Source organism: uncultured Flavobacterium sp., assembly GCF_951805225.1.
Lineage (GTDB): Bacteria > Bacteroidota > Bacteroidia > Flavobacteriales > Flavobacteriaceae > Flavobacterium.
On the sequence record NZ_OX638201.1, the window covers coordinates 5,997,827 to 6,055,497 of the forward strand.

Consider the following 57,671-nt stretch of genomic DNA (forward strand, 5'->3'; position numbering starts at 1 on the left):
TTTGTAAAGAATTATTTAGATTGGGGAGCAGGACCAAGAGCATCTCAAAATTTGATTTTGGCAGCAAAAGCACATGCAGCTTTCAATGGTAAATTTTCGCCGGATATTGAAGATGTAAAAGCGGTTGCAACTGGAATTTTACGTCACAGAATTATTAAAAACTACAAAGCAGATGCCGAAGGAATAACAGAAGAAATTATTATTCAGAAGTTGATGTAAGAGAATATAAAAGCATAAAAAAAGCCTAACCGATTTTAGAATTAGTTAGGCTTTTTTATTTCTATTCGGAATGTAATTAATGTTGTTTGAAAAGGGGAGAAATTAACGTTCAAATGAGTAACTATAACGTTGTAAATTTTAATTTAGAAAGATTCTTAGCTAAAAATGGGGTAAAATCTGACTTCCTTTTTAACAACGAATTCCGACTTTGTTAAAGAAAAGATTTTAAAATATTAATAATTCATTTTTTTAATACAAAACTGCTATTTTGACAAAAACAAGCAGTCAAAATCGTTTTTTAACAATAATAATTTTTGAAAAGGCGACTTCTATTATATTTTTTTTAATTCTCGGCTTTAATACCTAAATTTGCGTACAAAAAAATAAAAATACCTAGAAAAGACTTTTATTATGAATATTTATCAGGATTACATCCAAGAAATTGAAGAACGAAAAGGTCAAGGGCTTAACCCGAAACCAATTGATGGTGCTGAATTATTAAGCGAAATCATTGAACAAATTAAAGATTTGAATAACGAGTATAGAGCAGATTCTCTTAACTTTTTTATTTATAATGTTGTACCGGGGACTACGAGCGCTGCAGGTACAAAAGCGAAGTTTTTAAAAGAAATTATTCTAGGCGAAGCTGTAGTAAAAGAAATTACTCCTGCTTTTGCTTTTGAATTATTGTCACACATGAAAGGTGGACCTTCTATTGAAGTTTTACTGGATTTGGCACTTGGTAATGATGATGCTATTGCAAACGAAGCAGCAAAAGTTCTTAAGACGCAAGTTTACCTTTATGAGGCAGACACAGATCGTTTAAAAGAAGCATTCAAAAATGGTAATGCAGCTGCGATCGAAATTATTAAAAGTTATGCTCAGGCTGAGTTTTTTACAACTCTTCCAGAAGTAGTTGAAGAAATTAAAGTAGTTACATATATTGCTGGTGAAGGAGATATTTCGACAGATTTACTTTCTCCGGGTAATCAGGCACACTCACGTTCTGACCGTGAACTTCATGGTAAATGTATGATTACGCCTCAGGCACAAGAGGAAATTAAAGCATTACAAGCAAAATACCCTGACGCAAGCGTTATGTTGATTGCTGAAAAAGGTACAATGGGTGTAGGTTCATCTAGAATGTCAGGAGTGAATAACGTGGCACTTTGGACAGGAAAACAAGCAAGCCCATATGTTCCATTTATTAATATTGCTCCAATCGTTGCAGGAACAAACGGAATTTCTCCAATTTTCCTGACAACTGTTGACGTAACAGGTGGTATTGGTTTAGATCTTAAAAACTGGGTTAAAAAGCTTGATGCAGATGGTAATATTATTCGTAATGAAAATAACGAACCAATCTTAGAAGAAGCTTACTCTGTTGCTACTGGAACTATACTTACAATAAATACAAAAACTAAGAAGCTTTATAACGGCGACAAAGAATTAATTGACATTTCTAAGGCATTCACGCCTCAGAAAATGGAATTTATAAAAGCTGGAGGATCATATGCAATTGTATTTGGTAAAAAACTTCAAACATTAGCAGCGAAAATTTTAGATATTGAAGCTCCACTTGTATTTGCTCCATCAAAAGAGATTTCTATTGAAGGACAGGGACTTACAGCGGTAGAGAAAATCTTCAACAGAAACGCTGTCGGAATCACTCCGGGTAAAGTATTACACGCAGGTTCAGATGTTCGTGTAGAAGTAAACATTGTAGGTTCTCAGGATACGACAGGTCTTATGACTGCTCAGGAATTAGAATCTATGGCTGCTACAGTAATTTCGCCAATCGTTGATGGTGCTTACCAATCAGGATGTCACACAGCTTCAGTATGGGATAAAAAAGCTCAGGCAAATATTCCAAAGTTGATGAAATTCATGAACGATTTCGGTTTAATTACAGCTCGTGATCCTAAAGGAGTTTATCATTCAATGACAGACGTAATTCATAAAGTTCTTAATGATATTACTATTGATGAGTGGGCTATCATTATTGGTGGTGACTCTCATACAAGAATGTCAAAAGGTGTTGCTTTTGGTGCTGACTCAGGAACAGTTGCTCTTGCACTTGCTACAGGAGAGGCTTCTATGCCAATTCCGGAATCTGTAAAAGTTACTTTCAAAGGAGAAATGAAAGATTACATGGACTTCCGTGATGTAGTTCACTCAACACAAGCTCAAATGCTTAAAAAGTTTGGTGGTGAAAATGTATTCCAAGGTAGAATTATTGAGGTTCATTTAGGAACTCTTACTGCTGATCAGGCATTTACATTTACAGACTGGACTGCAGAGATGAAAGCAAAAGCTTCTATCTGTATTTCTGAAGATGATACTTTGATTGAATCTCTTGAGATTGCAAAAAGCAGAATCCAGATCATGATCGGTAAAGGAATGGACAATGAAAAACAAGTTCTTCAAGGATTGATCAATAAAGCAGATAAGAGAATCACAGAGATTAAATCAGCTGAAAAACCAGCATTAACTCCAGATGCAAATGCCAAGTATTATGCAGAAGTTGTTGTAGATCTTGATCAAATTATCGAGCCAATGATTGCTGATCCAGACGTAAATAATGCAGACGTTTCTAAAAGATACACACACGATACAATCAGACCTCTTTCTTTCTACGGAGGAGAGAAAAAAGTAGATCTTGGATTTATTGGTTCTTGTATGGTTCACAAAGGAGATATGAAGATTTTAGCTCAAATGCTTAAAAATATCGAAGATCTTCACGGTAAAGTTGAGTTCAAAGCGCCGCTTGTAGTAGCGCCACCTACATATAACATTGTAGATGAACTTAAAGCTGAAGGTGATTGGGAAGTTTTACAAAAATACTCAGGTTTCGAATTTAACGATAATGCACCAAAAGGAGCAGCACGTACAGAATACGAAAACATGTTGTATTTAGAGCGTCCGGGTTGTAACCTTTGTATGGGTAACCAGGAAAAAGCAGCAAAAGGAGATACTGTAATGGCAACTTCAACACGTCTTTTCCAAGGAAGAGTTGTAGAAGATACAGAAGGTAAAAAAGGAGAGTCATTACTTTCTTCTACACCAGTTGTTGTATTGTCTACAATTTTAGGTAGAACTCCTACACTTGCTGAATATACAGCTGCAGTAGATGGTATTAGTCTAACTAGATTTGCACCTTCTCATAAACTGTTAGTGATGTAATCACACGATTAGTTATAATCATTATAGATAAAAAGCCTGAGTCAATAAACTCAGGCTTTTTCTTTTCTGGCTACTCTATTTTTCGTAACTTGTCATGTTCAAAATAACAAAAACAAAAACAATTATACTTATGGCTTTTGATATTGAAATGATTAAAAAAGTGTATGAGAACATGCCAGGTCGTGTTGATAAAGCACGCGAGATTGTTGGGCGTCCACTTACCTTAACAGAGAAAATTTTATACAATCACCTTTGGGATGGAAATCCAACTCAGGCGTTTGGCAGAGGAGTAGATTATGTTGATTTTGCACCGGATCGTGTTGCATGTCAGGATGCAACTGCTCAAATGGCATTATTGCAATTTATGCATGCCGGAAAGCCTAAAGTAGCAGTGCCTACAACGGTTCACTGTGATCACTTGATTCAGGCAAAAGTTGATGCCGCAACCGATTTGGCCCGAGCAAAAACACAAAGCAATGAAGTTTTCGACTTCTTGTCGTCAGTTTCTAATAAATACGGAATTGGTTTCTGGAAACCAGGAGCAGGAATTATTCACCAGGTAGTACTTGAAAATTATGCTTTTCCCGGCGGAATGATGATTGGTACCGATTCTCACACTGTAAATGCAGGTGGTTTAGGAATGGTCGCTATTGGTGTTGGTGGAGCAGATGCTGTAGATGTTATGTCAGGTATGGCTTGGGAGCTTAAATTCCCTAAATTAATTGGAGTAAAACTAACTGGTAAATTATCAGGATGGACAGCTCCTAAAGATGTTATTCTTAAAGTTGCCGGTATTCTTACTGTAAAAGGAGGAACTGGCGCAATCGTAGAATATTTTGGAGAAGGCGCAACTTCTATGTCTTGTACTGGTAAAGGTACTATTTGTAATATGGGAGCTGAGATTGGAGCTACAACTTCAACTTTTGGTTATGATGATTCTATGAGTCGTTATTTACGTTCTACAAACAGAGCCGATGTTGCCGATGCAGCAGATAAAGTAGCTTCTTACTTAACAGGAGATCCTGAAGTTTATGCTAATCCAGAACAATATTTTGATCAGGTTATCGAAATCAACTTAACAGAATTAGAGCCGCACTTAAACGGACCTTTCACTCCAGATTTAGCGACTCCAATTTCTAAAATGAAAGAAACAGCAATCAAAAACAACTGGCCTTTACAAATTCAGGTTGGTTTAATTGGTTCATGTACAAATTCATCTTACGAAGATATCTCTCGTGCAGCTTCTTTGGCAAGACAAGTAAGTGCTAAAAACTTAAAAACTAAATCTCAATTTACAATTACTCCAGGTTCAGAAGTTGTTCGTTATACAATCGAAAGAGACGGATTTATCGATACTTTCGAAAAAATTGGAGCAACCGTTTTTGCTAATGCCTGCGGACCATGTATTGGTATGTGGGACAGAGATGGAGCAGAGAAAGAAGAAAGAAACACAATCGTTCACTCTTTCAATCGTAACTTCTCAAAACGTGCAGATGGTAACCCAAATACTTTAGCTTTCGTAGGTTCACCAGAATTGGTAACCGCTATGGCTATTGCAGGAGATCTTGGTTTTAACCCTTTAACAGATACGTTAATCAACGAAGATGGAGAAGAAGTAAGACTTGAAGCGCCAACAGGAGACGAATTGCCTCCAAGAGGATTTGACGTAAAAGATCCAGGATTCCAGGTTCCTGCAGAAGACGGTTCAGGAGTTCAGGTTGTTGTAAGTCCAACATCGGAGCGTTTACAATTATTAGCTCCGTTTGATGCTTGGGATGGTAAAAACATTACAGGTGCAAAATTATTAATCAAAGCATTCGGAAAATGTACAACAGATCATATTTCTATGGCTGGACCATGGTTACGTTTCCGCGGACACTTAGATAATATTTCAAACAATATGTTGATTGGTGCCGTAAATGCATTCAATCAAAAAACAAACTCAGTAAAAAATCAATTAACAGGTACTTACGATGCAGTTCCTGCTGTAGCTCGTGCATACAAAGCGGCTGGAGTTCCGTCTATCGTTGTGGGAGATCACAATTATGGCGAAGGTTCATCACGTGAGCATGCTGCGATGGAACCACGTTTCTTGGGTGTTAAAGCTGTATTAGTAAAATCTTTTGCTCGTATTCACGAAACAAACCTTAAAAAACAAGGACTTTTAGGATTAACATTCGCTAATGAAGCAGATTACGATAAAATTCAGGAAGACGATACAATTAACTTTACTGATTTAACCGAGTTCGCTCCGGGAAAACCTTTAACGTTAGAGTTCGTTCATGCAAATGGAACAAAAGATATAATCTTGGCAAACCATACCTACAACGCAGGTCAAATTGGCTGGTTCGTTGCAGGTTCAGCATTAAACCTAATTGCTGCCGGAAAAGCTTAATCTTTAAGATTCAATTATACCAAGAACGCTCTGTGAAAACAGGGCGTTTTTTTTGTTTAGGAGCTATTTCCAGCTATCCACTATATCTTTTTTATGGCAGAAAAAGCCATAAAAAAGGATGCCGCTTCTATCTGGGCTAGGGCATTAGTTTGTGTAAGAAAAGACTTTTCTAAAATAAAAGATAAAATCATTAATCTGCTTTGGTTAAACTAGATCCTTCAGACAAAACTTTAATCCTGTTAATTTGTGTTGTTTCAAATTCATCAATAGAAATACTGTAGACATTTGCAGAAGGCGAGTTCGAGTAAGAATTTTCCGTTCTGCCTCCAAAAATATATAACTTGTTATTATGGTAATGCATGCTACATTCTTTTAATCCAAGATCAATGTTATATTCTTTCAATTGTTTTGAATTAATATCGTACACATACATTTTATTGTATTCAAAAAAGTAAATAATATTGTCGTGATAAGTTATGGCCGGTTTTTCTAAACCATTAAATAATTCCCCTTCAGTTTGCCATTTTTCAGTAGCCAAATCAAAAGTTTCGATCTCAGACAAAGGGTTTTCGTTATTGCCTCCAATCAGATAAATTTTGTTATTGATTAATACTCCCGAAACTTCTTTGGCAGTTGGCATACTTGCAAGTTCGTACCAAAAACCAGAGCTGATATTATAAAGATGTACTTTGTTTGTAAAGACTTTTTTATTGTTTTCAGTATTCATTTTTACAGAACCGCCTATTACTATAATATTGTCATTATAAGTAAAAGAAGCAGCGTTAGCAGCCTGATGCGGATTTGTTTTGTCAACAGTAATAGTCTGTTTTTCGATGTCAAACACCTCAATTTCATCTTGTAAATATTGAAATATACCGTTTGCAGATATTCTTTTTCCGCCTAGAACATAGATTTTATTGTCAAAATAATTAAGGTTATGATAAGCTCTCTTTTTAAATTTTGTGTCAGATATTTGCCAGGAATCTGTTTTAATATCGTAAATTAATAACTCGCTTTTGTATGCTAGGGTTATAAATTGAGAACGAAGTTTTTCTAAATATTTTTTTATAAAAGAGTCATTATCATCAAAGTTTTGATTTTGGGATTGCAATTCCTTGTATGCATCTGAATCAAAACTTGCATCACCACCAATAATATAGATTTTGTCATCTTTTAAAACAGATCCAAATGACGAAATTGCATGTTTTAAAGAAGCTAATTTATTAAAATCGAGTTTTGATTTTAGTCTTCTTTTCTGATTTGCCGAAATAGTTAATCCTTTTAAGCTTTCGACATCTTCAGGAAGAGAAACCTTAAAATTTAATTTTTTTAAATCGTTCACAGAGATTTTTGTGGTAACAAAACCAATATGAGAAAACTGTAAAGAGTCATTGTCTTTAAATTTAGAATCAAGTTTCAATGTAAATTCGCCTTTTGCATTTGTTAAAGTTCCAATATCGCTCGACAAAGCAAAAACATTAGTGTCTTCAATAGGAAGATCTGTTTTTTGAGAAACAACAATACCCTTTATATTTTGAGCTATTGAGATTAATGGTAAAAAAAAGAGAATTAAGAGTAGTTTTTTCACAAGTTTTCGGTTTTTGAGTTAGTTTCCCATTAAAAAGACTTATTTGTATAAAGTGTAGTGTTCCAAAATGTTGGCTCAATTTCTATGCCGATTCTGTTAATTTCAATAAAATTAGTTGTTAAAAAGCGTGTATCTTTTACATTAAAAAGTTAAATTCGCCTTTTAGGTAATATATTTTCTCTTTTTGAGTTTAAAATATTGTCTTAACTTAAAAAAGTATTCATTAAACTTTAATAGGTATGGTTTTTAGATTAATTATAGTATTGTTTTTTTTCAGTGTTGGTGTCTTTTCTCAGGAAAAGTTTATCAAGCACAAAATATCAAAAGGAGAAAATCTATCTGTAATTGCTAAAAAATATGGTGTAAAAACTAAAGACATTGAAGAGGCTAATCCCAATGCGCCTAAGGTTTTAAAATTAAATTCGGTTCTCTTAATCCCGAATAACAATAAAAAAGGTACTACGAAAAAAACTGAAATTGCTGCCAATACAACTCCTACTGTGATTTCAAATTCAGGTCAGCATGAAGTAAGGGAAAAAGAAAATCTTTGGGTAATTTCAAAAAAATATAATATTTCTGTTGATGATTTAAAGAAAGCAAATCCTTCTTTGGAAAATGAAGATTTGAAAATAGGACAGAAACTGAATATTCCTTCAACTGCTATTGTGTCAAATGAAAGGACAACGAAAAACCAGGATATAGAGAAGCCGGAAATAATTTCTTCGACAGATGTTGAGGTTGTTGTTGAGGTAAAACCAAAAGAAACTAAATATCTGATTGCAAAAAAATACGGAATAACAGTTGCAGAATTGGAACGTCAAAATCCATTTATCAAAAAGAAACTGCCTGTTGGATCTGTTTTGAAAATTAGAACTTCAAAAGAAAAAGCAGATCAGCAAATAAAAGATAGTTCTATTACGCCTCAAACTCAGGTTGCGGAAAATTTCGGAACAACTACAGAAACTACAAAGCCGGAAATTATTCCATCAACAGATGTTGAGGTAGTTATTGAAGTACAATCTAAAGAAACAAAGTATTCAATTGCTAAAAAATACGGAATAACAGTTAAAGAATTGGAAAAGCAAAATCCGTTTATAAAAGGGAAGTTGCCAGTGGGTTATGTTTTAAAAATCCGCACTTCAAAAGAAAAAGTTGATGCCGCAGCAGGTTTATCAATAACTCCGCAAAGCAATGATAATTTATCGACTCCAAGTCAGGTTGCTGATAATTCAGAGATTAAAAAAGATACAACTACAGTATTTAGAGTAAGTAATCATTCTGATTTAGTAAATCAATTGATTGTAAATGCAACCGAAAATATTGGAATACGATATCGATCGGGCGGAACCACAAAAGCAGGATTTGACTGCTCCGGATTAATGATTTGTACTTTTAATAATTTTGATATTAAGCTCCCAAGAAGTTCTATCGAGCAATCTAGAATTGGTATGAAAGTCAATTCAGAAGAAGCGCAAAAAGGTGATTTGATTTTCTTTAGAACCAATGGAAGAAGGCACATTAATCATGTTGGAATGGTAGTTGAAGTTTTAGAAGGAGAAATTAAATTTGTTCACTCTTCAACACATGGCGGCGTAATGATTTCTTCGACTAAAGAACCTTATTACGGAAGAACTTTTACACAGGTAAATCGCGTTTTGCAATAGTTACCATAAAAACTTAGTTTTCAATTCTTCAATGGGAAATGGTTTGTTTAAAAAATCAGTTACATACTCATTTTCTTCTATCAGTTTAATTTCGTCAGGATCTAAGGTTGACGAAAGCACATAAATCTGAACTCCTTTTTTTGCATCTTTACTGAGTTTGTGAAATTCATCCAGAAACTCAAAACCATTCATAATAGGCATTTGAATGTCTAGCAAGATGATAAGTGGTTGAGAGTTAATTCTTTTGTTATTGTTAAGCCATTGAATTCCTTCTTTTCCATTATTTGCAATAGATACTTGTTCAATACTAAAAACTTTTTTTAGTAATTGCTTCGTAACAAGCTGGTCGATCAGGTTGTCTTCAATTAACAAAAACAAAGAATTAAGTTCCATAGGCATTAGGAATCGTTACAATAAACTTGCTGCCAATATTACTTTCTGAAAACACAGAAATGTTTCCTTTAATATTCTCGACAGCTTCTTTTACAATATAAAGACCTAAACCAGATCCTTTATTTTTATTTGTACCATAATACATTTCAAAAATATAATCCTTGAACTCATCGTTGATGCCAATTCCGTTATCAGCAACTTCAATTTTATTAAAACCTTCCTGAATATAAGTTTTTATAGAGATGAACATTTCTTGTTTGCTATTATCAGCATATTTTATAGCATTAGAAATTAGATTACTGATAATGATTCTTAAACGCAAACCATCACTCTGAATTTCATCAATTAATAATTCTTGTTTAAAAGTTATTCTGTTTGCATTCTCAATATGCATCAATTGCGAAATAGCTTCATTAAACAAATCCTGTAAACTAACGGGTTCTACTATAATTAATTTTCGTTTATTTTTTGAATAATCTATAATGTCGCTAATAAATTGATCTTGTTTAGTGAGACTTTGATACATTAAACTCAGGTAATCTTTGATTTGATCAACATCGTCTTCCAATTGTGTGATTTCGATTAAACCTTTCAAAGAAGTTATAGGAGATCTCAAATCATGTGAAGCACTATAAACAAAGCGATCAAGTTCATGATTAACAAGAATCAGATTCTCGTTTTTAGCTTCGGTTTCTTTCTTTGAAAACAATAAACGTTTTACCATTATTGAATAATAAAGACAAACACTGCAAACTATAATCAAGATAAAAATAACGTTGAATATAGTTAGTAGGAATTTTATTTTTCGAGTTCCTTCGCCAAGTGTATTCGAAAAGTTTCGTTCGTTAATGGTTAGTTTGTCACTTATAACACTAATTTCCTGAAGAAATTTTTTCTGATCCTCAATACTTAGAATATTGTGATTTATCTTGGCATTGATTTGTTCGCCAATAACATATAATTTAAAGATTAATTGGTCTCCTTGACCCCATTCATTTATAGCTTTTGATAAATAAGAAACTTGTTTGAAGTTCACAAATAACCAAATCAAATCATCGAGATCTTCCTGATGGTTTCTGCCGACAAGTAGTGCTTTTCGGGCAACTTTATTATCTCCGGCTTTCATAAGGGTTTCACGGGCAATACCATCTCCTTGCGGAACCTTTAATTCTTCCTGATATAATTTCCATTGGTTTTTATCTTTGGTAAAAAGATAAGTTATGAGATGGCGCGAAGCATCTTTTTGACCTTTTGAATAGTGTGATTCACCGTTAACATATGCTCTGTTAGCAGATAAGATTTTGATTGTAAAAATGTTAATACAGATTAATAAAGCACAAGAAATAAATACGATTAATAAAAGAATAAAAACATTAGGAAAGCGTAGTTTTCTGAAAGAGTTGACTTTAAACATAATTTTTGAATTTGTAGGTTAGTAATTAGTTTTCTGTCTTGCAAAGTTTGCTTTGTAAGCGGTTTTTCTCTGTTTTAATAATCTTTTTGGGGCGATTATGTTTTGATTAAAAAGATAAACAATTGTTAATGAAATTTTTTAAATTTTAAGGCCGATTAACTCCTGTATCAAATTTAGCAAAAAAAGAATAGAGTTTAACGGATGATCTATTTTTTCATGTTAAATTTTATATTTAACATATAATTCATTGTAAATCAGTAATTTGTTTTTGTTTTAGAAGTAAGGAAGTACTATATGTGCTTTGGCTTAATCAGAATAGGATTGAATCTTAGTCCTTAAAGAAAAATAGAAATATAGCTGTAGAAGTTGTTTTTTGTTTAACAATTGGTTTTGTTTTAATGAATGCTTTTGTTTGTTAGATTTTTCAAAAGTCACTCTTGATATAAGTTTAAAATTTATTTTTGAAATAAACTCACTCTGAACATATTTATCTATTGTTTTAATTGAAAAAAGCCGCAACTTTTTATGGCTACAGCTTTTTTAGAAATCATGAGGTTATCTAAATATATCAGAGTTTTTCAAGAAATTTTTTCTTTTGTTCATTAAATTCATCTTCTGACAATATTCCACTTTCTTTCAATTTTGCTAATTTTTCAAGTTGGTCTAAAATATTAACTTCAGAAGCAACATTATTGACTGAGTTATTTGGTTTGGAAAGTTTATCTCTAACAAATTCAGAAAAAGTTCTTGCAGATAATTTTTCTATATTATCAATTTTGGCAGTATTTCCACTTGTATAAATTTTGATTCCTCCTAAAAGTAAACCAGTTTCGTATTGTATAGAAGAGATTTTGTCCAATGGAAAATCTTCTACTTTCAATCCATATAATATTCCTTTGTCAATAAAGACTAATCGTCTATTTGTTGAAATTAAAATGCCATGACCATTATTATAGGTTCCTTGGACAATATTGTCAATAATTTCACTTTGCGCCAATATATTTGGAAGCTCATTTATTTCTTTACGACCAAGAAAACTAGCAGAATTAGTTAAATTTAGTTGTCTTATTTGTATTTTAATTTCTTCAAGACGTGATAGAGCTTGCTCATTTTTGGTTGCTTTTTCGTCGAATAAATTTTTAATGTCATTTAAAGAATGATTTTTAAGTTTAAATGCCATTTTGGGATCTGCATTGTTGATTTTTTTAAAACAACTTGTACAAACAATGCTTCCATCATTTAATTTTCCGGAACCAAATGTTGGCGTATTTATAAATTTTAATTCTGTTGAACAAAGGATACAATTTGCCATAGATTAATTATTTTTAATTTAAAAAGGTTTTTTTTTTTTTTTTTGAATAGTTGTAGATACTTAAAACTAATTGCAATTAGCTTCGCCTAATAAAATTCCATGATCATCACCACTATTTAGATCTTTTGAAGAATTTACTTTTACAATTTTAACCCAGTTTGTCGTTGCGTTATTTTCTTTTAATATTTCGCATAAATATTCTGCATACCCATTTCGTATTGTTCCATCATCTTCTACACTTGCATAAAGTATATTATCGTCAGTTATTGTGGCATGTTTTATCTTTGGCTCTTTTTGAATTTCTGAAAGCGCTTTTTTATTATTTGAATCTTCGCTAGGCTTTATAGTTTTGCCACAACTGCTAGTGATGAACAAAAGGGCTAAAGGAATTATTAAAAAGAGTTGTTTTATTTTCATTTTGATATTTTTTTGATTTCGTGTTTATTTCTGATTTTCAAATGTAAACAGATGGAAAAGTATTATTTTATGGAAATCCGTAAACAAAATTATTATCTGAAATTTCTAACAAAACGTGATTTGCGTGAGGGATAGAGGCGGTATCCTTTTGTGAAGAGAAACGAAACTAAAGATATAGCCGAAAGCCCGACCCGAAGGGACACGCCCATAATATTAAGATCTATGTCTGAGTTAGAATTTAGTTTTGAAAAACTTCATTTTATCTGAATTTGAGTGATATAAATAAGAATATTATTTTAAAATTATATCGATTTCGTTAATTCGCATTTTAAGAACAAAACAGAACATCAAGAATTAGATATAAACTAATAATCAGAGTTATACAATCTCAGAAAAAAGTATATCTTTAACCAACCCAAAAACCAAAATAATGCAAGAAAACGACCAGGAAAATTTTAAAAGAGAACTCGGATTATTAGACGGAACCATGCTTGTTGTAGGTTCGATGATTGGATCCGGGATATTTATTGTAAGTGCCGATATCGCCAGACAAGTAGGTTCTGCGGGATGGCTAACGCTAATTTGGTTAATCTCAGGATTGATAACTATTATAGCTGCAGTAAGTTACGGAGAGTTGAGTGCAATGTTCCCAAAAGCAGGTGGACAATATGTGTATCTTAAAGAAGCTTATAATAAATTAATCGCGTTTTTGTACGGTTGGAGTTTTTTCGCCGTAATTCAAACCGGAACCATTGCCGCAGTTGGTGTGGCATTCTCAAAGTTTGCAGCTTATCTTTATGAGCCGCTAAGTGATGAAAATATACTTTATGAATTGGGTTCTTTTAAACTCAATGCGGCGCAATTAGTGTCGATTGTTACGATTATTTTATTGACTTTCATTAATAGCCGTGGTGTTAAAAACGGAAAGATTCTTCAAACTGTCCTTACGATTATCAAAATATTATCATTATTAGGTTTAATAGTTTTTGGATTAACATTAGGAGCAAAAGCTTCTATTTGGGATGCCAACTGGACAGATGCCTGGACACCGCGTTCGTATAATGCCGAAAGTGGTTCATGGTTACCAATTGGAGGAACAGCTTTGATTACGGGAATTTCTGCTGCAATGGTTGGATCGTTATTTTCAAGTGACGCTTGGAATGGTGTGACTTTTATCGCTGGAGAAATAAAAAATCCAAAACGAAATGTAGGTTTCAGTTTGTTCTTAGGAACTTTTATTGTGACAATTATTTATGTATTGACAAATTTGATGTATTTAGCGGTAGTTCCGTTAAACGAAATTGCAACAGCAAAATCAGATAGAGTAGCAGTTGTAGCTTCACATTATATTTTTGGAAATATAGGAACGTTGATTATTGCAATTATGATCATGATTTCGACTTTTGCCTGCAACAACGGATTAATTATGGCTGGTGCAAGAGTGTATTATACAATGGCAAAAGATGGTTTATTCTTTAAAAAAGCAGCTGTTTTAAATAAATCAAGTGTTCCGGCTTGGGCACTTTGGGCGCAATGTATTTGGGCTTCGGCTTTATGTTTGACAGGAAAATATGGAGATTTATTAGATTTCGTAATTATCATTGTATTGATTTTTTACATACTAACAATCTACGGAATCTTTATTTTACGTAAAAAAATGCCAGATCTCGAAAGACCTTATAAAGCATTCGGATACCCATTTTTACCAATGCTGTATATCGTGATTGCAGCGGCAATTTGTGTTTCGTTATTAATTACAAAATTTTCAACTTGTGGTTGGGGAGTATTAATTATGCTAACAGGAATTCCGGTATATTATCTAACAAAACCAAAAGAGTCTTAAAGGAAAGTTGCTAAGTTGCTGAGATACTAAGTTTCTAAGTTTAATATGATGTAAGTTTGCCCGCGGGTTTTACGGATTAAACGGATTAACGCGGATCTTTTATTACTCAATAATTGAATACAAAAAATGCCTTGTTTTTAGCAAGGCATTTTTTGTATAACTAAGAAGAAACAGAAATATAAAGTTTGACAAAGAAATCTGTGTAAACCCGTTTAATCCGTAAAATCTGTGGGCAAAAAAAAACACTACCAATTTGCAAAAGCAAAAAAACGTAGTGTCTTTTTAATTTAAATAATCTGGAAAAGGGTTAGTGCAAATTACACCATTTCAGTTTCGACAGATGATTTTATAGTTGAATTAATAATAGATAAGGTAAGAGGATCAGATTCTCCAGAGAAAAAAGCTTCTAAAACTTCCTGAAATACAGGATTTGTATTTTCAACCAAAGAGAAAAGCGTCATAGAAGAACGTAATTTACGCGCATCTAAATCACCTAAAATTCCATCAGCTGATTTTCTTTTAAATGTCAAAAATAACTCTGAAATTTCTATAAGATGTTTTCCTAAAATAGGATGTTCTAAATATTCGGTTGCTTCTTTGAGATCGTTAATGGCATAATAATTTGCATTATCACTTGTGCCTAATCCTTTAATCTGAGGAAAAATGAACCACATCCAATGTGTCTCTTTTTTTCCTTTTTTGATTTCAGAAAAAGCAGTAAGATAAAGTTTATTTTGTGCATCTAAAAAACGCAATAAATCATTGTTTGAATAAGCCATTATAGTAATGTATATATAAAAAAAGGTTGCAAAAGTAGTAAAAAAGATAGGTTCTGCCTAATAAAAGGTTCATGTACTGAGTATTTTAACTTTTAGAGGAGGAATTTTCCTCGTCGTTTCAGCGTTAAAATAAAACTCATTTTGAGTGATTTACAAATCATTCGCTTCGGTTAGTTCGTCTAAAGGTTAAATTGATTCTGGGCAATACATTTTTTGCCGTTTTAGGAACCTGATGTTGCCAGAAACTATTTGTTGTTCCCGCCATTAATAGAAAAGAACCGTGATGCAAAGGAATTTCTACTTGCGGAATTTCTTTGCGAAATTTATGGCGAAGCCTGAACATTCTGGTTTCTCCAAAAGTTACCGAAGCAATAATTGGGTTTGGTCCGGAGTTGTGTTCTTTGTCGCTATGCCACGAAACACCATCATTACCATTTCGATATAAATTGAGCAATAAACTATTAAATTCAATCTGAGTTTCTCTTTCGACACGGCCTCTAATCCTTAATAAATTATAAGTCCAGTCAGGGCCATTTTGATCTGCACCAACATTATCTTTGTCTTCATACCAGGAAATCATCCGCGGAGCCGTAACAATTTTATCATACATTTCCATTTCATATTCTCTCCATTTGGTTTGATGAAGTATTTTTTCATAAAAGCGATCAGATTCTTCTTTGGTAAAAAAGTTATCGATTAAAATAAGTTCTGCATCAGGCAGGTCAAATATTTTTTTTCCTTTTAAACCTGTGGCAAATAATTCGGTATCGCTAAATAGTGTCATAAGTCAATACTTTAAGTTTATAGCTCTATTTTTAAAATTAGATTAGTTTTATATTCCTGATTTTAGCAAGTTCTTGTTGAAAAAAACTTTTCGGGGATTTTTTTCTGCATAAGCAAAAATCAATTGCACAATATATTGGTTACTTTTATAAGGCGTAGCATAATTTTTTACTTCTGAAGGATCGGTAATCGCAACATCTAACGGAATATATCCCATACCATAAAAATGACCATTTTCTATCCAGATACAACTGCGTTCGTGCGCTGTTCTTCCTTTTTCTATAATGGCAAAAGTGGGTCTGTTGTTTAATAAAAAATCAATAGCATTGTCGACTTGTTCATTGTGAAGCGACGCATCCGGCAAATCTGTTATATCTTTATTTTGAAATATTTCTCCTTCTTCAGGTTTTGAATATTTACAAAACCTATAATCAATTTCAAATCGTTCTGCTAAACCCCGCAGTATATTTGTTGCTTCGTGTAAACTACTGAAATGCTCAATACAAGACTGAAATTTATTGAGTTTACCAATAGCCAGATATTTATATCCGTTGCGGGCTTCATATTCATACAATCCAAATTTTGGTTCAAATCGTTTTAAAGCTCTGTTGTAAGTTGGCCAAAGATGCTTAATTTCGGTACATTCTAATAAAAGTGCCATTAATTCATTGCCACAAACTTCAAAAGAAATTGAGTAAATATCCCGCAAGAAATGTTGCCTTTGCGGATTAATCTTATGTCCGCTAAAATGAGAAGCAACTCGTTTTTTTATATTAACTGCTTTGCCGACATAGATTACTTTTTTTACCTCATTATAAAAATAATATACACCTGGTTTTTCAGGTAAATTATTAAAATCTTCGGGCGGAAGGTTAGGAGGTAAACGTTGATCTTGTGCCGTGTTTTTGATCATTTGTTCAATATGACCTTCATCGTCCCATTCCAGTAATCGCGAAAATAATATTGCTGTAGCAGCTGCATCTCCACCGGCGCGATGTTGATTTTCTAAAGGAATGTCGAGCGAATTGCAAAGTTTTCCTAAGCTGTAAGAAGGGAAACCAGGTCTTATTTTTCGTGCTGCACGAACAGTACACAATTTTCTTGCTGTCCATTTAAAACCTGCTTGCTCGAGTTGATGACGAACGAATGAATAATCGAAATTGACATTATGAGCGACGAAAATTCGATCCGTAAGCATTTCTAATACTTTGTCTGAAATATCATCGAAGATTGGCGCATTAGCTACCATTTCGTTATTAATTCCTGTTAAGGCAAAAATCGAAATCGGAATTTCCTTTTCCGGATTAACGAGCGTTTCATATCGTTCAATCACGTTTTCTCCGTCATGAATGATAATGGCAATTTCGGTAATGCGGCTGCCACTGGCGTTTCCACCGGTGGTTTCGATATCTACTATGGCGTATTCTTGCTTTTTCATGTCTCTTTATATAACGTGAAAACGATTTTTTTATGTCGTTTTATTAAACTTTAACAGTGATAACATCTTTCAATAAAGTAGAAAACTTGGGCGATAATCTGTTTTGTTTCATTTTCCATTGACGTCCTAAAGATTGCACGCCGAATTTGATTTTATTATTCCCATAACTCTGATTCATTTTATCAATCGCACTCATTAAAGGTTGATGTTTAGGATTTGAAGTTTCAAATAAATTAAGTTGGGTTTCATTATTTGGTGTTAATCCCATTACAATTACTCCGGCTTTTTTATAACGAAAACCCTTTTTAAAAATAGCTTTAAATCCTTTTTGAGCAGCCTCATTAAGTTCTATTGTAGAATTGGTTGGGAAATCTGTTACAATGGTAATGCTTCGTGAATATTGTGATTCTTCGTTTTTTAAAAAACTAGTCTGGATAAAGACAGTTACCATATTACAATGACAATCCTGACGTCTTAATTTCTCAGCACAAGAAGCTGTAAATGTGCTAATTCGTTCTGATATTTCTTCATAAGTAGTATATCTTTTTTCGAAAGATCTTGTAGTGGCAATCATTTTCCGGTCTGCGGCTTCTTCTAATCCTAAAGTTGGTTTTCCTTCTAGTTCATGTTTTAATCGAAGGCCAACTACAGACATTTCTTTTCTTACCCAAGCATCCGGAAACTGGGTAAAGTCATAGGCAGTATTGATCTTTTTTAATTTAAGTCGTTTGGCGTGCTTTCTTCCAATTCCCCAAACATCTTCAATTTTTGTCCACTTTAATGCCTTAATTCTTTTTTCTTCAGAGTCAATACAATAAACACCCTGTGTACGATCTGCAAATTTTCGGGCAATTTTATTTGCAACTTTAGCCAAAGCTTTGGTAGGCGCAAAACCTATACTAACAGGAATACCTGTTCCTTGTGTCACTTCTTTCCGCATTTTTAAACCCAGCGTATTCAGATCAAATAAATCGTAACCTGAAAATTTCAGGAAAGCTTCATCAATACTGTAAACTTCGATTTCAGGAGTATAAGTTTGAAGCAGATTCATTACCCGATTGCTCATATCGCCGTACAGCGGATAATTAGAAGAATAAACAAAAATGTTCTTTTCTTTAAAAATAGATTCATACTTAAAAGCAGGAATCGCCATAGGTACGCCCAGAGCTTTAGCTTCATCAGAACGCGAAATAACACAGCCGTCATTATTAGAGAGAATAACGATAGGTTTTCCTCTTAAATGCGGCTCAAATACTCTTTGGCAAGAGGCATAAAAATTGTTACAATCGACTAAAGCAAACATTTCTAAACTTGTTTTTTTATTTCTATTTTAAAAAGATTTAATACTATGAATCACAATTCCCCAGATCACAAAATTATTTTCGGGAGTTACCTTTATAGGTTGATAATCTTCATTTTCGGCAATAAGCCAGATGATATCTTTTTCTATTTTAATACGCTTTACGGTAAATTCGCCATCAATTTGACAAACAGCAATTTTATTATTTTGTGGTTCCAGGCTTTTATCAATAATCAATAAATCACCATCATTGATTCCTGCATTTTTCATAGAATGCCCTTTTACTCTGGCGAAATAAGTGGTATACTTATGTTTGATAAATTCTTTGTTGAGATCAATCGATAATTCGATAAAATCATCAGCAGGCGAAGGAAAACCTGCGCTAATACCAACATCAAAAAAAGGCAGTTTTACTTCCGAACTTACATCTGGAATGTACAATTCTATTGAACATGTGGTATTTATATTTCTCAATTTCATAATCCCTTCGGAAATTTTATTTTTTACGCATTACAAAATTAGTACAGATGATAACATTTTTTCATATATTTGTTGTTCCAAATTATAACAAATTAATTATGTCTTTATTTTCAGATAACATCAGAGCATTGAGGGTTAAGCATAAAATATCGCAAGAGAAATTAGCTGAAAACCTTAGAATTACCCGAGGAAGATACGTTAAATACGAGGACGGAACCTCTGAGGCGCCGTACGATATCTTAAAGCAAATTGCCTTATATTTTCATATGAGTATCGATTTACTATTGTCTGTCGATATACGAAAAATCCACATTGAAAACTTGATAAAACTGGAAGGCAACCGACTTATTTTACCAATACAAGTAGATAGTTTTGGAGAGAATTATATAGAAATTGTATCTCAAAAAGCAAAAGCAGGTTATCTAAACGGTTATGCCGATCCGGAATATATCGAGAGTTTACAACAAGTTTCACTTCCGTTTTTAGGACCTGGAAAACATCGCGGATTTCCTGTTGAAGGTGATTCGATGCCACCACACGAAGACGGTTCTATTATTATTGGGCGTTATGTCGAAAGGCTGGGAGAGGTGATGGATGGTAGAACTTATATCCTGATTACCAAAAATGAAGGAATGGTGTATAAACGTCTGAACAAGAACAAAAAGAATGCTTTGGTTTTGGAATCAGACAATCGTTTTTATCCAAATTATGAAGTAAAAGCTTCTGATATTTTAGAGATCTGGGAATACGAATGCAGCATCGGCCGAAGCGATAAACGACATGAAGCTACAGAATCTCAAAGTATGAAAGATTTGCTTCTTGAAGTAAAACGAGAAGTTATGGAGATTAAAAATAATACTTCGAATACGTAATTCTACAAAAGATTAAAATGATTACTTTTTTCCGCCACGAATTCACGAATTATTTTAAATCAAAATTCGTGAATTCGTGGCGGAAAATCTAGACAAAGTCATTAAAAAATCTAAAAAACCTTCACAAATCCCAACCCATATTGCTGGCCATTATAAAAAGGCATAACCATAGAAGTTGATTTACTTTCAGAAGATGATTTAAAAAGTTTTCTGGTAATATATGGATTCATCCAATATGCCAGTTTCGTACTCAAAATCCCGATTCCGGCTCCCGCAGCAACATCAGTTAACCAATGGCGATTGTTGTAAATTCTAAATAATCCGGTTCCGGTTGCAACGGCATAACCTGCAATTCCGTACCAAATAGATTTGTCTTTGTATTCCTGCCATAAAAATTCGGCTCCAGCAAAAGCAGTTGCCGTATGTCCGGAAGGGAACGAATTATTCGAACTTCCGTCTGGTCGTTCTTCATGTACAAGCGATTTTAAACCTAAAACCGTTGTTGCCATAATCGCATACGAAGTCACAAATATCACAGAACGATCTCGCATATTATTTTTGCCTTTTACCCCAAAAGCATTCAAAGCATAAACAGATGCTGCAGGCGCATATTGCGAGAAATCATCAATAGTGATTTTGTTGTCAATGTCCTCAGTAACTTCACTTTGAATTTGATGGTTGAAACTTAAAAGCTGATCATTTCCAATTCCAATTACGCCATAACCAATCAATACTCCAGGAATAATTAATTGTTTGTAATTGAATTTCAAGTTGTGCGAAGTACTGTCAATTTTAGTTATCGAATCATTTTGTTGCGCATTTGCACCCAAAAAACCGAATAAAAACATCAGAGAAATCGTTTTGTAAAACATCTTTCGTTATCGTTATAAGTTGCAATAATAACGAATGTTCAAACCAAGTATTTTTGGCTTAATCTAACCTTAAGTTAATATTAATCTGTTGGTTTTAAATATGATAATTGTATTAAGATTTGCTAAATATTAGGGGGTAAAAGATTCAATATCAATGACAATTTCAAATTCTGGAGTAATGATTTATATTATAGTAATGTCCCAAGGTTTCGGGATTAATCCGTTGGAATAATCCGTTTTTACCACATTTTAAAGTCCCGAAGGGACGATTTATATTGTAGGGCCGGATTTTAATCCGGTTAAAAAACGTATTCACAATACAAAAGTCCCGTAGGGACGATCTATATTTTTGATTTTGCATTATAACGGAATTGGATTAATCCCGAAGCGTCGGGACAGCCCTACAATATAGACCGAACCTACGGCTCTTTTTTAAACTTTTAACGAAAACCAGAACGTACTTCCTAAACCTAAATTACTTTCTACGCCAATAACTCCGTTTTGGGCTTCAATAAATTCTTTACTTATGGCTAATCCCAATCCCGTTCCTGATTTTTGACTTCCTGGAATCTGAAAATATTTATCGAAAACTTTGTCTTTATATCTGGCGTCAATTCCTTTTCCGGTATCAATTACTTGAAAAACAATCTGATCCTTTTCTTCTTTTAATTTAATGATAATCGTACTTTTTTCAGAAGAATAGGTAATCGCATTCGATAGATAATTAATCAAAACCCAGCCTGTTTTTTCGCTGTCGGCTTTTACGTCTTGAAGATTTTCATCAGCATCAATAATCACTTTGATTTGTTTTTGATCGGCTTGAACTTTTACAGCTTCGGTGGCATAATTTACAATAGCATACGGATTGCTTTTTTCGATATTCAACTGAATATTTCCAGTTTCTAATTGCGATAAATTCAGTAATTCGCCTGTAATTTTTAATAACCTTTGGCTATCATCTTTAATGCTTTCGACCAATTGTTTTTGGTCATCATTCATGTCACCCGTTTTGGTATTTTGAAGCAATTGAAGACTTAGTTTTATAGAGGCAATTGGCGTTTTTAATTCGTGAGAAACTGTGGCAATAAAATTAGTTTTCGCAAAATCAAGTTCTTTAAATAAGGTAATATTTCGCAGAATAATGACATCTCCAATATTGATTTCTTTTTCTTCTCCCGTTGGCGTTATAGTGATGTTGATTTTTTCTTTATCGAAATAACTTTCTTTACCGTTAGCAAAAATTTTCAAAGGTTGTTTTTTCTGAGAATCAGTTGCTAATTCTTTCAAAATCAAAGACCGAATCAAATCATTTGATAAAGCCAAAGTCGAAGCTGATTTCCCGATAACATCCTCAGATTTCATTCCGATAATTTTCAGCGCTTCATCATTCACAAACAAAATAACTCCTTCCTGATCCAATCCAATAATAGGATCGTGCATATTATTGATGAGCGTTTCCAGTCGTTTTTTCTCGAAAAACAATTTGTATAAATTACTACTATTGTATTCCTCTAGCTTTTGCGCCATTGTATTAAACGATTTTGCCAAATCTCCATATTCGTTATGATTGGTAAAATGTACACGTTCCGAATAATTTTTATTGGCAATTTCCTTAATACTCAAAGTCAATTCCTTAATAGGATTTGCAATATTATTTGGCAAATTAATCAGTAAATTAAAAGCAATCAGAAAGCATAAAGTTCCCACAATGGCAATCCATAAATTGGCAGTTTCGGCAGTGTGTTTAGCGATATCACTTTTTTTCTTTATGGCATTCATATTGAGTTTCATAATCTCGAAAATGTCCTGTCTGATTTGCATTTTTAAAGATTCATCAGAACTATTTTTTTCTAAAAGAGCAAAGTTTCTCTTAAGACTATCAGTTCCTTTTTTTTCTCCTTCTTCAGTAACATTTTGTGTCTGTTTCTGAAGATTTTCTTTAAAAGTAACAATCGCATTTTCTTTATTAGAATTAATTTCGTCCAAAGACAAAAGCATATTTCTAGAATATTCAAGCGTATTATAATTTGCTTTCAGAATATTCTCCGTGTCTTTTTTTATCGAGAAAATATAAAAGGCACTCACCAATGTGAGTATTATTATTAGTAAAAATAATAACCCAACTCCCAGATTCAATTTAGTTTTAATTCTCATGACGTCATTGCGAGGAACGAAGCAATCTCATCCTCTAAATTTAATTATTGTTTTTTTTAAACCATGTAAGTAATATAAGAAAATATAAGAAGCTGTATAATTAAGTAAAGCAGGAAAAACTTTGTGTCTTTGCGACTTTGCGAGCAACAACTCCAGCGAACTTTGCGTAAAACCTTGCGTTCTTTGCGGTTAAATTTTTCAAGCATCCAATTTAAATGAACTTATATAACTTATATGGTTAGATTTTTTTTTACGACAGAATAACAAGGTCAACATTCGATAAAGAAAGACGATTCAATAAACGTCTGAAAATCGTTGTAGCCAAAATTACTTTAAATAAATTAAAATGTGGTTTCCCGATGCAAACAGTTGTAATTTGTTTTTCTTCGGCGGCAATCAAAATCGCATCCGCAATATTTTTATGTTCAGTTTTAATAACTTCTGCGCCTAGTTGTACAGCCAGTTTAAAGTTATTAATCAAATGACGTTGTTTGTCCAACGCAATTTTAGTACTGCTTTCCTGCGGAGTTTCTACATACAAAACATACCAGGATCCATTGTAATAACTTGCGAGACGAGCCGCTTTTCTAATCACAATTTTAGCCGTTTTATCATTACTGCTAATGCAGGCCAAAAGTTTTTCGTGTCTTAAAGCATGGAGTTGAGGTACTTCATTTTCAACTTTTCGAACCACCTGACTTGCTACTTCTTTCAGAGCCAATTCACGCAATTGTAAAATCTGATCAGACTTAAAAAAGTTCGCCAAAGCCGTCTGAATTTTATCAGCCGTATAAATTTTCCCTTCCTTTAAACGGGCAATCAAATCTTCAGAAGTCAAGTCGATATTTACGACTTCATCTGCCAATCGCAAAACATTATCCGGAATCCGTTCCTGAACATCAATTCCCGTAATACGTTTTACATCTTCATTTAAACTCTCAATATGCTGAATATTAACTGCCGAAATCACGTTGATTCCCGCTTCCAGAATTTCCAAAACATCCTGCCAGCGTTTTTCGTTTTTGCTTCCTTCAACGTTTGTGTGTGCTAATTCATCAACAATTACCACTTCAGGTCTAAGGTTTATAATCGCCTGAACATCCAGTTCTTCCAGCTCTTTCCCTTTATAGAAAATGGTTCGCCGCGGAATTACGGGCAAACCAGATAAAAGGTCATGCGTTTCCTTTCGCAAATGCGTTTCGATGTAGCCAATTTTCACATCAATTCCGTTCTTCAACAACGAATGTGCTTCTTGCAGCATACGGTACGTTTTCCCCACACCGGCGCTCATCCCAATATAGACCTTAAACTTTCCTTTTCGTGATTTCTGAATTAAATCGAGAAAGTGCTGTGCATTATTTTCTTTTTCTTCTTTCATTTTTTTGCTTTATGCCGTAAGCTTTAAGCTTTAAGCAATAAGACTTTTCAAGAACCTATTGCTTAAAGCCTATAGCCTAAAGCTAGAATGAGATTGCCAACGAAGTCGTTACAAAAGTATTTGTATCCGTTGGAACGTTATCTTTTGTGAAAATCTGATCTTTACTAGAAAGATTTCTTGCTTCTAATCTAAACATTACATTATCAGTAACTAAGTAATCAAAGTTAGCCGAAAATCCGTAAGTTTTAAAACCATTTGGCGTTTCAGTTGCGATGATAACACCTTTTTCATCACTATAATATTCGCCACGAGCTGCAAGCTGAATTTTATCAGTTGGTTTATATTGCAGAATCAAAACTGGTGAAAACCAAGTGTCGTATTTATTGCTGTTTTTAGCCGCTTGTTGCGATCCAACATCAAAACCAGCAGTAACATTTGTTTTATCCGTTACTTTAAATTGCCCGTAGAAATTATTAAAATAACGCCATTTTTTGTCAATATCCGGTTGCTCATTTCCAACATAAGTGCTCCAGTTCAAAACCACTTTGTCTGACGGTTTATATGTAATTTGCGTTCCAAAAGCAGGTGTTTGATTGCCCTTTACCTTCTCAATACGTTGCCATCCATTTAAGTACATTCCCGCCAAATACCATTTTCCAGATTCAGATGTGTAACCAATTTTAACTCCTGTTTCATAATAAGGAGAGTTTTCAGCCAAAATACTTCTCGTCAAAGTTTGGCAATCTTTTCCAATTGCACTTTCAAAACCTATGTGAGCTGGCATAATTCCCGCATCGATCCATAAATTATGGCTTTGCGAAATCTTCACACCCACATTTGCCTCATAGATATTTTTCAATAAACCTTGTTCCGCCGCCATGTTATATTCGGCGTAAGTTCCGGCCATCAAAGCAAAATTTCCGCGAATATTATCTTTCGAATAATTCACTTTTGCCATACCTAAATTAATATTCACTTCATTACTTTTATTAAAATTGTAAAAAAAGCTCGGGCGCGTATGATCTTCCGGTTTCCCAAAATCATAACTATAATAAGTCTCTACATATCCTGAAAACGTAAACGGACTTTTTGTTTCTTCCTGAGCGTGTAAATTGCTAAAACCAAAAGCGATTAAAGCGGTAAGTATTATTTTTTTCATTTTTGTGGTATTCAATTATTTATTTAGTAGATTTTTTAGGAGCTATTTCCCGCTATCCATTTCAATCTTTTGTGCCGAACCCCGGCACAAAAGGATTTCCACTACTATCGGGGCTAGGACATTTGGGGTAAAAAAGGGGATTTATTATCCTAACAGGTTTCCAAAACCTGTTAGGTATTTATTTTTAAAAGTTTATTTTTTCGATTCCAACTTTCGTTACAGCTTGTCATTGCGAGGAACGAAGCAACCACATTTGCAAAATCAATTTTATGTATAATTGTTAGTGAGGTCGCTTCGTTCCTCGCAATAAGAGAAAATCTTTGTCAAACCTGACAGGTTTTTAAAACCTGTCAGGTTTAAAAACGTACTATTTCAACTGATCAAGCGCAACATTCAATTCCAAAACATTCACTGTTTCAGGTCCCATAACAGCCGTATTAATGTTTGCTTCAACCAAAGCTTTTACTTTAGCTTCATCCAATTTTCTTTCTTTGGCAACACGTTTCACCTGAATAAAAGCACCTTGAGGAGAAATGTTAGGATCTAATCCACTTCCTGAAGCAGTCACCATATCTGATGGAATTTCAGATTTTTTCAAATAAGGATGAACAACTAAAAACGTATCAATTCTTTTTTGAACCAAAGCCAAATATTCAGCATTACTTGGTCCTTTGTTACTTCCGGCACTTCCGGCAGCATTGTAATCAACAGCCGAAGGTCTTCCCCAGAAATAATTCGACTTATCAAATTTCTGACCTATTTTTTGGTAACCAACCACTTTTCCGTTAACCGAAATAGTTTCTCCTTTTCCGTGATTTGGAGCAAATTGTGCAATTCCGTAAATCGCAAGAGGATAAATAACTGCAAATAATATTACGGTAAGCAGTGTAAGTTTTACTAGTGAAAATATATTTTTCATTTTTTCTTTATTTTTTGAGGTTCTAAGGAACTAAGTTTCTAAGATGCTAAGAGAAAACCTTAGAAACTTAGTATCTCAGAAGCTTAGATTTACATAAATAAGGCAACAACCAAATCAATTAATTTAATTCCGATAAAAGGGACAATCAATCCGCCTAAACCATAAATCAAAAGATTTCTTTTTAGGATTGCACTTGCACCAATTGGTTTATAATCTACACCTCTCAACGCTAACGGAATCAATATCGGAATGATGATTGCGTTAAAAATTACAGCTGATAAAATCGCACTTTCAGGGCTATGCAAACGCATGATATTTAAGCCTTCAAGCGCAGGAATCGCAGTAATAAAAAGAGCAGGAACAATAGCAAAATATTTCGCAACGTCATTTGCAATAGAAAAAGTAGTTAAAGTTCCTCGAGTCATTAAAAGCTGTTTTCCAATTTCAATAATCTCGATTAATTTAGTTGGATCATTGTCAAGATCGACCATGTTTCCGGCTTCTTTCGCAGCCTGAGTTCCGCTGTTCATGGCAACACCTACATTCGCTTGCGCAAGGGCAGGAGCATCGTTCGTTCCGTCACCCATCATGGCAACAAGTTTACCCAGATTTTGTTCGTTTTTGATGTAGTTCATTTTATCCTCAGGTTTCGCTTCGGCAATAAAATCATCAACACCGGCAGCTTCGGCAATAAACTTCGCCGTAAGCGGATTATCTCCGGTAACCATCACCGTTTTTACACCCATTTTTCTCAAACGGTCAAAACGTTCTTTCATTCCTGTTTTAATGATATCCTGCAATTCGATAACACCTTGAACCTGATCGTTTTTAATTACAACCAATGGTGTTCCTCCTTTAGATGAAATATCGATTACTTTTTGAGCAGTATCTTCAGGGAAAGTATTTCCGGCTTGTTTTGCAATATTTTTTGCAGCATCCTGAGCGCCTTTTCTAATATTAGTTCCGTCTTTTAAAATAACTCCGGAAGTTCTGGTTTCAGCAGTAAATTTGATTAAAGTAGCACCTTCAATTGATAATTTATTGGCAGTTTCGGCTCCTGCCAGTTCCACGATACTTTTCCCTTCCGGAGTGTCATCTGCTAGTGAACTTAACACAGCAGACTTTATAAAATCTTCTTCAGTAACACCTTTTGCAGGGTAGAAGTTTGTTGCTTTTCTGTTTCCTATTGTGATTGTTCCGGTTTTATCCAAAAGCAATACATCAATATCTCCGGCAGTTTCAACCGCTTTTCCAGATTTTGTAATTACGTTAGCACGCAACGCTCTGTCCATTCCTGCAATACCAATTGCTGATAATAAACCACCAATTGTGGTTGGAATCAAACAAACGAACAATGCGATAAAAGCTGCAATCGTGATAGGCGCATTTGCATAGTCGGCAAACGGTTTTAGCGTAACGCACACAATCACGAAGATTAAAGTAAATGCAGCTAATAGAATCGTTAAGGCAATTTCGTTTGGTGTTTTCTGACGGCTTGCACCTTCAACCAAAGCAATCATTTTGTCCAAAAAGCTTTCGCCAGGTTCAGAGGTTACGATTACTTTAATTTTATCAGACAGCACTTTTGTTCCTCCGGTTACTGATGATTTATCACCACCAGCTTCCCGAATTACCGGAGCACTTTCTCCCGTAATGGCACTTTCGTCAATCGTTGCTAAACCTTCGATGATTTCACCATCAGTTGCAATTAAATCTCCTGATTCGCAAACAAAAACATCTCCTTTTTTTAATTCAGATGAACTGATATTTTTAATTTCTCCGTTAGGCAAAATTTGTCTTGCCGGAGTTTCTTCACGTGTTTTTCTTAAACTATCTGCTTGTGCTTTTCCTCTTGCTTCGGCAATAGCCTCTGCGAAATTGGCAAACAAAAGTGTTGCAAGTAAAATTAAGAACACAATTAAATTATAAGTAAAACTACCTTGGTCAGTTGCTCCCATTAATATAGAAACACAAACAGCAAACATAATGGCAGTTCCTATTTCTACGGTAAACATTACCGGATTTTTGATCATCATTTTTGGATTCAGCTTCACAAAAGATTGCACTAAAGCTTCTTTTACCTGTTTGCTTTCAAACAATGAATTGGATTTATTAGTTGTCATTTTTCTTTTTATATTATTTTAAAGTAAAATATTCTGCCAATGGACCTAAAGCCAACGCTGGGAAGAATGATAAAGCGGCAATAATTGCGATTACGGCAAAAACCATTATTCCAAAAATAGAAGTGTCGGTTTTTAAAGTTCCTGCACTTTCCGGAATGTATTTTTTATTAGCCAATAATCCTGCAATTGCCAATGGACCAACGATAGGAATGAAACGACTTAATAACAACACAATTCCTGTAGTGATATTCCAGAACGGATTATTATCGCCCAAACCTTCAAAACCAGAACCATTATTGGCAGCACTCGAAGTATATTCGTATAACATTTCAGAGAATCCGTGATGTCCAGGATTGTTTAACCAGCCTGTTGCGTTTCCGCTAAACCAGTAACCCATTGCAGTGTCGTTTGCAGCAAAATAAGAAGCCAAAGCTGTTCCTGCTAATATTAATAAAGGGTGAAGAATTGCGATAAAAGCTGCAATTTTAACTTCCCGCGCTTCAATTTTCTTTCCTAAAAATTCAGGAGTTCGACCAACCATTAATCCGGAAATAAATACAGCCAGAATGATGAAAATGTAGAAGTTAAGAATACCAACACCACAACCGCCATAAAACGCATTGACCATCATGGCAAGTAATTCCATTGCTCCGGAAACCGGCATTGAACTATCGTGCATACTATTTACAGAACCTGTAGAAATTACGGTTGTAGCAATACTCCAGAATCCTGAAACCGCTGGTCCAAACCGAACTTCTTTTCCTTCCATCGCTCCGGTTGTTTGAGCAATTCCCATTTTCTCGATAGCTGGATTTCCGTTCATTTCCGTCATCATTGTTGGAATAACCAGTAGTAAGAATCCAACGGTCATAACTCCAAAAATTACATATGATAATTTCTTTTTCTTTAGATAAAAACCTAAAGCAAAGATCATTGCAAACGGAACAATTAATTGTGCCCAAAGCTCAACAGCATTTGTAAAATAAGTTGGATTCTCTAATGGATGCGCTGAGTTGGCTCCAAAAAATCCACCACCATTTGTACCTAAATGTTTAATGGCAATAAAAGCAGCTGCAGGTCCGCGGGAAACGTCAACGTGATCACCTTGTAAAGTTGTGATAGAATCTTTACTGTCAAAATCCATCGGAGTACCGCTGAACGCTAATATAGTAGCAACAATTACTGAAAGTGGTAATAATATACGTGTACAACTTTTGATGAAATAGTTGTAAAAATTCCCCAATTTATCTGTAGTTCTCTCTTTCATTGCAGTAAAAATCATCGCTGCAGCAGCCATACCGACACCAGCAGAAACAAATTGCAAGAACATTAAGAACATTTGTGATAGGTAAGAAACTCCACTTTCACCTGAATAATGTTGTAAGTTACAGTTTACTACAAACGAAATGGCGGTGTTAAAGGCCAAATCCGGTGACATTGATGGATTGTTGTCGGGATTTAAAAATAACGATCCCTGAAATAATAAGACAAAAAAACAAAGAAAGAACCAAATCATGTTGATACTTAAAAGTGCTTTTAAGTGTTGTTTCCAGTTCATTTCTTCAGTGGAATTAATACCGCTGATTTTAAAAATAAATTTTTCAATTGGATTGAAAATCGGATCAAAAAGTGTTTTATCTCCTAAATAAACTTTAGCGATATATTTTCCTAACGGAATGGCTAAAACTATCGAAACGATAAAAATACTGATGACGCCTAATAATTCTGTGTTCATAATTTTTTAAATTTTAGTGAAATGTCAGATGTGATTTGTAAAAGGAGATTGACGTTTAATATCTAACATCTCACTTATAACTTTTAACATCATTAAAATTTTTCGGGTTTGATTAATACATAAACCAAATAGCCGAAAACGGCGATGGAAACAATAAATAGTGCAGTCATGATTTAGATTTTTTCAAAGAATTCAACTGATTTAAAACAAATCGCAAACAACACAACGGCTAATGCGAGTAAAAGAAAAGTGATTAACATATAGAGATGATTTTAGAGTTCAGATTTTAGATTATGGCTTTTTCGATTAAACAGTTAACCGATTAAACTTTTTTATACGCCCGAAGTATTAATTTGTTTGATATATTCCGCTTTAAGCGTTTGTGGAAAAAGATGTGAAATGTTGCAGTGACGTACTTCCATAAAAGAAGAAACAGAGAAAACATACACATTAGAAATGGCGTTTTTAGTTTCGTTGCTTCCGCTGATAAAAAGGCGTTCAGCAAGAGCCAGACATTTTTTTGCACGAACGATGTTACCAGAAATAATAGATTTTTTGGTTATTTCAGCAAAGCGTTCAGCTTGTTTGTAGATTGTGCAGACTTGGTTTTTCATGAGAATGAATTTTTATGTTCTTCCCACTTATGCCAAAATACGTTCCGAAAAACTCAAGTTATAGCTAAAGTCTTGTCAATGAAAGAAATGTAGTTTCGTGCCAAAAATCAGGCATAAAAAAAGCCTATCAAAATGATAAGCTTTTATTGAAATGATAGGATGATTTTTAATTATTAATTGTGAATTGTAAAATGTAATATTCTTTAGATTTGATATTGATATTGAAATTTGCAATTGTTATTGAATACTATATTCTTCTAATTTTCGATACAAAGTCGCAATTCCAATTTCTAGTAAACGAGCAGTTTCAGCTTTATTACCTTTTGTATAATTTAAAACCTTCTGAATATGAAGTTTCTCGACACTTTGCATAGAAAAAGCGGACATTGATTTTGTAGCTTTTTCAGGTTGATGCTGCATTTCATACGGTAAAACATCAGCGGTTAAAATATCGCCATTGCTTAGAATTACAGATCTTTCTATAACATTTTTAAGTTCACGAATGTTTCCCGGCCAAGAATAATTTTCTAATTTCTGAAGAAAATCATCTGAAACATTCAAGTTTTTTTTATTCGTTTTTTCAGAAAATTGCTTTACAAAATAGTTTGTTATAGGCTGAATATCTTTTATTCTTTCACGCAAAGGCGGAAGTGTAATCTCAAAAATATTCAAACGGAAATACAAGTCAGAGCGAAAACGGTGTTCTTCACTTTCTACTTTTAAATCTCTGTTTGTTGCGGCAATTAATCTGAAATTTGATTTTTTGGGAGTTGTGTCTCCAATCGGAATATATTCGCTGGTTTCTAAAACGCGTAATAATTTGGCTTGCAATTCAATTGGCATTTCTCCAATTTCATCAAGGAATAAAGTTCCGCCGTTGGCTTCTTCAATAAATCCTTTTTTATCTTTTAAAGCTCCGGTAAAAGCACCTTGTTTATGACCGAATAATTCGCTTTCCAGAATTTCTTTACTAAAAGTACTGCAGTTTAAAGCGACAAAAGATTTGCCAACGCGATTACTGTTTTCATGTATTGCTTGTGCAAAAACTTCTTTTCCGGTTCCGGTTTCGCCAGTAAGTAAAACAGTAGAATCGGTTTTTGCCACTTTTTTGGCTAAATCAATAACCTGTTCAATTCCTTTTGATTTTCCGATAATGGTGTTGAAAGAATATTTATCGTTAATACGTTTCTCGAGTTGTTTTACTTTTTTTTGTAATTGCGCTTTCTCGACAGCTTTGTATAAAAGCGGAATAATTTTGTCGTTATCATCACCTTTTACGATATAATCAAAAGCACCATTTTTCATGGCCTGAACACCGTCAGGAATATTTCCGAAAGCAGTCAATAAAATAACTTCAATCAAAGGAAAACTACCTTTTATGTTTTGCAGAAAATCAACGCCATTTCCGTCAGGTAATTTTACATCACATAAAACGACATCAATATCCGTTTGTTCGAGTTTTTTAAAACCTGATTTCAAATCTTTAGCTTCAATCACTTCAAAGCCTTCTGATTTTATAATACGTGTCAACAGACTTCTGAGTTTTTCTTCGTCGTCTATGATTAAAATTTTATGTGTCATTTGAGGAAAAGTCTTGAATGGAAATTCATTTTTGAAGTACAAATTTAGGTTTTAAATTATTCATCTTTTTTGATTGATTGGAAATTCTTGCGAAAATTCAATTTTCAAAATAGTTCCATTATCATTTTCCATAGAGAATTTTGCCTCCAAATCATCACTCAAGCCTTTTATTAAACTCATGCCGAATGAATTGATTTTCTTGCCACTAAAATCAGAATCAACACCAATTCCGTTATCAGATATTGTTAGTAAATATCGATTTTCTGTTGTTGCTTCAAGTGTGATATAAATCATTCCGGTTCGATCATCGGGAAAAGCATATTTTATAGAATTTGTTATCGCTTCATTCAAAATAAGTCCTAGCGGAACCGCCTGAGCAACATCTAATTCTAACGGATCTATTTTTATTTCGAACCTAATTCTTTGTCCAAGATTGAAGGAATCTTTCAAATATTCGATCAATTCTCTAATATAATTTGGCATATTTATCGTCGAAATATTTTCAGAATTATAAAGTTTCTGATGAATCAAAGACATCGAATGAATTCTGTGCTGACTATTTTTTATAGCTGATAATGCCATATCATTATCCAAATATGCAGATTGAGAATTCAACAGACTTATTACTGTTTGAAGATTGTTTTTTACACGATGATGAATCTCTTTCAGCAACCATTCTTTTTCATCCAGTAAATGTCTCAGATTAATATTTTTCTGGTTGATTTCTCTTTCTTTCAGTTCAAGTTTAGCGTGATTTCGTTGTTTTAAACGGTATCGATTATACAATAAAGCAATTGTAATCAAAAGCAAAATCAAACTCCAAATCGATAAATTATTTAGGATTTTTGATTTATGTAATTCACTTTCCTGTAGTTTCGACTGATCGTCTAAGAGCTTGATTTTTTGTTCTTTATTTTTAGTTTCATACTCAATTTTAAGTTCTTCAATTTGTTTGTTTTTAGAAACGCCAAGAGTAGAATCACTTATTTGCTTGAAATTTTCAAAATGCTTTATTGCGCTTTTATAATTACCATTAACAGAATCTGTTTTGAATAATAAATACTGAAATCCCTGCGAATTATAATTTTTGTTGTAAATTTTACAAAGAGCAAAAACTTTATCAGTATAAAATTTAGCTTTTTGTGGTCTATTTGTTTCGATGTAAAACAAAGATATTTGAGTATATTGATGGACAACCTCATGAAAAGTTTCGGGAGTATTTAGCTGTGCCGCATAATAATCCGTTTCTTTAAAATACTTTTCGGCTTGAACATAATCTTTTAAAGTATAGTAGCAATTGCCCTTAATATAATTAACGGACATTTTATCAAAAGTACTTTTTGGAGGATATTTTGCAGTCGTTGAATTGATGTAATCCAGAGCTTCTTTAGTTTTTCCTTTTAAAGATAAAGCGGCAACAGCGCCAAAAAAACTTTTATACCAAGTACCGCTATCTATGTTTTGATGTCCAAGATCAATACCTTTTTTGTACATTTCTAAGGCAGCTTCATTATGGCCGTAAATATTATAAACGTCGCCTAAACGCAGATAAAAGATTTCGCCTAAAGTGTAATCTTTTTCGGTTTCCATTCTTTCTACACTTTTTAGAGCATAATATAAAGCCGTTTTTATACTTCGCTGATTCAGTTCTATATAAGCAATTGTAGTTTCTGCAAATTGCTGATGTGTGAAACCAATTTTTCGCAGATCGACTAAATTTTGATACAACCTTTTTCTGGCGTCATTGATTCTCCCCGTCCAAAAATAAATAGTTGTAATCTTCATATAAGGTTCTATTCTCTTTTCTTCCAATCCTAAGGAAGCATAAAGAGAAATCGCTTCCTGAAGAATTTTCTCTTTTTCAGGATCAAGATTTGATAAAAGCGTTCCTTGCGCGTCTAAAGCATCTGCAAGACCTAACTTATCGTTTTGCTTTTTGCAATCGTTTATTACCTGAACAAAACAATTTTTACTTTCTACAGGATTATTGGCTTGAGCATAATATTTGCCAAGAAGTATCAAACTTTGATTCTGCCATTTTCTTGCTTTAAGCTGATTACTTATAGCAACAGCTTTTTCAATATATAGGAGAGCATTTTTAAGATCTTCAGGTTTTGTTCCGGGTTTAAAAAGATAGAAATTACCCAACTGAAGCGATAATTTAATTGCATTTTCGCCATTTGATTTCGCCAGAAGACGTTTTGCGGAATTAATATCGCTTTTTTCGATTAAATCCTTTCCTATCAAATAAGAACCGTCGTTAAAACCTTCGTCATATGCTAAAGAAACGGGCAATTTATAAGCTTTACAGGCAAGAACTACAGAACTATCTACATCAATTGCACCTTGATTTGAATTGTACAAATACATGGAAGAAGCCTGAATCAAAAGCCTTTTTTTCTTTAAATCATATTTAGCTACAGAAGGCGAAGTTTGAGCCCAGGATTGAAATATAAAGAAGAATAAAAAACAGAAAGTATACGTTTGTTTCATATGCTGATTAGGATTTAATTCTAAGTTGTTTTATACCAAACAAATATAAAATAAACAGGGTTTGCTTTTTAGAATAATATCAGGAAAATTCACATAAAAGCGGTTTTTTATGTTTTATATTTTGATAAATTAGAGTTTTACTTCGAATAATTAACTAATTTTATACCAATATAATACGTTGATATAATACTAAAAGTACCACAATTATGAAAACGAATTCCGGTGGAATAAATAATACATCTGAAAAGGCATTTAAAAAGAGAATTTTAATTGTTGAAGATCAATTTATTGAAGCGCATGATTTGCAATTAATACTCGAAAAAGCAAATTATGAAGTTACCGGAATTGCACGTTCTGTTGATCAGGCTTTGGAGCAAATTCAGAATGAAAAGCCCGATTTAGTTTTTGTGGATATTATGTTAAAAGGAGCTCGAAACGGAATAGATCTTGCTCAGATTCTAAAAGAAAACCGAATTGGATTCATATACATTTCGGCAAATTCCAGTAAAAGTATTTTAGATCAGGCAAAAACGACACAACCTTACGGATTTATCGTTAAACCATTTAGAGAACAAGATGTTTTAACTACGCTTGAGATTGCATTTTATCGTCAGGAATATAGTTTAGAATCACAATTAGTGCAGCAATTAGAGCTTCAAAACGGAATTAATGAAATTGTAAATTCTGATTTAAAAAAGGAAGAAGCGCTTTTGGCATTTGCAAAAACGATACAATCTTTTATTTCGTTTGATTATTTAGAAGTTGGTTTTCTTAATACAACCAATTATGATAATTTGGGTATTATGCGAAAAAGCATAGACGATTATCAAATTATCAGTTCAGAAAAACTGTCCAAAATAGCAGATGTTTCTGTAAAAGAATTAAATGAAACTTACAAAAAATCAAAACCAGATGCCAAACCTATTATATATAGTGAGGAAGCTTTGATTAATAATTTTCAGGAAGCACCAATAAAAAGTTTAATATCTCATAATTTCGGAATCAAATCTTATTTGGTTTTTCCAATTACAATTGCGTCAGTTCAAAGATTTTATTTTACTTTTTACAGTAGAAACTTCAGCGTATATTCAGATGAAAATTTAAAATTGCTATCAAATTTAGAAAGTAATTTGCTTCAGTTTGTGAATAAAGCCTATTCAGGAGGAGCTCCAAATTTGGATGAAAAAGTTAAAAAAGAAACCGTAAATAAGAATTTAAATGTTGATAAAAAGGCAGTTGGTTTCGAAGGAATTATAGGAAACAGCAGTCATATGATAACTGTTTTTGATTATATTCGAAAAGTTGCTCCATCAGATACTTCTGTTTTAGTTTTAGGCGAAAGCGGAACTGGAAAAGAAAAAATTGCCCAAAGTATTCATGCGCTTTCTCCTAGAAAAGATAAACCTTTGGTGATTATAAATTGTGGCGCCATTCCGGAAAATCTTGCAGAATCTTTGCTTTTTGGACATGAAAGAGGTGCTTTTACCGGAGCTTTAGACAAGCGAATTGGTAAATTTGAATTAGCAGACGGAGGAACTATTTTTCTGGATGAAATAGGAGAGATGCCATTAGAACTTCAGGTTAAATTATTGCGTGTTTTGCAAGAAAGAGAAATCGAACGTATTGGCGGGAAAGCTCCTCTGAAAATTGATGTGAGAATTATTGCGGCAACTAATAAAAACTTAGAAGAAGAAGTTGCAGCCGGACGATTTAGAATGGATTTGTATTATCGTTTGCATGTTTTTCCAATTATGGTTCCGCCATTAAAAAAACGAAAAGAAGATATTCCGGAATTGGCACGTTATTTTACGCAAGTTTACAGCGAGAAAATGGGCAGAAAAACACCTTCACTTTCAGATGATGCTTTACAGCAGATTATGAATTATAATTGGCCGGGAAATATTAGAGAATTAGAACACGTAATACAACGCGCCATTTTATTGACGGACGGAAATACAATTAAAGAAATCGAATTTTCGCCATCTTCAAAAATGCATCCTGATCAGACAAACGAGTCATTTTCGATTAAAACTATTCTGGAAAATGAACGAGATTATATTCTATATATTCTGAAAAAATGCAACGGAAAAATCTCAGGAACCGGCGGTGCAGCAGAAATTCTGGATATTCATCCTTCGACATTAAATTCGAAAATCAAAAAACTGGAAATCAAAAGAGAATTAAATTAAACTGATTTTCTCCAGCCAATTGACAATGAAATCAGCCGTTTCTTGCCAGTTCAATTGTCCAAGAACGAAATGATTTTTATTTTCAAATTCTTTATAACAAGTTATAGAATGCACATTTTTGTACTTTTTAAAATTAGAATAATTAAGCGACGACGGTATAATATTATCATTGGAACCTGATAAAAAAAGTATTGGAACGTGTGGTTTTTTAAAATTAATTTTAGCCGAATTTGAAATTATTATATCACGTATTACTTGCTTAGATTCCGGAATTGCCAATTTTTCATAGGATTCTTTCTGTTCTTCAAACTCCATTCCGTTTGCAAAGGCAAATTGCCATTCTTTAAACGACATTAAATAGGTCTTTTTTGCAGAGGAGAAAAAGCCCAAAGATTTCCATGTGGCTTTATAAAATGAAAATTTTGTCGTAATAACACCTCTCGGAGGAAAAGAATGCAGGCAAACTCCCGCGGCAGCAAGTTCTTTTTGAATCAATAATTGTGTCAAAAGACCACCATAAGAATGTCCGATTAAAATGGGTTTTTCAGGAAGTTTTTCGATAATCTCCGTATAATACCCTATTAAGATGTTTAATCGCAGTTGAGCAATTTTAGAATCCGGATGTTCACTTCTTAAAGTTTCGGCCAATTCATTTTTGTAAGGCCACGGCGGAGCAACGGTTTTGTATCCTTTATTTTCAAAAAAAACAATCCATTCCTGCCAGCAAGAATGACTCACAAACGCTCCCGTAATAAACACAATAGTTCTTGTATTAGATAGGTACATAATAAGATAGTTTGAGATTTTTTGAATATTTAAGAAATAACAAACTACATGCCTTATTTGTAAAGTATTGATTATAAAGGAACTACTTCCGTTTTGTCTGATAATTATTATTATATATCGTTAAATGCAATTTTATACTATTGAAATATCAATTTTTTGAAGCAGTTTTTTCAAAGAAATGTATCTTTAGGAACTCTAAATCAGATATTTCAAATGAAAATACCACAACTCGAAATCAAAACATTTTTATCAATAGCTTTTCTTCTCATTAATGGAATATTTGTTTGCTCGGCAAATACGCCAATTCTGAAAATGGATTCGCTACAACCAAAATTGATTTCATTTAAAATAAAATCAAAGTCAGCTGACAAAATAAAAATTCAAGCTTCGGCTTTAAAATTCAATAAACATTTAGCCTATAGTTTTACTGTTGATGACGGTTATCGATCAACTTATCTAACGGCTTTTCCTTTATTGAATGGAGGAAAAATAAGCGGTAAAGAAATTAGCGAATGGAAAAACGATCAAGGCGGAGACGGAACAACTTCAAAAGGACTTTTTTATACCAATAATCTGGGAACTAAGATTCCGTTTAAATTAGGTTTAGCCATTAACGGCGCGGCAATTGGAGATTTCTCCGCTTCACGAGGACATCTTTCGTGGGCAGAAGTAAAGGAAATGTATGATGCGGGTTGGGATGTTTTGAATCATGGTTTTCATCATGCAACCAAACACGGAACTAATTTTTTGACTGAAGTAACCGAAAATACAGCTTCTATAAAACAAAATTTAGGTTTTGTAATATCTCAGTTTGTAGTTCCTGGCGGCGAGAGCGATCCTGGATATCAATTAGAATATGAAAGAGACGCATTGGCAAATGGTTCTTTTTCTGTCGCTTCTTATGTAGGTTCAGGACCAATAATTGATGTAAAGGAAAAAGTAAATCTTGATAAAATGATTTATGCCAGAACATTTGTTCAAAGTTCAAAAGATACAATTGGGTTTAAAACTATGGATCGCTATTTGAAAACATTGGATTCAGTTGCAAAATTACCGAATCCTGTTTGGTACAACGCATTCACTCACGGAGTTGGAAATCAAAATCTTTGGAATTTAAGCATGCGTTTTCCCGATTTTAAATATTTTATGACCACAATTGCCAATAAATATGGAGTAAAAGGAGATGATAGTATTTGGATGGCGCCTTGGCAGGAAGTTTACGAATATATTTGGCTTCGTGATAGAATCAAAATTAATTACGAGCAAAATAATAAAGATGGAATAGTAACAATTGAACTTCCTGAAATTCCCGAAACATTTAGATATCGTGCTATTTCGTTAGCAATTGATACACCAGATAAATTTGAAATAGAAGCCAATTCAACAGATTTCAAGATTTCTAGCGATGGAAAAACAAAGCATAAATTAATTACAATTGAGTTGAAATAAGAAAAGTTTTTGCCACGAATTACACGAATTTCCACAAATTAAATTCAGCTCAAACTGAATAAAAATTAGCGAAAATTCGTGTAATTCGTGGCAAAAAAACTAATTAATTTCCTTTTCGTTATCCTTATAAAAAGTATCGATATTCTTTAAATACGGATCAACAATAATGCGTTGAGGTTTGGTTTTAAGTTTGATTTTCCCTTCAACCGAATTATTTTTTATCGAAAATGGATAAGAAAATAATTTTCCGTTTTCATCATAAACTCCAATATCTATTATTGAATCGTTTGCAATCAGTTTTCGTTTTCCGGTTGCATTCTCAGAATATTTTTCAGAATTCACTTTAAAGGAAACTTCATAAAAACCGTTTTTCTTTCGACTCTCAACCGAAACTACATTTGATGAATATGTAATAATTTGTTTGAACATTTCATCCAGTTTATAATGCAGTTTAGGATTGGTAACTAAATAAATCTCTTTTAATAAATCTTCGGAATCCGGCGTTTGGTTTGGAAATTTATAATGATTTAAGAAATTTCTCAAAGCTAGATTGACTTTTTCTTCTCCAATTAACATTCGCAATTGATGTATTACAAGCATTCCTTTATCATAAGGTAAATGTGGCGTGTCGTAATTTGTTTTATAAAGAGGCATTTCAGGATCACAACTTCGGCTGCTTAAATACAAATCGAGATGAATTTTTAAAGTTTCCAGCGCTTTTTCCAATCCATGTTCTTTTTCATAAAGCATCAGTTCCGTGTATTGCGCTAAAGTTTCGGTCAAAATCCAGCTTCCCTCTTTCTGTTCCGGACTAATCTGTGAATTTCCCCACCATTCGTGCGATAATTCATGTGCCGTTAATTGATTGATAATATCTTCTTTATCACGATGATTTAAATCACTGTAAAAACCAAAATTCTCTTTCATAAAAACCGTCGAAGGATATGAAGTCGCCGCAAAACCATTAACGAAAGCAGAAATTTCGGCATAACGAATTGTTTTGTATGGATATTTGCCAAAGTTGTTTTGGCAATAATCTACTGTGTTTTCTATATCTTTTATAAGTTTCGGAACATTTCTGGAATGTCGCGCATCGTAATAAACTTCAATAGAAATACCTTTATAAACTGTTTTTTGAATTTTATATTCGGCAGAAGAAAAAGCAAATCGAAATGGAATTTTTCCATTTGATTTATAATGAAAGTAATTACGATCGCCTTTTCTCCATTTTCCAATTAAATCACCAATTCCTATTGCAGTTTGATTTTGAGAAGTAGAAACAACAGTTTCATAATCAATAAAATTATATGGAACTATCGATTTATCTTCCAGTTTTTTAAGCGGACTTTGAGCGGGTAAATGTCTTTTTAAACGTTCTTTTTTACTTTCAATTTCGTTAGAATCCTGATAACCAAAATAAGGATAATAACGACTTATTCGCATGAAAGAGCCATTTTCGATAATCGAATTAAAAGAAGTATGACCTTTAAACGGCGACCAAGTTGATTCAAACGAAAACGAAATCTTCATTTTCTGATGCCGTAAAAGTGATTTTTCTAATCGAAACCAATAATGATTGAATTCTGAAACATCATTTAACTTTTTAGAGTTCGGAATTTCAATTGAAGTTAATTTGGAATTTCGATCTATATATAGGAGTAAACTATCAATTGGTTTTTCGGCATTATTGATTAATTCGTACGTTCCTTTTACAACATATCTATTTTCAGATGGAAATAAATCCAAATTACTTTTTACAGAAGTTATAGTCGGTTGCCGTAAATCAGTATATTTTTTGAATTGCAACTCATATTGTTCACTCCAATTGTTCTGATCTTCTTCAGTAATATAGGGATATTCAATATTGGTTTTATAAAAAAGATAACTTCCAAAGCCAATAAACAGTAGAATTCCCAAAGTGAAAACCGTTTTTTTGATAGTATTAAACGAATGTCTTCGGAATGATTTTAAGACAGAAGTGTTTCGTTTCCATAAAATTCCTGTCAAAATTAATAGAATTAAAGCCAGTCCGAAATTGTACAACATCGAAAAATCAAATACAAAAGTATATTTTCCGAAACCATTCAAATCAAAATATTCTCTTTTAAAAGAATCACCAAATCTCAATAAAGGATGAGAAATTCCTAATTGTTCTCCAATTCCGGTACTTAGTAAGATCGTAATAATCGTTGCGACAGAAAGTCCAAGATATTTATTAGAAACAACCGTTTGAATAAAAACAACTAAAATCGAAATCAATAAAATAGGGAAACCTAAATAATAAAATAACGAAAGATAAATCCCAAATTCTATTAGAGCATTGTCATGAAAGATTTGAAAACCACAACCAATTAAAATACTTAAAGCAATTATAATAAGTGGAATCGTAAAAAGCGAAATGATTTTTGAGAGTAAAACGATCGTTTGTTGATAAGGCGTTGTGTTTTCTAACATTTCAAATCTAGAAGTTTCGCTTCGGTTTATCAATTCGTTGCTATAAAAAAGTAGAATGATAATCAGAATAAAAGGCAAACGATCCATAATCGTACTAATCATCAAAGCAGTATTAGCGATGTTTTGCGGTAATCTGATTCCGCCGTCAATCTCGTCTGAAATTTCAATTGCTAATAATCCTGAGAATAAAAGCGCAATTAATAGAAACGGAATTCCTTTCAAGATAAGAGAAACATCCATTTTGATGTAACTTTTAAAAACTAAGAAATTGTGTTTAAAAGTTCTGAATTCAATATTTTTGGGTGCTTCTGTAGAAAAAGAAAGATTTTCAGTTTTTAGAACTTTAATTGGTTTTACTTTTTTAGTTTTCGTTTTTCTAAAAGAGAAGAAACGATAAGAAACCAAAATCAATAGAACAGAAATACTTAACCAAAGAATTCTATTGAACAGAAAATTACCGGATAAATCCAGAAGATTGGTGTTTTTCTGGATAGCAGTAAAATATCTCGTTTGTTCCAGAAAAGCAGCTAACCCAAACGGATCTACTTTTGCAGCAAACGACATTGCAGCCGCTGACGAAGGCGAAGCATTGGCAAAAATAGGAGAGTTGGAGAATAATGAACCGGCGATATATAAAATGTAAACCATAAAACCGCCTACATATATAAAGAGTTTGCTTCTTGTTAACCAAGCCAAAGTCGTCAAAACAGAAAGACACAATAATATATTCGGAATAACCAAAACCAAATACGGCCAAAAATAATTCAGAAACGAAAACGGACCAATTTCATCTTTGGACAACCAAGGCATCAAATGACCAATTATCATCCCGATTATAAACAGGCCAAAAGAAACAACTGCAATTCCAAAAGCAGCAATAAACTTACTTCCTAAATAATGAAACTTAGAAATAGGCGTCGTAAAAATGATCGAGTCGAATTTAGTTTCGTATTCTTTTAGAAAATTCTGCGCAACCTGAAGCGTAGTTGAGAAAATCGTCGTTAAGGAAATCAAACCAATAGCATAAGTCAGCACATAAGGACTGTTTTTGTACGCGCCTGAAAAAGAGAAATTGGCAAAAGCGCTAACGAAAAATCCTAAGATCAAATAAACTAAAAATGTGGCATAAAAGCTCCAGTTTCCGGTATTGTTATGCCATTCAAATTGTAATAATTTTGAAAACATAACGCTACTTTTTAAATTGATTTTGAGCTAAAACACTAAAATAAACATCACTTAAATCAGGAGAAATTAAGTCGAAACCAGAATCCGGTTGTTGATCTGCAAAAACATGAATATTTAGTTTACCCGAATTCAAATGCGAGGATATAATGTTGAAATTCGTTTGATAATCCTGCAATTCAGATTTATGAATCGCTTTCATCCAGATTTTATCCTTTAATAAAGTAATTGTTTCATTTGGATTTCCTTCCAGAATCAATTTTCCGTTTGAGATAATCGCCATCTTGGTACACAAATCCTGAACATCTTCGACAATATGAGTTGATAAAAGTACAATAATGCTTTCGCCAATTTCGCTTAAAAGATTATTGAAACGATTTCTTTCTTCAGGATCAAGTCCCGCTGTAGGTTCATCGACAATAATAATCTTCGGATTTCCCAATAAAGCCTGAGCAATTCCAAAACGCTGACGCATTCCGCCAGAAAAGGAGTGAACTGCTTTATCTTTGTGTTGCAGTAAATTGGTTTGTTGTAATAAAGTCAGAATCTGATCGTGTCTTTCTTGTTTATTGACAATTCCCTTCAAAATTGCCAAATGATCCAATAAACGATAAGCCGAAATTTTAGGATAAACGCCAAATTCCTGTGGTAGATATCCCAGATTTTCTCTTATATACATTGGTTTTTCCAGAATATTGATTCCGTTAAAGACAATACTTCCCGAAGTTGGTTCCTGCAAAGCCGCAACAGTTCGCATTAAAGTAGACTTTCCGGCTCCGTTTGGTCCCAATAAGCCAAACATTCCGTTCGTAATTTCCAGAGACACATCATTGATTGCCTGTGTGCCGTTCTCATACGTTTTGCTGAGATTTTTGATTGATAAACTGTTCATTTTTTGATTGATTTAATGATTATATATTATGATGATTGAGAAAAAATTAGGCAATAGAATTCCAGCCGACTTCGGAAAGTCGATTTTTATAAGGATATTAAAAAAAGATTTACTCGCTTACGTACTCTAAAATATCACCAGGCTGGCAATCTAATATTTTACATATTGACTCAAGAGTATCAAAACGGATACCTTTGGCTTTTCCGGTTTTAAGTATCGATAAATTGGCAGGCGTAATTCCTAGTTTTTCAGCCAACTCTTTACTTTGCATCTTACGTTTCGCAAGCATGACATCAACGTTTACAATTATTGGCATGATTATATAAATAAGTCTTGTTCGTTCTGAAGGTTTAATCCTTGTTTAAAAATAGCTGCCAGAAAATAAGCAAATACACCCAGCATAAAATGTAATACAATAAATATAGAGACCTCATTATCCAGCGAAACAAAAATAGAAGCAAGAAATATAATAATCCCCGGCAAGAATAAATTGGACAAATAAAATCGTCTTAAATGTTTAATGCCATTTTCAGTAAATAATTTAGGTTGGAAAAATACTTTAAATACGTTACTAATCAACAAAAAGAAAAGTCCATAAAGACTCAAAGGAGACAGAAATTCAAAAATGATATAAGGAAGGTTATAATCGCCCAACATTATAGGATGTTCCGTAAAAGGATAACAAATCTGAAAATACTTGCCATTGTCTTTAAAATTCAAAAACCATCCCGTACTTAAAGTAAGTAAAGAGTAAGATGATAATGTAAAATATAGAATAGCCAGAAATCGGGTAACGTAGAATAATATTCTCGAAACAATATGAGTGGTTTTCATTTATGCTTAAATTTAGTTTTGTTATTGCAAATGTATAATTAATTATTGCAAAACAATAATTAATTATCAAATTTATCCAATTGGCATCATTTTTTATTTGCAACAAAACATTATAATTCTATTAACACTAGAAAAGAAAAGACATCTCTATAAATGAATTAATTTTGTATAAATCAAAAAAATTCATGAAAAACCCAATTTCAGTTTCTATACTAGAACTCGCTATTATCACACAAGATAGCAATGCAGCCGAAACATTTCAAAAAACAAAAGACATAGCGCAACTCGCAGATCAATTAGGATACAAGCGTTTTTGGCTTGCCGAACATCATAATATGGCGCACGTTGCCAGTTCAGCAACAGTAGTCTTAATAGGTTTTATTGCAAGTCAGACAAAAAACATCCGCGTAGGTTCTGGCGGAATCATGTTACCAAATCATTCTCCTTTAATAGTAGCAGAACAATTTGGAACATTAGAAACGCTTTACCCAAACCGAATTGACTTAGGTTTAGGAAGAGCGCCAGGAACAGATCAGCCAACAGCCGAAGCTATTCGGAAAGACTTTTTTGAGCAAGCACAGCGTTTTCCGGCAAATGTATCCAAGCTTCAGGATTATTTTTCGGTAGAAAATGCCACAGCAAAAGTTCGCGCATTTCCGGCCGAAGGCACAAACATTCCAATTTGGATTTTAGGTTCAAGCATGGAAAGTGCTGCTCTTGCCGCGGCATATGGTTTGCCTTACGCATTCGCCGGACATTTTGCACCACGCCAAATGATTCAGGCATTTGAGTTTTATCGCGAGAATTTCCAAGCTTCAGATGTTTTAGATAAACCTAAAACAATGGCTTGTGTTAATATAATTGCCGCAGATACAAACGAAGAAGCCGAATTTTTGTCGACGAGCTTGTATCAAATGTTTCTTAACCTGATTCGTAATGATCGCAAAGGTTTGCAGCCGCCAGTTCCGTCTCTGGACGATATCATGGGCGAAGAAGAACGTTTTCATGTCGATCAAATGACTGCATGTACCTTTACGGGAAACAAAGAGCGGTTAATAATCGATCTTAAAAAGTTCATCGACTATTCCAGAATTGATGAGTTGATGGTAACCAGTCCAATCTTCGATCATCAAGCCAAACTAAAAAGTATTCAAATCACCAAAGAAGTAATCGACAGTTTAAATTAAGCATACATATATAAGTATAAAATCACACTCCTATATATAAGGAAGAATATCATCTCACAACCCGACAGGTTTTTAAAACCTGTCGGGTTTATTTTTGGTATCTATAATATAAGGAGAAAGATGAACTCTATAATATAAGAGTAAGTTTCATCCCTCTGAATGAACCGAAGGTTCGAAAGAAGCATTGTTAGAATTTCAAAAATTGGAATTTGAATAAAGTTTAGGAGCTATTTCCCGCTATCCGCTTCAATCTTTTGCTTTTTAAAGAAAAAAGCAAAAGGATTTCCACTACTATCGGGGCTAGGGCAGAGGATTTGAGAAGAAAATACGTTCCAAAAGAGAAAACTTAGCGTCTTAGCGTCTTTGCGCGATTCATAAAACCAAGGAAAAACACAGCTTTGCGATCTTTGGCAAACAAATCCAGAGAAGAAAAACATAGCCTCTTTGTGGTAAAATGGCTCCAATTGCCCAAAACCGGAAAAACCTCAAAAAAACTTTGATGTGTAAAAAACGCCAAACCAGTCAGTTATAAAAAAGATTAAAAATAGTTAAGAAAAGCTATTGTTTAACTGAATAAACTACCTACTTTTGCACCCGCAACAGCGATATACGTTCACAGAAATACTGACAAGCAAAGGAATTGAAATTGAAAATTTATTTTCAAAAAAAGATTAAAAAAGCTTGTGAGATTCGAAAAGGGATATTACATTTGCACCCCGCAAAACAGGGAAAGTTCATTGAAAGATTGGCAGGTTTGAGAAGTTAGAGAGAAGAAAATTTTCTTAAAAAAAACTTCAAAAAACATTTGCCAGTTAGAAATAAGTTTTCTACTTTTGCACCCGCTTTGAGATACAAGCGAAACAAGAAAGAAACACGTTCGTAGACATATTGAATTGACAGCCGTTTTAACAGAGATGTTAAAACAAAAGAATAAGAGTAATAGAATCGTAAGATTTGAAAAGAACCACTAGAGATAGCGTCGAATATATAATATTAAAATATACGATGAAGAGTTTGATCCTGGCTCAGGATGAACGCTAGCGGCAGGCTTAACACATGCAAGTCGAGGGGTATAGTTCTTCGGAATTAGAGACCGGCGCACGGGTGCGTAACGCGTATGCAATCTACCTTTTACAGAGGGATAGCCCAGAGAAATTTGGATTAATACCTCATAGTATTATGAAATGGCATCATTTTATAATTAAAGTCACAACGGTAAAAGATGAGCATGCGTCCCATTAGCTAGTTGGTAAGGTAACGGCTTACCAAGGCTACGATGGGTAGGGGTCCTGAGAGGGAGATCCCCCACACTGGTACTGAGACACGGACCAGACTCCTACGGGAGGCAGCAGTGAGGAATATTGGACAATGGGCGCAAGCCTGATCCAGCCATGCCGCGTGCAGGATGACGGTCCTATGGATTGTAAACTGCTTTTATACGAGAAGAAACACTCCTTCGTGAAGGAGCTTGACGGTATCGTAAGAATAAGGATCGGCTAACTCCGTGCCAGCAGCCGCGGTAATACGGAGGATCCAAGCGTTATCCGGAATCATTGGGTTTAAAGGGTCCGTAGGCGGTTTAATAAGTCAGTGGTGAAAGCCCATCGCTCAACGGTGGAACGGCCATTGATACTGTTAAACTTGAATTATTAGGAAGTAACTAGAATATGTAGTGTAGCGGTGAAATGCTTAGAGATTACATGGAATACCAATTGCGAAGGCAGGTTACTACTAATGGATTGACGCTGATGGACGAAAGCGTGGGTAGCGAACAGGATTAGATACCCTGGTAGTCCACGCCGTAAACGATGGATACTAGCTGTTGGAAGCAATTTCAGTGGCTAAGCGAAAGTGATAAGTATCCCACCTGGGGAGTACGTTCGCAAGAATGAAACTCAAAGGAATTGACGGGGGCCCGCACAAGCGGTGGAGCATGTGGTTTAATTCGATGATACGCGAGGAACCTTACCAAGGCTTAAATGTAGTTTGACCGATTTGGAAACAGATCTTTCGCAAGACAAATTACAAGGTGCTGCATGGTTGTCGTCAGCTCGTGCCGTGAGGTGTCAGGTTAAGTCCTATAACGAGCGCAACCCCTGTTGTTAGTTGCCAGCGAGTCATGTCGGGAACTCTAACAAGACTGCCAGTGCAAACTGTGAGGAAGGTGGGGATGACGTCAAATCATCACGGCCCTTACGCCTTGGGCTACACACGTGCTACAATGGCCGGTACAGAGAGCAGCCACTGGGCGACCAGGAGCGAATCTATAAAACCGGTCACAGTTCGGATCGGAGTCTGCAACTCGACTCCGTGAAGCTGGAATCGCTAGTAATCGGATATCAGCCATGATCCGGTGAATACGTTCCCGGGCCTTGTACACACCGCCCGTCAAGCCATGGAAGCTGGGGGTGCCTGAAGTCGGTGACCGCAAGGAGCTGCCTAGGGTAAAACTGGTAACTAGGGCTAAGTCGTAACAAGGTAGCCGTACCGGAAGGTGCGGCTGGAACACCTCCTTTCTAGAGCCTCAAATGTTAGTTGATTTATCAACACGTTGAGGAAAAAAGATGCTATTAAGGTGCATTCTGAATTTAAGGATTCAATTACTCTTGCTGTTAATTCAAATAATAAATTTTAAGTAAAACAGAGTCTCGTAGCTCAGCTGGTTAGAGTACTACACTGATAATGTAGGGGTCGGCAGTTCGAGTCTGCCCGGGACTACTATTTAAATTGTTAATTATAAATTATGAATTATAAGTTATAAAAAACAAGTTAAAAAGACTGAGATACTTAAAAAAAAGGAAATTTTAGAAGTTGAGCGTTTATGAGCATTCATAACTCATAATTTATAACTCATCATTTAAAAATGGGGGATTAGCTCAGCTGGCTAGAGCGCCTGCCTTGCACGCAGGAGGTCAACGGTTCGACTCCGTTATTCTCCACTGATTTACTGTGAAGATAGTAAATAAAAGTTCATTGACATATTGAGATAAGAAAATAATAAAAAGTAGAAAGCGTTTTTTGTTATAGTAGTAATACAAGTAACAAAAGACAAAAAAAAACGGTCATAATTGATTTTATGATTGGTACAATAAGCAAAATAAGGGCGTATGGGGGATGCCTTGGCTCTCAGAGGCGATGAAAGGCGTGATAAGCTGCGAAAAGCTACGGGGACGGGCACACACCGATTGATCCGTAGATACCTGAATGGGGCAACCCACTATGTTGAAGACATAGTACACCGATAGGTGGGCAAACCCGCTGAACTGAAACATCTAAGTAGGCGGAGGAGAAGAAAACAAAAGTGATTCCGTAAGTAGTGGCGAGCGAACGCGGATTAGCCCAAACCAATGATGTTACGGCATTGTTGGGGTTGTAGGACCACGATATTTTATGTACAAGGAACCGGAAGTTACTGGAAAGTGACACCATAGAGGGTGATAGTCCCGTATGGGTAACGAGTATAATAGATAGTGGTATCCTGAGTAGGGCGGGGCACGTGAAACCCTGTCTGAATTTGGCGGGACCATCCGCTAAGGCTAAATACTCCTGAGAGACCGATAGTGAACCAGTACCGTGAGGGAAAGGTGAAAAGAACCGTGAATAACGGAGTGAAATAGATCCTGAAACCATACGCTTACAAGCGGTCGGAGCCCTTTCGTGGGGTGACGGCGTGCCTTTTGCATAATGAGCCTACGAGTTAACGTTGCTGGCAAGGTTAAGTGGTTAAGCCACGGATCCGTAGCGAAAGCGAGTCTGAATAGGGCGCTTTAGTCAGTAGTGTTAGACGCGAAACCGTGTGATCTACCCATGGGCAGGTTGAAGCTGTGGTAACACACAGTGGAGGACCGAACCGGTTGACGTTGAAAAGTCTTCGGATGACCTGTGGGTAGGGGTGAAAGGCCAATCAAACTCGGAAATAGCTCGTACTCCCCGAAATGCATTTAGGTGCAGCGTTATGCTATAAAGTTATATAGAGGTAGAGCTACTGATTGGATGCGGGGGCTTCACCGCCTACCAATTCCTGACAAACTCCGAATGCTATATAATGTTTCATAACAGTGAGGGCTTGGGTGCTAAGGTCCAAGTCCGAGAGGGAAAGAACCCAGACCATCAGCTAAGGTCCCCAAATATACGCTAAGTTGAAAGAACGAGGTTTGTCTGCCCAGACAGCTAGGATGTTGGCTTGGAAGCAGCCATTCATTTAAAGAGTGCGTAACAGCTCACTAGTCGAGCGGACGAGCATGGATAATAATCGGGCATAAGCGTATTACCGAAGCTATGGATTTACAAGCAATTGTAAGTGGTAGGGGAGCATTCTAACAGGGTTGAAGGTGTATCGTAAGGTATGCTGGACTGGTTAGAAAAGAAAATGTAGGCATAAGTAACGATAATGCGGGCGAGAAACCCGCACACCGAAAAACTAAGGTTTCCACAGCTATGCTAATCAGCTGTGGGTTAGTCTGGTCCTAAGGCGAACCCGAAAGGGACAGTCGATGGCTAACGGGTTAATATTCCCGTACTACTAATTACTGTGATGGGGTGACGGAGTGATGAAAGCGCCGCGAACTGACGGAATAGTTCGTTGAAGTACCTACCTATAAGAGATGCAGGCAAATCCACATCTTTTGGGGAAATACGATAGTACTCGGAGTCTTCGGACAAAGAGATAGTGCGCCTAAGGGCTTCCAAGAAAAACCTCTAAACTTCAGGTAATTAGTACCAGTACCGTAAACCGACACAGGTAGTTGAGGAGAGAATCCTAAGGTGCTCGAGAGATTCATGGCTAAGGAATTAGGCAAAATAGACCTGTAACTTCGGGAGAAAGGTCGCCAGCGCAAGCTGGCCGCAGTGAAGAGGTCCAGGCGACTGTTTATCAAAAACACAGGGCTCTGCAAAATCGTAAGATGAAGTATAGGGCCTGACACCTGCCCGGTGCTGGAAGGTTAAGAGGAGATGTTATCTTCGGAGAAGCATTGAATTGAAGCCCCAGTAAACGGCGGCCGTAACTATAACGGTCCTAAGGTAGCGAAATTCCTTGTCGGGTAAGTTCCGACCTGCACGAATGGTGTAACGATCTGGACACTGTCTCAGCCATGAGCTCGGTGAAATTGTAGTAACGGTGAAGATGCCGTTTACCCGCAGTGGGACGAAAAGACCCTGTGCACCTTTACTATAGCTTAGTATTGACCTTGGATAAATGATGTGTAGGATAGGTTGGAGACTGTGAAGTGGCGTCGCCAGGCGTTGTGGAGTCATTGTTGAAATACAACCCTTTGTTTATCTGAGGCCTAACCCCGGAAACCGGGGGACATTGCTTGGTGGGTAGTTTGACTGGGGTGGTCGCCTCCAAAAGAGTAACGGAGGCTTCTAAAGGTTCCCTCAGTACGCTTGGTAACCGTGCGTAGAGTGCAATGGCATAAGGGAGCTTGACTGAGAGACATACAGGTCGATCAGGTACGAAAGTAGAGCATAGTGATCCGGTGGTTCCGCATGGAAGGGCCATCGCTCAAAGGATAAAAGGTACGCCGGGGATAACAGGCTGATCTCCCCCAAGAGCTCATATCGACGGGGGGGTTTGGCACCTCGATGTCGGCTCGTCACATCCTGGGGCTGGAGAAGGTCCCAAGGGTTGGGCTGTTCGCCCATTAAAGTGGCACGCGAGCTGGGTTCAGAACGTCGTGAGACAGTTCGGTCTCTATCTACTGTGGGCGTTAGAAATTTGAGTGGATCTGATTCTAGTACGAGAGGACCGAATTGGACAAACCTCTAGTGTATCTGTTGTCCCGCCAGGGGCACCGCAGAGTAGCTACGTTTGGAAGGGATAAGCGCTGAAAGCATATAAGCGCGAAACCCACCACAAGATGAGATTTCTTTTAAGGATCGTGGAAGATGACCACGTTGATAGGCTATAGATGTAAAGGCAGTAATGTCATAGTCGAGTAGTACTAATAATCCGTAAGCTTATGTACACCCTTTTCCCGCACCGCAAGGTGCGGGGAGAAACTTTCTAAAATAGTAAATAAAAGTACTTTTCTTTATCTCAGTATGTTAAGATATTACTGCAATTTTAATTTTTAATTCTAAATTTTTAATTAAATGCAGAAGTTGCCTAAAGCAACTAACGACCTTAAGGTGGTTATTGCGGCGGGGCTCACCTCTTCCCATCCCGAACAGAGTAGTTAAGCCCGCCTGCGCAGATGGTACTGCAGTTATGTGGGAGAGTATGTCGTCGCCTTTCTTTTGAAAACCCTATCCAATAGATAGGGTTTTTTATTCTTAATTCGCGTATTTGCGAATTATATGGTACCTTAGCTCAGATGGTAGAGCAATGGACTGAAAATCCATGTGTCCCTGGTTCGATCCCTGGAGGTACCACTAACTAATGCTCGGATGGTGAAATTGGTAGACACGCTGGACTTAAAATCCAGTGAACAGCAATGTTCGTGCGGGTTCAAGTCCCGCTCTGAGTACTAAAACTTCAATTGGCAAATGCTAGTTGAAGTTTTTTTATGAAATAAAGTCTGGTTTTAAGCTTTTTTGAGTTGCTCTTACTCTTAAATTAGCTCATTTCGTTTAGAAATAGCTTTATAAATCTTATTTTTCTGTAATATAAGACTAATTACATATAAAAAAGATTATTTCATTAGCGGACGGCATTAAAATTTGGTTACATCTTAATAATAATAAATTCGCTTCGTCTGTTCATTTGATGCTGTGCTTCGGTGCAAGGAACTCCGTTTGAGCAGTTATTTATAAGCTGTGTTTCTCCATAACCAATGGCACTTTCGATTCTTTCCGGAGCAATTCCCTGTGAGATAATATAATCTCTGGTTGCTTTGGCTCTTCGGTCAGAAAGTTCAAGGTTGTATTGATCTTTGGCTCTTGAATCCGTGTGGGATTCAATTTTAATAACTACACTTGGATATTGACTCATTAATAAAACCACTTTGTTTAATTCTATTGCAGCGTCATATCGAATTATTGATTTATTCAGATCAAAGAAAATGATTCCGATTTTTATTTTCAACAAACCGTCTTTTCTTTCTATAAGTGAAGGATCGAGACCAATAGGAACTTGGGTTATTCCAGAATTTTCAAGAGTAATAATAGCTTTAGTACTTGTTGTAAAATTATCTTTTGCTGCTTCAATTGTATAAGGTGTATTACAATTAATATTTTCGCCGAATTCAAATTTTCCATCTATTTTAGAAACGGTTTCATCGATTTTTTGATTTTCACTGTTTTTGAGTGTTACAATTGCGCCGGCGATTTTATTGTTGGATATAGCATCAAAAACATAACCTTCGATAGATTGTGTACAGCTTCTTTCGAAAGAATAAATATCGTCGTCACCTTTTCCTGTTTTTCTGTTCGAACATACAAAACCTTTGTTGGTATCTTCGTTTACTATATAACCAAAATCATCTCTGTTGCTATTTAATGGTGCACCAAGATTATTTGGTGAATCGAAGATTCCGTCGGTTAATCGGCTTTCGAAAACATCGAGTCCGCCCAATCCTAAAAATCCATCGGAAGAAAAATACAATGCTTTATCGGTTATATACGGAAACATTTCACGTCCGCTGGTATTTATTTTTTCGCCTAAATTCTTTGGGTTAGAATATTGATCTTCACCTAAAATATCAACTACAAAAATATCAGTAGATCCAAGTGTTCCTGGCATATCTGAAACAAAATATAATTTTTTACCATCTTTACTTACAGAGGGCTGCCCAACAGAATAATTATCGCTGTTGAACGGAAGTTCTTTCACGTTTTCCCAACGAACTGTTCCGTTGCCATTTTCTACTGCTTTCGCCGAATATATTTTTAAATTATTAATTCCTTTGCTGTCTCTTTTTAGTTTTCCATTATAATTATTTCGGGTAAAATAAATTGTTTTTTCATCTGGCGAAAAAGCAACACAGGCTTCGTGAAATTGAGTTGTAATTTCTTTTCCAAAACGTTCTTTAAAAGTAACATTGGTTTGAGTTGGACTTATTTTTCCTAATTGCATGTTTAAATAAGGCTGATCGTTCCATCCATATTTTGCTGTTTTTAAATAGGAAGAATCTACCGTAGTAGAATATACTAAATCGCCTTTGTAAAACATAGGACCAAAATCTGAATAAGCGGAATTGATTTCGAGATTTTCGAGTATAAACTGTGGTTTTATTTTATTTATATCTTCAAGTGTTACTGTTTTGAGGGAGAAATTCTGAGCTCTGGAATCTGTTGTTTTTTGTTTTTCGGAAAAACTTTTCATCCATTTTTTTGCCAGATCATAATTCTGAATTCCTTGTAATGATTGGGCGTATCTAAAATAATACTCGGCAGGAACTTCGTTTGGATAATCCGCAAGCAGTTTGCCATACCATTTACTGGCACTTGTCATTTGTGTATTAAAATAATGTGCATCTCCGATGCGTTGCAAAATTTCTTTGGAGGTATCTCCATTTTTTATCGATAATTCATATGATTTTGCAGCTTCTATATAATACATTTTATCAAATAGGGCATCAGCCGTTTTGTTTTTGGTTTGCGAATAAATCATTTGCATTGCAAACAATACCAGTATAGTAATTCTTTTTTTCATATAGCATAGTATTAAAAGAATCTTGGAGATTTTAATCCCTTTTTGCGTGATACTAATTCAAATCGAAGCATAATTTCGTGTGTACCGCTATTATACGTTTGCAGTTCTGTTGTAGTATAATCATAGGCGTAAGCAACGAGAAACTGTGGCGTGATTTGCAAAGAGGCCATGGCACTTACTGAATCTCCTGTGCGGTATGATGCACCGAGAGTAAAAACATTATTGAACATAAAATTGGCCGAAAAATCAGCGATAAGAGGTGCACCTGCAACATATTTTACCAAAGCAGCAGGTTTAAATTTTGTATGGGCTGAAAGATCAAAAACGATTCCTCCAATAAGATATACGTGCATTCTTTCGTTTACAAGATCATCTGCAATGTCATCATAATCATATCTTTCGCGAGTCATAAAGTTAGGAATCGATACTCCGATATAATCTCTTTCGCCATGCCAATATAATCCTGCACCAACCACAGGTAAAAATTTATTGGTAATATTTTCACGAAACTGGGTATCAGGATCTCTGTGACTTCCTTTTGTCCAGTCTATATTGATCACTCTTCCTCCGCCTTTAATTCCAAAAGATAATTTATGTTTTTGTCCAGATTGGATTGTATAGGAGAAATTAGCATCTATATATTGTTCTTCAGATGGGCCTATTTCTTCACTGACTACTGATAAACCCAGACCGACATTTTTCGCGACTGGCGTATCTAACGTGAAAGATTGTGTGTTTGGAGCTCCTTCGAGACCAACCCATTGTGTTCTATATATTCCAGTTATGGCTAAATGCCCTAAGGAGCCGGCATACGCAGAGTTTACACTTAACGTATTATACATATACTGTGTGTATTGCGGATCTTGCTGTGCTGCAACACCAAATACAGAAAGCATCGTAATGATTGTGAAAATCTTTTTTATATTTTTAATCATAGCCAATTCTTATTTTGGTTATCCTATTTTATTTTAAATAAAGCCATCCAGATTTTTTAGCGGAACCGTTTCCTAAATCCAGAATGTAGAAATAAGTACCTTCTGGTAGCGTTTTGGCAGATCCGTCTGCTTTTCCATCCCAAGTATTATCATAACCTTTTCTGTAATAAACTAAATTACCCCAGCGATTGAATATTTGGAGTTGATTATCTGGATACTGTGTGATACAATCGATATAAAAAGTATCATTTTGTCCATCGTCATTTGGAGAAAACTCATTGTAAATTTTCAAGCAGTTTGGCGATACGGTTGCACTATCCTGATTGTTTGATGAATTGGTATCAATCTGATCCATTTTTACAAGATGAGCTGTATTTACATAATCATTAAAATCTTGTACTTTGGCATTGATAGTTAAGGTTTGAGAACTTCCGGAATTTACTATAGGTATTGTCCAAATAGCTGTTGTGCTGTTGTAAACACCTGATGTTGTGGTGAAACTATTTAGCGAATATCCTTTTGGAAGAATATCTTGGACCTCAACATTTGTGGCAGTCAGATTTCCCAGATTTTCGGCTTTAATAGTAAAGATTACTTCACTACCCATCGGAACATCCGTTTTATCAACTTCTTTGTTTATCGCAATATCTGTCGAAGGTATGTTTATGAATTCAGAATCTTCATCGTCTTCGCTTTGATCACCATTATCATTATTTGGTTTACTATCCGGATCAAATTGATTACTTGCAGTTACCTGAGCGATATTTAGATAATCGTTACTATCAAGTCCATGCGGACTAGCAACGGTCGCTTGATAGGTCAATGTTATGCCGCCAACAGGGACTGTTAAATCAACCCATTTTATAACATTTTTACTGAAGATTCCTCCATTGTTGATATTGCTGATATTGAAAAGTCCTAAAGGAATCATATCTTCAACATCAACACCTGTTGCTATACTTGGTCCTTCGTTGTTGATTTGTATAGTATAATTTACGACCTCGTTTACATTTGCATTTTTATTGCTGACTGTTTTGTCTAAACTTAAATCGGCAACAGCAATTTTAATTTGTAAACTGTCATAATCATCTTCTGTAGTAATTCCGTTATTTGGGGTTGAATCGGGATCAGGAAGATTGCTGGCAATAATCTCGGTTGTGTTGGTATATTCATTAGGAACTCCAGTCGGTGGATTTACTGTGGTATAAATATCTAAAGATTGATTGGTTCCATTTGCAATAGATCCGACATTCCAAACTCCGGTTACATAATTATAAAGACCGCTTGTAGGACTGCTTGTAAAATAGGTAAATCCTGATGGAAGTAAATCTTTAACTACTACACCGCTTGCATCTGCAGGGCCATCATTGGTAACAGTAACAGTGAAAATAACAGTTGAACCAACATCATGAATAGCATTTTCATTTAATGCCGTTTTATTAATGGATAAATCGGCCATAACAATCCTTGGAGTTACAGAAATACTATCGTAATCATCCTCTGTTGTAACACCATTTCCAGGTGTACTGTCAGGATCAAATTGATTTGAATTTATAACTTCGGCACTATTTAGGTATTCATTTGCGGTTCCGGTTGGACTTTTTACAAAGACATTGATCAATAAAGTATGACTGTTGCCAGGCAAAATAACTCCAGGTGACCATAGTCCTGTTGTACGATCGTAACTTCCGGAAGTAGAATTAAAAAATATAAAGTCATATCCTGATGGCAAAATATCTTTAATTGTTACGCCAGTCGCCATACTTGGACCAGAATTGGTTACGGTAATTGAGAATGAAATTTGAGATCCAACGGGAGGAGTTAAATTATTATTTACCACACTTTTCTCTATCGAAAGATCTGCAACAGCAGGAACAGGAGTAGTTACTACAGAAGAAATATCATCCTCTCCGTCTACGTTATTATTTGGCGTACTATCAGGATCGAATTCGTTTGAGGCATAAACTTCGGCCACATTATGATAATCACCTGTATTATTAACTTTTGCGGATATAAGCAGTGATTCTGAACCGCCATTTGCAATTGTTCCAACATCCCA

38 protein-coding genes, 4 tRNA genes and 3 rRNA genes (2 of these 45 running past the window's edge) are annotated in these 57,671 nt (G+C 34.8%); 16 read left to right on the plus strand and 29 right to left on the minus strand.

Features of this window, described 5'->3' with window-relative positions; translation table 11 throughout:
* From WN975_RS25075 to WN975_RS25085, 3 genes are all read left to right on the plus strand, one after another.
* A protein-coding gene (locus WN975_RS25075) for a MoxR family ATPase (protein ID WP_099711154.1) crosses the window boundary here: on the plus strand, window positions 1-219 show its final stretch. The gene continues 735 nt to the left of window position 1, outside the view; only the last 219 of its 954 coding nucleotides appear in the window; its start codon lies beyond the left edge, outside the window; it ends in the stop codon at window positions 217-219.
* Window positions 220-630: 411 nt separating this feature from the next.
* Window positions 631-3,402 (plus strand): bifunctional aconitate hydratase 2/2-methylisocitrate dehydratase, encoded by a 2,772-nt coding sequence (locus WN975_RS25080; protein WP_337968851.1) that lies wholly within the window; start codon window positions 631-633, stop codon window positions 3,400-3,402.
* 130 nt (window positions 3,403-3,532) lie between these two features.
* The gene (locus tag WN975_RS25085; protein WP_099712805.1) at window positions 3,533-5,797 is read left to right on the plus strand and encodes an aconitate hydratase; all 2,265 of its coding nucleotides are present in this window, start codon (window positions 3,533-3,535) and stop codon (window positions 5,795-5,797) included.
* 190 nt (window positions 5,798-5,987) lie between these two features.
* On the opposite strand, the gene WN975_RS25090 is transcribed toward WN975_RS25085, so the two are convergent.
* Window positions 5,988-7,385 (minus strand): kelch repeat-containing protein, encoded by a 1,398-nt coding sequence (locus WN975_RS25090; protein WP_337968852.1) that lies wholly within the window; start codon window positions 7,383-7,385, stop codon window positions 5,988-5,990.
* Window positions 7,386-7,624: 239 nt separating this feature from the next.
* On the opposite strand from WN975_RS25090, the gene WN975_RS25095 reads away from it, so the two are divergent.
* The gene (locus tag WN975_RS25095; RefSeq protein ID WP_337968853.1) at window positions 7,625-9,049 is read left to right on the plus strand and encodes a LysM peptidoglycan-binding domain-containing protein; all 1,425 of its coding nucleotides are present in this window, start codon (window positions 7,625-7,627) and stop codon (window positions 9,047-9,049) included.
* On the opposite strand, the gene WN975_RS25100 is transcribed toward WN975_RS25095, so the two are convergent.
* The 4 genes from WN975_RS25100 to WN975_RS25115 form a co-directional block, all read right to left on the minus strand.
* Window positions 9,050-9,442: a response regulator gene (locus tag WN975_RS25100; protein ID WP_337968854.1), complete on the minus strand. Its 393-nt coding sequence runs from the start codon at window positions 9,440-9,442 to the stop codon at window positions 9,050-9,052.
* The gene (locus WN975_RS25105; RefSeq protein WP_337968855.1) at window positions 9,432-10,856 is read right to left on the minus strand and encodes a HAMP domain-containing sensor histidine kinase; all 1,425 of its coding nucleotides are present in this window, start codon (window positions 10,854-10,856) and stop codon (window positions 9,432-9,434) included. The genes WN975_RS25100 and WN975_RS25105 overlap by 11 nt, the downstream gene beginning before the upstream one ends.
* A 568-nt stretch (window positions 10,857-11,424) precedes the next feature.
* Complete coding sequence (locus tag WN975_RS25110; RefSeq protein ID WP_337968856.1) at window positions 11,425-12,168, minus strand: PH domain-containing protein; 744 nt, start codon at window positions 12,166-12,168, stop codon at window positions 11,425-11,427.
* A 66-nt stretch (window positions 12,169-12,234) separates the two neighbouring features.
* A complete protein-coding gene (locus WN975_RS25115; RefSeq protein WP_337968857.1) occupies window positions 12,235-12,585 on the minus strand; it encodes a hypothetical protein in 351 nt (116 codons plus the stop codon).
* A 430-nt stretch (window positions 12,586-13,015) separates the two neighbouring features.
* On the opposite strand from WN975_RS25115, the gene WN975_RS25120 reads away from it, so the two are divergent.
* On the plus strand, window positions 13,016-14,428 hold the full coding sequence (locus WN975_RS25120) for an amino acid permease (RefSeq protein ID WP_337968858.1): 1,413 nt from the start codon (window positions 13,016-13,018) through the stop codon (window positions 14,426-14,428).
* A 317-nt stretch (window positions 14,429-14,745) separates the two neighbouring features.
* Here the strand turns inward: WN975_RS25120 and WN975_RS25125 are convergent, their stop codons facing one another.
* The 5 genes from WN975_RS25125 to umuD all read right to left on the minus strand — a co-directional run bounded on the left by WN975_RS25125 (window position 14,746) and on the right by umuD (window position 19,208).
* Window positions 14,746-15,207: a DUF1810 domain-containing protein gene (locus WN975_RS25125; RefSeq protein WP_337968859.1), complete on the minus strand. Its 462-nt coding sequence runs from the start codon at window positions 15,205-15,207 to the stop codon at window positions 14,746-14,748.
* A gap of 157 nt (window positions 15,208-15,364) precedes the next feature.
* Window positions 15,365-15,991, minus strand: a complete 627-nt coding sequence (locus WN975_RS25130; RefSeq protein ID WP_337968860.1) for an alpha-ketoglutarate-dependent dioxygenase AlkB — start codon at window positions 15,989-15,991, stop codon at window positions 15,365-15,367.
* 48 nt (window positions 15,992-16,039) lie between these two features.
* On the minus strand, window positions 16,040-17,428 hold the full coding sequence (locus WN975_RS25135) for an exonuclease domain-containing protein (RefSeq protein WP_337968861.1): 1,389 nt from the start codon (window positions 17,426-17,428) through the stop codon (window positions 16,040-16,042).
* A gap of 43 nt (window positions 17,429-17,471) precedes the next feature.
* The gene (locus WN975_RS25140; RefSeq protein WP_337968862.1) at window positions 17,472-18,731 is read right to left on the minus strand and encodes a Y-family DNA polymerase; all 1,260 of its coding nucleotides are present in this window, start codon (window positions 18,729-18,731) and stop codon (window positions 17,472-17,474) included.
* 27 nt (window positions 18,732-18,758) lie between these two features.
* On the minus strand, window positions 18,759-19,208 hold the full coding sequence (gene umuD, locus WN975_RS25145; RefSeq protein ID WP_337968863.1) for a translesion error-prone DNA polymerase V autoproteolytic subunit: 450 nt from the start codon (window positions 19,206-19,208) through the stop codon (window positions 18,759-18,761).
* 98 nt (window positions 19,209-19,306) lie between these two features.
* Here umuD and WN975_RS25150 point away from each other — a divergent pair, with 98 nt between their 5' ends.
* A complete protein-coding gene (locus WN975_RS25150; protein ID WP_337968864.1) occupies window positions 19,307-20,080 on the plus strand; it encodes a LexA family transcriptional regulator in 774 nt (257 codons plus the stop codon).
* 110 nt (window positions 20,081-20,190) lie between these two features.
* Here the strand turns inward: WN975_RS25150 and WN975_RS25155 are convergent, their stop codons facing one another.
* From WN975_RS25155 to WN975_RS25205, 11 genes are all read right to left on the minus strand, one after another.
* The gene (locus tag WN975_RS25155; RefSeq protein WP_337968865.1) at window positions 20,191-20,952 is read right to left on the minus strand and encodes a phosphatase PAP2 family protein; all 762 of its coding nucleotides are present in this window, start codon (window positions 20,950-20,952) and stop codon (window positions 20,191-20,193) included.
* 432 nt (window positions 20,953-21,384) lie between these two features.
* The gene (locus WN975_RS25160) at window positions 21,385-23,106 is read right to left on the minus strand and encodes an ATP-binding protein (RefSeq protein ID WP_337968866.1); all 1,722 of its coding nucleotides are present in this window, start codon (window positions 23,104-23,106) and stop codon (window positions 21,385-21,387) included.
* 250 nt (window positions 23,107-23,356) lie between these two features.
* Window positions 23,357-24,484, minus strand: coding sequence for a sensor protein KdpD (locus tag WN975_RS25165; RefSeq protein ID WP_337968867.1), 1,128 nt, complete (start codon window positions 24,482-24,484; stop codon window positions 23,357-23,359).
* Between the two features lie 82 nt (window positions 24,485-24,566).
* On the minus strand, window positions 24,567-25,643 hold the full coding sequence (locus WN975_RS25170) for a porin (RefSeq protein ID WP_099711172.1): 1,077 nt from the start codon (window positions 25,641-25,643) through the stop codon (window positions 24,567-24,569).
* Between the two features lie 367 nt (window positions 25,644-26,010).
* Window positions 26,011-26,562, minus strand: coding sequence for a K(+)-transporting ATPase subunit C (locus tag WN975_RS25175; RefSeq protein ID WP_337968868.1), 552 nt, complete (start codon window positions 26,560-26,562; stop codon window positions 26,011-26,013).
* A gap of 89 nt (window positions 26,563-26,651) precedes the next feature.
* Window positions 26,652-28,685, minus strand: coding sequence for a potassium-transporting ATPase subunit KdpB (gene kdpB, locus WN975_RS25180; RefSeq protein WP_337968869.1), 2,034 nt, complete (start codon window positions 28,683-28,685; stop codon window positions 26,652-26,654).
* Between the two features lie 13 nt (window positions 28,686-28,698).
* On the minus strand, window positions 28,699-30,420 hold the full coding sequence (gene kdpA, locus WN975_RS25185; protein WP_337968870.1) for a potassium-transporting ATPase subunit KdpA: 1,722 nt from the start codon (window positions 30,418-30,420) through the stop codon (window positions 28,699-28,701).
* A 92-nt stretch (window positions 30,421-30,512) separates the two neighbouring features.
* Window positions 30,513-30,590 carry a K(+)-transporting ATPase subunit F gene (gene kdpF, locus WN975_RS25190; RefSeq protein WP_073075461.1) on the minus strand — a complete coding sequence of 26 codons (78 nt, stop codon included), beginning with the start codon at window positions 30,588-30,590 and terminating at the stop codon, window positions 30,513-30,515.
* Between the two features lie 162 nt (window positions 30,591-30,752).
* Window positions 30,753-31,034 carry a hypothetical protein gene (locus WN975_RS25195; RefSeq protein WP_099711176.1) on the minus strand — a complete coding sequence of 94 codons (282 nt, stop codon included), beginning with the start codon at window positions 31,032-31,034 and terminating at the stop codon, window positions 30,753-30,755.
* 237 nt (window positions 31,035-31,271) lie between these two features.
* A complete protein-coding gene (locus WN975_RS25200) occupies window positions 31,272-32,615 on the minus strand; it encodes a sigma-54 dependent transcriptional regulator (RefSeq protein ID WP_337968871.1) in 1,344 nt (447 codons plus the stop codon).
* Window positions 32,616-32,675: 60 nt separating this feature from the next.
* Window positions 32,676-35,108 carry a sensor histidine kinase gene (locus WN975_RS25205; RefSeq protein WP_337968872.1) on the minus strand — a complete coding sequence of 811 codons (2,433 nt, stop codon included), beginning with the start codon at window positions 35,106-35,108 and terminating at the stop codon, window positions 32,676-32,678.
* Between the two features lie 206 nt (window positions 35,109-35,314).
* On the opposite strand from WN975_RS25205, the gene WN975_RS25210 reads away from it, so the two are divergent.
* Window positions 35,315-37,297 carry a sigma 54-interacting response regulator gene (locus tag WN975_RS25210; protein WP_337968873.1) on the plus strand — a complete coding sequence of 661 codons (1,983 nt, stop codon included), beginning with the start codon at window positions 35,315-35,317 and terminating at the stop codon, window positions 37,295-37,297.
* Here the strand turns inward: WN975_RS25210 and WN975_RS25215 are convergent.
* Window positions 37,289-38,083, minus strand: coding sequence for an alpha/beta hydrolase (locus tag WN975_RS25215; protein WP_337968874.1), 795 nt, complete (start codon window positions 38,081-38,083; stop codon window positions 37,289-37,291). The genes WN975_RS25210 and WN975_RS25215 overlap by 9 nt on opposite strands.
* Window positions 38,084-38,296: 213 nt before the next feature.
* On the opposite strand from WN975_RS25215, the gene WN975_RS25220 reads away from it, so the two are divergent.
* Window positions 38,297-39,532 (plus strand): polysaccharide deacetylase family protein, encoded by a 1,236-nt coding sequence (locus WN975_RS25220; protein WP_337968875.1) that lies wholly within the window; start codon window positions 38,297-38,299, stop codon window positions 39,530-39,532.
* A gap of 99 nt (window positions 39,533-39,631) precedes the next feature.
* Here WN975_RS25220 and WN975_RS25225 read toward each other — a convergent pair whose 3' ends face one another.
* From WN975_RS25225 to WN975_RS25240, 4 genes are all read right to left on the minus strand, one after another.
* Window positions 39,632-43,171, minus strand: a complete 3,540-nt coding sequence (locus WN975_RS25225) for a M1 family aminopeptidase (RefSeq protein WP_337968876.1) — start codon at window positions 43,169-43,171, stop codon at window positions 39,632-39,634.
* Window positions 43,172-43,175: 4 nt separating this feature from the next.
* Complete coding sequence (locus tag WN975_RS25230) at window positions 43,176-44,060, minus strand: ABC transporter ATP-binding protein (RefSeq protein WP_337968877.1); 885 nt, start codon at window positions 44,058-44,060, stop codon at window positions 43,176-43,178.
* Between the two features lie 109 nt (window positions 44,061-44,169).
* Window positions 44,170-44,376, minus strand: a complete 207-nt coding sequence (locus WN975_RS25235) for a helix-turn-helix transcriptional regulator (protein ID WP_337968878.1) — start codon at window positions 44,374-44,376, stop codon at window positions 44,170-44,172.
* Between the two features lie 2 nt (window positions 44,377-44,378).
* Window positions 44,379-44,894, minus strand: a complete 516-nt coding sequence (locus WN975_RS25240) for a DUF2975 domain-containing protein (RefSeq protein ID WP_337968879.1) — start codon at window positions 44,892-44,894, stop codon at window positions 44,379-44,381.
* A 185-nt stretch (window positions 44,895-45,079) separates the two neighbouring features.
* Between WN975_RS25240 and WN975_RS25245 the strand changes: the two genes are divergently transcribed.
* The 8 genes from WN975_RS25245 to WN975_RS25280 all read left to right on the plus strand — a co-directional run bounded on the left by WN975_RS25245 (window position 45,080) and on the right by WN975_RS25280 (window position 52,551).
* On the plus strand, window positions 45,080-46,081 hold the full coding sequence (locus WN975_RS25245; RefSeq protein WP_337968880.1) for an LLM class flavin-dependent oxidoreductase: 1,002 nt from the start codon (window positions 45,080-45,082) through the stop codon (window positions 46,079-46,081).
* Window positions 46,082-47,083: 1,002 nt separating this feature from the next.
* Window positions 47,084-48,597 (plus strand): 16S ribosomal RNA (locus WN975_RS25250).
* Window positions 48,598-48,725: 128 nt separating this feature from the next.
* Window positions 48,726-48,799 (plus strand) — tRNA-Ile (locus WN975_RS25255).
* Window positions 48,800-48,946: 147 nt separating this feature from the next.
* Window positions 48,947-49,020, plus strand: a tRNA-Ala gene (locus WN975_RS25260).
* A 147-nt stretch (window positions 49,021-49,167) separates the two neighbouring features.
* Window positions 49,168-52,050: ribosomal RNA gene (locus tag WN975_RS25265) — 23S ribosomal RNA — on the plus strand.
* A gap of 159 nt (window positions 52,051-52,209) precedes the next feature.
* Window positions 52,210-52,319 (plus strand): 5S ribosomal RNA (gene rrf, locus WN975_RS25270).
* The 16S, 23S and 5S rRNA genes sit together here with 4 tRNA genes alongside, the layout of an rRNA operon.
* Window positions 52,320-52,383: 64 nt before the next feature.
* A tRNA-Phe gene (locus WN975_RS25275) sits at window positions 52,384-52,456 on the plus strand.
* Between the two features lie 9 nt (window positions 52,457-52,465).
* Window positions 52,466-52,551 (plus strand) — tRNA-Leu (locus WN975_RS25280).
* A gap of 197 nt (window positions 52,552-52,748) precedes the next feature.
* Here WN975_RS25280 and WN975_RS25285 read toward each other — a convergent pair.
* The 3 genes in view from WN975_RS25285 to WN975_RS25295 are tightly spaced (at most 28 nt apart) and all read right to left on the minus strand, a layout consistent with a single transcriptional unit that may run on beyond the window.
* The gene (locus WN975_RS25285) at window positions 52,749-54,677 is read right to left on the minus strand and encodes an OmpA family protein (RefSeq protein WP_337968881.1); all 1,929 of its coding nucleotides are present in this window, start codon (window positions 54,675-54,677) and stop codon (window positions 52,749-52,751) included.
* A gap of 11 nt (window positions 54,678-54,688) precedes the next feature.
* Window positions 54,689-55,612, minus strand: a complete 924-nt coding sequence (locus WN975_RS25290) for a type IX secretion system membrane protein PorP/SprF (RefSeq protein WP_337968882.1) — start codon at window positions 55,610-55,612, stop codon at window positions 54,689-54,691.
* Between the two features lie 28 nt (window positions 55,613-55,640).
* A protein-coding gene (locus WN975_RS25295) for a gliding motility-associated C-terminal domain-containing protein (protein WP_337968883.1) crosses the window boundary here: on the minus strand, window positions 55,641-57,671 show its 3' end. It continues 10,335 nt past the right edge of the window; 2,031 of the gene's 12,366 nt are visible here — the last part of the coding sequence; the start codon falls outside the window, past its right edge; it ends in the stop codon at window positions 55,641-55,643.

Excerpts from the sequence above, each read along its gene's own strand:
- WN975_RS25080 (WP_337968851.1), top strand. The coding sequence starts at position 631 with ATGAATATTTATCAGGATTACATCCAAGAAATTGAAGAACGAAAAGGT.
- WN975_RS25085 (WP_099712805.1), top strand. The coding sequence starts at position 3,533 with ATGGCTTTTGATATTGAAATGATTAAAAAAGTGTATGAGAACATGCCA.
- WN975_RS25095 (WP_337968853.1), top strand. The coding sequence starts at position 7,625 with ATGGTTTTTAGATTAATTATAGTATTGTTTTTTTTCAGTGTTGGTGTC.
- WN975_RS25100 (WP_337968854.1), bottom strand. The coding sequence starts at position 9,442 with ATGGAACTTAATTCTTTGTTTTTGTTAATTGAAGACAACCTGATCGAC.
- WN975_RS25105 (WP_337968855.1), bottom strand. The coding sequence starts at position 10,856 with ATGTTTAAAGTCAACTCTTTCAGAAAACTACGCTTTCCTAATGTTTTT.
- WN975_RS25110 (WP_337968856.1), bottom strand. The coding sequence starts at position 12,168 with ATGGCAAATTGTATCCTTTGTTCAACAGAATTAAAATTTATAAATACG.
- WN975_RS25115 (WP_337968857.1), bottom strand. The coding sequence starts at position 12,585 with ATGAAAATAAAACAACTCTTTTTAATAATTCCTTTAGCCCTTTTGTTC.
- WN975_RS25120 (WP_337968858.1), top strand. The coding sequence starts at position 13,016 with ATGCAAGAAAACGACCAGGAAAATTTTAAAAGAGAACTCGGATTATTA.
- WN975_RS25125 (WP_337968859.1), bottom strand. The coding sequence starts at position 15,207 with ATGGCTTATTCAAACAATGATTTATTGCGTTTTTTAGATGCACAAAAT.
- WN975_RS25130 (WP_337968860.1), bottom strand. The coding sequence starts at position 15,991 with ATGACACTATTTAGCGATACCGAATTATTTGCCACAGGTTTAAAAGGA.
- WN975_RS25135 (WP_337968861.1), bottom strand. The coding sequence starts at position 17,428 with ATGAAAAAGCAAGAATACGCCATAGTAGATATCGAAACCACCGGTGGA.
- WN975_RS25140 (WP_337968862.1), bottom strand. The coding sequence starts at position 18,731 with ATGTTTGCTTTAGTCGATTGTAACAATTTTTATGCCTCTTGCCAAAGA.
- umuD (WP_337968863.1), bottom strand. The coding sequence starts at position 19,208 with ATGAAATTGAGAAATATAAATACCACATGTTCAATAGAATTGTACATT.
- WN975_RS25150 (WP_337968864.1), top strand. The coding sequence starts at position 19,307 with ATGTCTTTATTTTCAGATAACATCAGAGCATTGAGGGTTAAGCATAAA.
- WN975_RS25155 (WP_337968865.1), bottom strand. The coding sequence starts at position 20,952 with ATGTTTTACAAAACGATTTCTCTGATGTTTTTATTCGGTTTTTTGGGT.
- WN975_RS25160 (WP_337968866.1), bottom strand. The coding sequence starts at position 23,106 with ATGAGAATTAAAACTAAATTGAATCTGGGAGTTGGGTTATTATTTTTA.
- WN975_RS25165 (WP_337968867.1), bottom strand. The coding sequence starts at position 24,484 with ATGAAAGAAGAAAAAGAAAATAATGCACAGCACTTTCTCGATTTAATT.
- WN975_RS25170 (WP_099711172.1), bottom strand. The coding sequence starts at position 25,643 with ATGAAAAAAATAATACTTACCGCTTTAATCGCTTTTGGTTTTAGCAAT.
- WN975_RS25175 (WP_337968868.1), bottom strand. The coding sequence starts at position 26,562 with ATGAAAAATATATTTTCACTAGTAAAACTTACACTGCTTACCGTAATA.
- kdpB (WP_337968869.1), bottom strand. The coding sequence starts at position 28,685 with ATGACAACTAATAAATCCAATTCATTGTTTGAAAGCAAACAGGTAAAA.
- kdpA (WP_337968870.1), bottom strand. The coding sequence starts at position 30,420 with ATGAACACAGAATTATTAGGCGTCATCAGTATTTTTATCGTTTCGATA.
- kdpF (WP_073075461.1), bottom strand. The coding sequence starts at position 30,590 with ATGACTGCACTATTTATTGTTTCCATCGCCGTTTTCGGCTATTTGGTT.
- WN975_RS25195 (WP_099711176.1), bottom strand. The coding sequence starts at position 31,034 with ATGAAAAACCAAGTCTGCACAATCTACAAACAAGCTGAACGCTTTGCT.
- WN975_RS25200 (WP_337968871.1), bottom strand. The coding sequence starts at position 32,615 with ATGACACATAAAATTTTAATCATAGACGACGAAGAAAAACTCAGAAGT.
- WN975_RS25205 (WP_337968872.1), bottom strand. The coding sequence starts at position 35,108 with ATGAAACAAACGTATACTTTCTGTTTTTTATTCTTCTTTATATTTCAA.
- WN975_RS25210 (WP_337968873.1), top strand. The coding sequence starts at position 35,315 with ATGAAAACGAATTCCGGTGGAATAAATAATACATCTGAAAAGGCATTT.
- WN975_RS25215 (WP_337968874.1), bottom strand. The coding sequence starts at position 38,083 with ATGTACCTATCTAATACAAGAACTATTGTGTTTATTACGGGAGCGTTT.
- WN975_RS25220 (WP_337968875.1), top strand. The coding sequence starts at position 38,297 with ATGAAAATACCACAACTCGAAATCAAAACATTTTTATCAATAGCTTTT.
- WN975_RS25225 (WP_337968876.1), bottom strand. The coding sequence starts at position 43,171 with ATGTTTTCAAAATTATTACAATTTGAATGGCATAACAATACCGGAAAC.
- WN975_RS25230 (WP_337968877.1), bottom strand. The coding sequence starts at position 44,060 with ATGAACAGTTTATCAATCAAAAATCTCAGCAAAACGTATGAGAACGGC.
- WN975_RS25235 (WP_337968878.1), bottom strand. The coding sequence starts at position 44,376 with ATGCCAATAATTGTAAACGTTGATGTCATGCTTGCGAAACGTAAGATG.
- WN975_RS25240 (WP_337968879.1), bottom strand. The coding sequence starts at position 44,894 with ATGAAAACCACTCATATTGTTTCGAGAATATTATTCTACGTTACCCGA.
- WN975_RS25245 (WP_337968880.1), top strand. The coding sequence starts at position 45,080 with ATGAAAAACCCAATTTCAGTTTCTATACTAGAACTCGCTATTATCACA.
- WN975_RS25285 (WP_337968881.1), bottom strand. The coding sequence starts at position 54,677 with ATGAAAAAAAGAATTACTATACTGGTATTGTTTGCAATGCAAATGATT.
- WN975_RS25290 (WP_337968882.1), bottom strand. The coding sequence starts at position 55,612 with ATGATTAAAAATATAAAAAAGATTTTCACAATCATTACGATGCTTTCT.